Source organism: Kribbella sp. NPDC050459 (genome assembly GCF_040655315.1).
Lineage (GTDB): Bacteria > Actinomycetota > Actinomycetes > Propionibacteriales > Kribbellaceae > Kribbella.
This window is the reverse complement of the sequence record NZ_JBFAJQ010000001.1, coordinates 851,216-908,298: the sequence shown is the minus strand read 5'-3', so window position 1 is coordinate 908,298 and position 57,083 is coordinate 851,216. Positions and strand designations below refer to the sequence as shown.

The 57,083-nt window shown below is 69.6% G+C and carries 48 protein-coding genes and 2 pseudogenes (1 of these 50 cut by a window edge); 15 read left to right on the top strand and 35 right to left on the bottom strand.

The features are described from left to right. The 9 genes from AB0I12_RS04215 to AB0I12_RS04175 all read right to left on the bottom strand — a co-directional run. Window positions 1-63 carry the 5' end (the start) of a MaoC/PaaZ C-terminal domain-containing protein gene (locus AB0I12_RS04215; RefSeq protein WP_359924301.1) on the bottom strand. It extends 393 nt beyond the left edge of the window, so 63 of the gene's 456 nt are visible here — the first part of the coding sequence; it begins with the start codon at window positions 61-63; the stop codon falls past the left edge of the window. Then, window positions 60-1,181, bottom strand: coding sequence for an extracellular solute-binding protein (locus AB0I12_RS04210; protein WP_359924299.1), 1,122 nt, complete (start codon window positions 1,179-1,181; stop codon window positions 60-62). The genes AB0I12_RS04215 and AB0I12_RS04210 overlap by 4 nt, the downstream gene beginning before the upstream one ends. After that, window positions 1,178-2,320, bottom strand: a complete 1,143-nt coding sequence (locus tag AB0I12_RS04205) for a CaiB/BaiF CoA-transferase family protein (protein WP_359924296.1) — start codon at window positions 2,318-2,320, stop codon at window positions 1,178-1,180. Before AB0I12_RS04205 ends, AB0I12_RS04210 begins: the two co-directional genes overlap by 4 nt. Before the next feature lie 27 nt (window positions 2,321-2,347). Beyond that, complete coding sequence (locus AB0I12_RS04200; protein ID WP_359924294.1) at window positions 2,348-3,442, bottom strand: Gfo/Idh/MocA family oxidoreductase; 1,095 nt, start codon at window positions 3,440-3,442, stop codon at window positions 2,348-2,350. Continuing rightward, window positions 3,442-4,341: a carbohydrate ABC transporter permease gene (locus AB0I12_RS04195; protein WP_359924291.1), complete on the bottom strand. Its 900-nt coding sequence runs from the start codon at window positions 4,339-4,341 to the stop codon at window positions 3,442-3,444. The genes AB0I12_RS04200 and AB0I12_RS04195 overlap by 1 nt, the downstream gene beginning before the upstream one ends. Continuing rightward, entirely contained in the window at window positions 4,341-5,300 is a 960-nt protein-coding gene (locus AB0I12_RS04190; protein WP_359924289.1) for a sugar ABC transporter permease, read from the bottom strand. Before AB0I12_RS04190 ends, AB0I12_RS04195 begins: the two co-directional genes overlap by 1 nt. 10 nt (window positions 5,301-5,310) lie before the next feature. Beyond that, window positions 5,311-6,648, bottom strand: coding sequence for an extracellular solute-binding protein (locus AB0I12_RS04185; RefSeq protein ID WP_359924286.1), 1,338 nt, complete (start codon window positions 6,646-6,648; stop codon window positions 5,311-5,313). 135 nt (window positions 6,649-6,783) lie between these two features. Beyond that, entirely contained in the window at window positions 6,784-7,803 is a 1,020-nt protein-coding gene (locus AB0I12_RS04180) for a LacI family DNA-binding transcriptional regulator (RefSeq protein WP_359924284.1), read from the bottom strand. Window positions 7,804-7,813: 10 nt separating this feature from the next. Beyond that, window positions 7,814-8,953, bottom strand: a complete 1,140-nt coding sequence (locus AB0I12_RS04175; protein WP_359924281.1) for a CoA transferase — start codon at window positions 8,951-8,953, stop codon at window positions 7,814-7,816. 237 nt (window positions 8,954-9,190) lie between these two features. Here AB0I12_RS04175 and AB0I12_RS04170 point away from each other — a divergent pair, with 237 nt between their 5' ends. From AB0I12_RS04170 to AB0I12_RS04160, 3 genes are all read left to right on the top strand, one after another. Then, complete coding sequence (locus tag AB0I12_RS04170) at window positions 9,191-10,783, top strand: DHA2 family efflux MFS transporter permease subunit (protein ID WP_359924279.1); 1,593 nt, start codon at window positions 9,191-9,193, stop codon at window positions 10,781-10,783. A gap of 68 nt (window positions 10,784-10,851) precedes the next feature. Further along, entirely contained in the window at window positions 10,852-12,840 is a 1,989-nt protein-coding gene (ligA, locus tag AB0I12_RS04165; protein ID WP_359924276.1) for an NAD-dependent DNA ligase LigA, read from the top strand. Between the two features lie 88 nt (window positions 12,841-12,928). After that, complete coding sequence (locus AB0I12_RS04160) at window positions 12,929-15,028, top strand: hypothetical protein (RefSeq protein WP_359924274.1); 2,100 nt, start codon at window positions 12,929-12,931, stop codon at window positions 15,026-15,028. A 75-nt stretch (window positions 15,029-15,103) separates the two neighbouring features. Here the strand turns inward: AB0I12_RS04160 and AB0I12_RS04155 are convergent, their stop codons facing one another. The 3 genes from AB0I12_RS04155 to AB0I12_RS04145 are packed head-to-tail and all read right to left on the bottom strand — an operon-like array spanning window position 15,104 to window position 19,848. Further along, on the bottom strand, window positions 15,104-15,325 hold the full coding sequence (locus AB0I12_RS04155; protein ID WP_359924272.1) for a hypothetical protein: 222 nt from the start codon (window positions 15,323-15,325) through the stop codon (window positions 15,104-15,106). A gap of 39 nt (window positions 15,326-15,364) precedes the next feature. Further along, complete coding sequence (locus tag AB0I12_RS04150; protein WP_359924269.1) at window positions 15,365-18,763, bottom strand: sugar-binding protein; 3,399 nt, start codon at window positions 18,761-18,763, stop codon at window positions 15,365-15,367. A gap of 11 nt (window positions 18,764-18,774) precedes the next feature. Then, the gene (locus AB0I12_RS04145; RefSeq protein ID WP_355692183.1) at window positions 18,775-19,848 is read right to left on the bottom strand and encodes a LacI family DNA-binding transcriptional regulator; all 1,074 of its coding nucleotides are present in this window, start codon (window positions 19,846-19,848) and stop codon (window positions 18,775-18,777) included. Window positions 19,849-20,047: 199 nt separating this feature from the next. On the opposite strand from AB0I12_RS04145, the gene AB0I12_RS04140 reads away from it, so the two are divergent. After that, window positions 20,048-21,010, top strand: coding sequence for a hypothetical protein (locus AB0I12_RS04140; RefSeq protein ID WP_359924266.1), 963 nt, complete (start codon window positions 20,048-20,050; stop codon window positions 21,008-21,010). 243 nt (window positions 21,011-21,253) lie between these two features. Here AB0I12_RS04140 and AB0I12_RS04135 read toward each other — a convergent pair. Together AB0I12_RS04135 and AB0I12_RS04130 are read right to left on the bottom strand one after the other, a co-directional pair. After that, window positions 21,254-21,379, bottom strand: a pseudogene (locus tag AB0I12_RS04135) (transposase); the annotation flags it as partial. Window positions 21,380-21,437: 58 nt separating this feature from the next. Then, entirely contained in the window at window positions 21,438-23,189 is a 1,752-nt protein-coding gene (locus AB0I12_RS04130) for a hypothetical protein (protein ID WP_359924263.1), read from the bottom strand. A gap of 158 nt (window positions 23,190-23,347) precedes the next feature. Here AB0I12_RS04130 and AB0I12_RS04125 point away from each other — a divergent pair, with 158 nt between their 5' ends. Together AB0I12_RS04125 and AB0I12_RS04120 are read left to right on the top strand one after the other, a co-directional pair. Further along, window positions 23,348-24,277, top strand: coding sequence for an LLM class flavin-dependent oxidoreductase (locus AB0I12_RS04125; RefSeq protein ID WP_359924260.1), 930 nt, complete (start codon window positions 23,348-23,350; stop codon window positions 24,275-24,277). After that, window positions 24,274-25,827, top strand: a complete 1,554-nt coding sequence (locus AB0I12_RS04120) for a mucoidy inhibitor MuiA family protein (RefSeq protein ID WP_359924258.1) — start codon at window positions 24,274-24,276, stop codon at window positions 25,825-25,827. The genes AB0I12_RS04125 and AB0I12_RS04120 overlap by 4 nt, the downstream gene beginning before the upstream one ends. Here the strand turns inward: AB0I12_RS04120 and AB0I12_RS04115 are convergent, their stop codons facing one another. Both AB0I12_RS04115 and AB0I12_RS04110 read right to left on the bottom strand, forming a co-directional pair. Further along, window positions 25,828-27,375, bottom strand: coding sequence for a multicopper oxidase family protein (locus AB0I12_RS04115; protein ID WP_359924255.1), 1,548 nt, complete (start codon window positions 27,373-27,375; stop codon window positions 25,828-25,830). Further along, on the bottom strand, window positions 27,368-27,730 hold the full coding sequence (locus AB0I12_RS04110; protein ID WP_359924252.1) for a hypothetical protein: 363 nt from the start codon (window positions 27,728-27,730) through the stop codon (window positions 27,368-27,370). Before AB0I12_RS04110 ends, AB0I12_RS04115 begins: the two co-directional genes overlap by 8 nt. Window positions 27,731-27,802: 72 nt before the next feature. Here AB0I12_RS04110 and AB0I12_RS04105 point away from each other — a divergent pair, with 72 nt between their 5' ends. Further along, window positions 27,803-28,684 (top strand): LysR family transcriptional regulator, encoded by an 882-nt coding sequence (locus AB0I12_RS04105; protein WP_359924249.1) that lies wholly within the window; start codon window positions 27,803-27,805, stop codon window positions 28,682-28,684. Here the strand turns inward: AB0I12_RS04105 and AB0I12_RS04100 are convergent. Continuing rightward, window positions 28,676-29,173: a DUF2505 domain-containing protein gene (locus AB0I12_RS04100; protein WP_359924246.1), complete on the bottom strand. Its 498-nt coding sequence runs from the start codon at window positions 29,171-29,173 to the stop codon at window positions 28,676-28,678. The two genes, AB0I12_RS04105 and AB0I12_RS04100, sit on opposite strands and share 9 nt — an antisense overlap. Before the next feature lie 210 nt (window positions 29,174-29,383). Between AB0I12_RS04100 and AB0I12_RS04095 the strand changes: the two genes are divergently transcribed. Continuing rightward, window positions 29,384-29,956: a sigma-70 family RNA polymerase sigma factor gene (locus AB0I12_RS04095; protein ID WP_359924243.1), complete on the top strand. Its 573-nt coding sequence runs from the start codon at window positions 29,384-29,386 to the stop codon at window positions 29,954-29,956. On the opposite strand, the gene AB0I12_RS04090 is transcribed toward AB0I12_RS04095, so the two are convergent. Then, entirely contained in the window at window positions 29,957-30,415 is a 459-nt protein-coding gene (locus tag AB0I12_RS04090) for a hypothetical protein (protein WP_359924240.1), read from the bottom strand. 185 nt (window positions 30,416-30,600) lie between these two features. Here AB0I12_RS04090 and AB0I12_RS04085 point away from each other — a divergent pair, with 185 nt between their 5' ends. The 3 genes from AB0I12_RS04085 (at window position 30,601) to crcB (AB0I12_RS04075) (ending at window position 32,616) form a co-directional block, all read left to right on the top strand. Next, window positions 30,601-31,551, top strand: a complete 951-nt coding sequence (locus AB0I12_RS04085) for a hypothetical protein (protein WP_359924238.1) — start codon at window positions 30,601-30,603, stop codon at window positions 31,549-31,551. Window positions 31,552-31,765: 214 nt separating this feature from the next. Further along, window positions 31,766-32,248 carry a fluoride efflux transporter CrcB gene (gene crcB, locus AB0I12_RS04080; RefSeq protein WP_359924235.1) on the top strand — a complete coding sequence of 161 codons (483 nt, stop codon included), beginning with the start codon at window positions 31,766-31,768 and terminating at the stop codon, window positions 32,246-32,248. Next, window positions 32,245-32,616 (top strand): fluoride efflux transporter CrcB, encoded by a 372-nt coding sequence (gene crcB, locus AB0I12_RS04075; protein WP_359924232.1) that lies wholly within the window; start codon window positions 32,245-32,247, stop codon window positions 32,614-32,616. The genes crcB (AB0I12_RS04080) and crcB (AB0I12_RS04075) overlap by 4 nt, the downstream gene beginning before the upstream one ends. Here the strand turns inward: crcB (AB0I12_RS04075) and AB0I12_RS04070 are convergent. Next, window positions 32,613-33,182, bottom strand: coding sequence for a putative glycolipid-binding domain-containing protein (locus tag AB0I12_RS04070; protein WP_359924230.1), 570 nt, complete (start codon window positions 33,180-33,182; stop codon window positions 32,613-32,615). The genes crcB (AB0I12_RS04075) and AB0I12_RS04070 overlap by 4 nt on opposite strands. An 85-nt stretch (window positions 33,183-33,267) precedes the next feature. On the opposite strand from AB0I12_RS04070, the gene AB0I12_RS04065 reads away from it, so the two are divergent. After that, complete coding sequence (locus AB0I12_RS04065; protein WP_359924227.1) at window positions 33,268-34,461, top strand: MFS transporter; 1,194 nt, start codon at window positions 33,268-33,270, stop codon at window positions 34,459-34,461. Between the two features lie 3 nt (window positions 34,462-34,464). Here AB0I12_RS04065 and AB0I12_RS04060 read toward each other — a convergent pair whose 3' ends face one another. Continuing rightward, the gene (locus AB0I12_RS04060) at window positions 34,465-34,638 is read right to left on the bottom strand and encodes a CsbD family protein (protein ID WP_359924224.1); all 174 of its coding nucleotides are present in this window, start codon (window positions 34,636-34,638) and stop codon (window positions 34,465-34,467) included. Window positions 34,639-34,695: 57 nt separating this feature from the next. Continuing rightward, a complete protein-coding gene (locus AB0I12_RS04055) occupies window positions 34,696-36,369 on the bottom strand; it encodes an alpha-amylase family protein (RefSeq protein ID WP_359924221.1) in 1,674 nt (557 codons plus the stop codon). Window positions 36,370-36,524: 155 nt separating this feature from the next. Here AB0I12_RS04055 and AB0I12_RS04050 point away from each other — a divergent pair, with 155 nt between their 5' ends. Next, a complete protein-coding gene (locus AB0I12_RS04050; protein ID WP_359924218.1) occupies window positions 36,525-37,319 on the top strand; it encodes an NPP1 family protein in 795 nt (264 codons plus the stop codon). 21 nt (window positions 37,320-37,340) lie between these two features. On the opposite strand, the gene AB0I12_RS04045 is transcribed toward AB0I12_RS04050, so the two are convergent. From AB0I12_RS04045 to AB0I12_RS03980, 14 genes are all read right to left on the bottom strand, one after another. Further along, window positions 37,341-37,964, bottom strand: a complete 624-nt coding sequence (locus AB0I12_RS04045; protein ID WP_359924216.1) for a helix-turn-helix domain-containing protein — start codon at window positions 37,962-37,964, stop codon at window positions 37,341-37,343. Further along, a complete protein-coding gene (locus AB0I12_RS04040) occupies window positions 37,961-38,893 on the bottom strand; it encodes a GTP-binding protein LepA (RefSeq protein ID WP_359924214.1) in 933 nt (310 codons plus the stop codon). The genes AB0I12_RS04045 and AB0I12_RS04040 overlap by 4 nt, the downstream gene beginning before the upstream one ends. A gap of 189 nt (window positions 38,894-39,082) precedes the next feature. Further along, the gene (locus tag AB0I12_RS04035; RefSeq protein WP_359924211.1) at window positions 39,083-41,596 is read right to left on the bottom strand and encodes a X2-like carbohydrate binding domain-containing protein; all 2,514 of its coding nucleotides are present in this window, start codon (window positions 41,594-41,596) and stop codon (window positions 39,083-39,085) included. A gap of 48 nt (window positions 41,597-41,644) precedes the next feature. Further along, entirely contained in the window at window positions 41,645-43,306 is a 1,662-nt protein-coding gene (locus AB0I12_RS04030; protein ID WP_359924208.1) for a carboxylesterase family protein, read from the bottom strand. Continuing rightward, on the bottom strand, window positions 43,303-43,773 hold the full coding sequence (locus AB0I12_RS04025; protein WP_359924205.1) for a hypothetical protein: 471 nt from the start codon (window positions 43,771-43,773) through the stop codon (window positions 43,303-43,305). The genes AB0I12_RS04030 and AB0I12_RS04025 overlap by 4 nt, the downstream gene beginning before the upstream one ends. 108 nt (window positions 43,774-43,881) lie before the next feature. Further along, window positions 43,882-45,261: a glucose-6-phosphate dehydrogenase gene (locus AB0I12_RS04020; protein ID WP_359924202.1), complete on the bottom strand. Its 1,380-nt coding sequence runs from the start codon at window positions 45,259-45,261 to the stop codon at window positions 43,882-43,884. Between the two features lie 36 nt (window positions 45,262-45,297). Continuing rightward, window positions 45,298-46,566: a hypothetical protein gene (locus tag AB0I12_RS04015; protein ID WP_359924199.1), complete on the bottom strand. Its 1,269-nt coding sequence runs from the start codon at window positions 46,564-46,566 to the stop codon at window positions 45,298-45,300. Window positions 46,567-46,618: 52 nt separating this feature from the next. Further along, a complete protein-coding gene (locus AB0I12_RS04010) occupies window positions 46,619-48,646 on the bottom strand; it encodes an AAA family ATPase (protein WP_359924196.1) in 2,028 nt (675 codons plus the stop codon). A 119-nt stretch (window positions 48,647-48,765) separates the two neighbouring features. Then, window positions 48,766-49,161, bottom strand: a complete 396-nt coding sequence (locus tag AB0I12_RS04005) for an immunity protein YezG family protein (protein WP_359924193.1) — start codon at window positions 49,159-49,161, stop codon at window positions 48,766-48,768. Then, window positions 49,158-49,814 carry a DNA/RNA non-specific endonuclease gene (locus AB0I12_RS04000; RefSeq protein ID WP_359924190.1) on the bottom strand — a complete coding sequence of 219 codons (657 nt, stop codon included), beginning with the start codon at window positions 49,812-49,814 and terminating at the stop codon, window positions 49,158-49,160. Before AB0I12_RS04000 ends, AB0I12_RS04005 begins: the two co-directional genes overlap by 4 nt. 25 nt (window positions 49,815-49,839) lie before the next feature. Next, entirely contained in the window at window positions 49,840-52,581 is a 2,742-nt protein-coding gene (locus AB0I12_RS03995; RefSeq protein WP_359924187.1) for an alkaline phosphatase family protein, read from the bottom strand. Window positions 52,582-52,584: 3 nt separating this feature from the next. Further along, window positions 52,585-53,940, bottom strand: coding sequence for an ABC transporter permease (locus AB0I12_RS03990; protein ID WP_359924184.1), 1,356 nt, complete (start codon window positions 53,938-53,940; stop codon window positions 52,585-52,587). Beyond that, window positions 53,940-54,884 (bottom strand): ABC transporter ATP-binding protein, encoded by a 945-nt coding sequence (locus AB0I12_RS03985; RefSeq protein WP_359924181.1) that lies wholly within the window; start codon window positions 54,882-54,884, stop codon window positions 53,940-53,942. Before AB0I12_RS03985 ends, AB0I12_RS03990 begins: the two co-directional genes overlap by 1 nt. A 100-nt stretch (window positions 54,885-54,984) precedes the next feature. Further along, window positions 54,985-56,001: a ferritin-like protein gene (locus AB0I12_RS03980; RefSeq protein ID WP_359924179.1), complete on the bottom strand. Its 1,017-nt coding sequence runs from the start codon at window positions 55,999-56,001 to the stop codon at window positions 54,985-54,987. Between the two features lie 101 nt (window positions 56,002-56,102). Here AB0I12_RS03980 and AB0I12_RS03975 point away from each other — a divergent pair, with 101 nt between their 5' ends. Further along, a complete protein-coding gene (locus AB0I12_RS03975) occupies window positions 56,103-56,516 on the top strand; it encodes a cupin domain-containing protein (RefSeq protein ID WP_359924176.1) in 414 nt (137 codons plus the stop codon). A 115-nt stretch (window positions 56,517-56,631) separates the two neighbouring features. Then, window positions 56,632-56,906, top strand: a pseudogene (locus AB0I12_RS03970) (transposase); the annotation flags it as partial. Between the last annotated feature and the right edge of the window lie 177 nt (window positions 56,907-57,083).

Sequence of the window (57,083 nt, the reverse complement as noted above, 5' to 3'; positions counted from 1 at the left end):
CCCGACGGTCGTCCGGGTCTCCCCGATCTCGTGGTCCTCGAACCAGCGGTCCGCAACCTTCATCGATCCCCCAGCAGTCGTTCGGCCAGTGCGTTCGCGCGCCGTACCAGCTCCGTGTCGGTCGACTCGCCCCGCAGGGTCGCGGTGACCCACGGCGAGACGACGTCCTGGAACTCCATGTAGCCGGCCGTGCGGGGCCGCACCCACGCACCTTCCAGCGTCTGCCGGGTGCCTCGGAAGAAGTCCCACGAGTCGTCGTTCAGCCGGTCGTCGTCCCACGACGCGGCGTACCCGGGCTGTCCACCGGCGTCGTAGTACACCCCCGACTGGACCTCCGGCGACGCCAGCCACACGGCGTACGCGCGGGCCGCGTCAAGCTTCTTGCTGTACGCCGAGACCGCGATGCCCGCTCCGCCGAGCTGCGATCCCGCGACGCCGCGCGGCCCGGCCGGAATGTCGACGTACTTGAGCCGGTACGGCCGGAAGCCGCGCCGCGAATAGTTCGTGTATCCGTACGCGAGCGGCGCGTACGCCCAGCGCTCCTCGCGCGCCAGCGCCTCGGCGACCTCGATCGGATTCGCTTCGAGGCACCAGTCAGGTACCCGCTCCGCGAGCCGGTGCATCAGGTCGAGGACGGCGCCCGCGTCGTCCTCGGCGAGGAAGCGCCCGGGCTCGGCCGCGACCGGCGTACCGCGGTTGGCCGCGAGCGTGCACAGCGTCGAGTACGCGTCGATCGGCTTCGCGGGCCAGAGCACCCGGCCTTCGCCGGCCAGCTCGAGGACGCCGTCCCAGTCGGCCGGCGGCGCCGGCAGCAGATCCGGCCGGTGGACCGCGACCTGCGCAGCGGAGTCGGTGGCCAGACCGTACTGGTGCCCGTCGTGCGCGTACGACGCATGACTGTTGCCCACGGCATCGGCCGCCAGCGCTGCCAGCTCCGCGTCGTGCCCGGCCCCGTCCAGCGGCGCCAGCAGTCCGGCCGCCAGCGGGACGTGCGGATGGTCGATGACGAGCAGGTCGTACCGCGCGGCGAGACCCGCGATCGGCCCGTCGGCGAAAGCCTGGAGCGACCGGTACTCCCACTGCACGTCGACGCCGGTACGCCGGGCGTAGTCCTTCGCCGCGGCGACCTGGCAGTCGTACCCGCGCGGATGCTGCCACGTCATGCCCCGCAGCGTCGTCATACGATCTCCTCCACGTCGACCGGATCGTGCTCACCCAAGCGGGGCGCCGGTCGCGAGTCGGTCAGCCGCTGCCCGTCGATCCGGATCGGGCTGCGGGTCGTCGTCAGGTCGAGACCGTCCCGCCGCAGCTGCTGCGTCATCGCGATCGCCCGGAAGCCTTCGTGCCCGACGAGCTCGTCCAGCGTCAGGACCGGCGCGCACCAGATGTCCTCGGCGTCCAGCACGGCCAGCCACTCGTCGCGCGTGCGGGTGCTGAGCCGCTCCGACAGCAGGTCCTCGATCTCCTCCTGGCGGTCCCACCACGACTGTGGATCGGTCATCGCGGTCACGTCCGGCAGGTCGAGCAGCCGGCCGATCGTCGGCACCGGGTTCATCGCGATCGCCAGGTACCCGTCGCTGGTCGGATAGATGCCGTACGGCGCCGGGAGGAACGCGTGCGCCGACCGGATTCCCTTCCGTCGGACCTCGATCGACGGATCGTTGAGCCGCGTCGTCAGCAGCTCGAACTCGAGATCGAGCAGGGCCTCCAGCAGGCTCGTCTGCGCGTGCCCGCCCCGACCGGTGCGGAAGCGCCGTACGAGCAGGGCGGTGATGCCCTGCGCGAGGTGACAGCTGGCCAGGTGATCGGCGACCGCCAGCCCGACGGGCACCGGCGGATCGTCGCGGGAACCGTTCAGCCAGGGCAGTCCGGCGATCGACTGGGCGAGCAGATCCTGCCCGGGGCGATCCTTGAACGGGCCGGTGTCGCCGTACCCGCTGACGCTGCCGTACACGATGCCCGGGTTGATCCGGCGGACCGTCTCGTAGTCGAGGCCGAGGCGTTCCATCACGCCCGGGCGGAAGTTCGAGACCAGCACATCGGCGGTCGCGACCAGCGCCCGGACCCGGGCCAGGCCGGCCGGGTCCTTCAGGTCGGCGACGATGCTCTCCTTGTTCCGGTTCATCGCGTGGAACGACATGCTGTCGCCGTCGACCGTCCGGCCGGCGAAGGCCAGCTGCCGACCGGCGTCACCGTTGCCGGGGCGCTCGATCTTGATCACCCGCGCGCCCAGGTCGGCGAGGCGCAGCGCCGCTACCGGCCCGGCCAGGAACTGGCTGAAGTCGAGCACGGTGACCCCGGTCAGGGGTAGATCCGTCACCACTCGTCGGTCCTCTCAGGTCGTAGTTCAGGCGTCGTACGGCGGTGGCTCGCCGCCGTTCGCGGCGGACGTGTAGGCCGCCTCGACGACGGCCATCGTGCGGAAGACGTCCTCCACCGACGTGGGCAGCGACGGGATCGACCCGTCCAGGTAGCGCTGCACCACGCCCATCGAGCCGATGAACGCGTCCGGGAACCACGACCCGTCGAACGGCACCGGCCGCCAGCCCTCCGCGAGCCTGTCGTCGGTGACCAGTTCGAGCCGATCCTCGCCGCCGCGCGGGTAGTCCAGCAGGAGACCGAGCTGCACCCGTACGGCGCCCTTCGTGCCCTCCCACTTGACGTAGCTCTCCTCGTACCGCTCGCCGAAGTGGTGATCGTGGTTCGTCGACACCACGACCCGCAGCGGCCGGTCGCCGTACGTCAGCGCGATGTCCGAGCGGCTGTTGGCGTGCGACTTCGACGGATGCCGCACGGTGACCGCGGACACGCCGGTCGGATCGCCGAGGAACGAGCGGACCAGATCGAGGTAGTGGACGCTGTGCATGTTGATCTCGAGCCGGTCGAGCTCGAGGACGTACGGGAACATCTCCCACGGCGTCCGGACGGAGATGCGGACCTCGACGTCGTACAGCTCACCGATGATGCCGTCGGCAATCAGCTTGCGCGCGACCGCGACGTACGGCGCGAACCGCAACTGGGTGTTGACCGCCGCGACCAGGCCCTTGCGGCGGCAGACCTCGCGGGTCCTGATGCCTTCCGTCAGATGGTTGCCCAGCGGTTTCTGGAGCAATACTGCCGCGCCGTCGGGCAGCTGTTCGAGGACCTCGAGGTGAGCCTCGGGCGGGAGGGCGATGTCGTAGACCGCGTCGTCCGGCGCGGCGGCGACGGCGACAGCAACATCGTCGTACGCCTCAGGTACGGCGTACTTGGCGGCGAGGGTCTGCGCGCGGTCGAGCCGGAGGTCTGTGATGCTCGCGACCGGGAAACCCGCCCTGCTGTACGCGGGCAGGTGGGCGTCGCGCACGATGCCGCCGGCGCCGACGATCACGATCGGGCGCGGGTTCGCCGGCCGCTCCAGGGTGTAGCCGGGGTGCGGCGAGAACTCGGGCAGGCCGGTCATCAGCCCTTCACCGCCCCGACCGTCTCACCGCGGATGAGGAAGCGCTGCGCGCCGAGGAACACGGCCAGCAGCGGCAGCATCGAGATGAACGTCGCGAGCGCCAGCTGAGGCATGTAGAGCTTCACGTCCAGGCCGGCGGCCACGGTCGGGTTGAACAACGGGCTCGCTCCGATCAGTTGCTGCAGACCGATCGACACGGTCTGGTTCTGCTGGTTCGAGGACAGCAAGGCCAGCGGCAGGAAGAAGTTCGTCCAGTTCGCGACGAACGCGAAGAAGGCGACCAGGACGACGACCTGCTTGGAGATCCGCAGGCCGATCCACCAGAACACCGACACCTCGCCGAGCCCGTCCAGCCGGGCGGCCTCGACGAGTTCCTTCGGCATCGTGGTCAGGTAGTGGATGTAGGACAGGTACACGCCGAACGGGAAGAACCCCATGATCAGCGCGACCGGCCAGAGCTGCCCGACCGCGCCGACCGCGTTCACCTCCAGGAACAGCGGGATCACCAGCACCGTGTTCGGCATCACCATCGTGACCAGCGTGATCAGCAGCACCGCCCGGCGGGCCCGGAACCGCAGCCGCGCCATCGCGTAGCCGGCCGGCAGCGCCGCGACCACGGCGAGGATCGCACCGCCGCCGGCGACGATCAGCGAGTTCGTCAGCCAGCGGGTGAACAGGCCGCCCTCGGGGCCGAAGCCGTTGACCTGCGACCAGCTGTACCGGACGTTGCTCCAGGCAATGTCCCCGAGGCCGAGGACTCCCCCGCTGCCGGCCTCGACGCCGTCGTTCGACCGGAAGGCCATCGCGACGAAGCCGGCGATCGGCACCAGGAAGATCGCGGCGACGAACAGCATCGACACCACGCGCGCCAGGCGGCCCGCGCTCCAGTTCTCGATCATCAGCTGTCCTCCTCGCCGAACAGCCCGCTGCGGAACACGATCAGCAGCCCGATGCCGAGCGTGATCACGAGCAGGATCAGCGACATCGCCGCCGCGGCCGGGAAGTTGTAGTTGCTGAACGCGAAGGCGTACCCGAGCTGCGTCGGCGTCCACTGGTCGGGCAGTGCGTTGCTCGCCACCTGGTCCAGCAGCTGCGGTTCGAGGAAGAGCTGGAAGCCGTACGCGAGGTTCATCAGGGCGGCGTACCCGATCCACGGCCGGATGATCGGCAGCTTCACGTGCCAGGCGAGCTGCCACGCGTTCGCACCGTCCAGCGCGGCCGCCTCGAAGATCTCGTCGGGGATGCCGTTCAGCCCGCCGTTCACGACGACGATCCAGGAGCCGACGCCCTGGAAGAACATCATCGCGGTGAGCACGAACGGCAGCTGCCCGGGCGCGGCGACGGCCTGCTTGATCGTGTCGACGCCGATCGCGTGCCACAAGCCCTCGATCGGCGACTGCCCCGGGTTGAGCAGGTACACCCAGAGGACGAAGTTCGCGATCCCGGCCAGCGCGCCGGGGATGTAGTACACGAACCGCATCGCCGAGCCGAACCGTCCGGGACTGGCGTGGATCAGCAGCGCCAGCCCGACGATGCCGATCATCATGATCGGCAGCCAGATCACCAGCGTCGCCAGCACGTTCTGGAACGTGTCGACGAAGCGGTAGTCGGTGAACACCGTCTTGAAGCTCGTGACGCCGCCGAACCCGGTGCTCGGGTCCAGCGGTGTCGGCGGCTTCTCCAGAGCGGTCTTGACGGCGTACCCCACCGGTACGATGCCGCCGACGAGCAGCAGGACGGCGTACGGCGACAGCAGGAGCCAGGCTCCGCGGGTCTCGCTCGACCTGGACGCCTTCGGCCGCCGGGTGCTCGGCACCTGGAGGCCGGTGCTGCGCTCGTCCATCAGGGCGGTTGTCATCGGCGTACCCCTACTTGACCGTGTAGCCCATGGCCTTGGCCTGCTTGAGGAGTTCGTCGTTGAACCCGGTCCAGGCCTGGTCGACGGTCTTCCCCGACGCCAGGCCGGCGGCCATCGTCTCGGTCCAGACGCTGCCCGTGTTGTAGAGCAGGTACGAGTGATCCGGCTGGACGTAGGCGTTCGCGCCCTTCATCGCGGCGAACGTCGTCGCGTTGTCGGCGAAGTACTTCCCCTTGGTCTGCTTCGCGATCCACGCGTCCTGCACCGGGCCGTACGCCGGTAGACCGGTCGACAGCTCGACCTGCCACCTGGGGTCCGTGGCAACGAACTTCGCGAAGATCAGCGTGTTCTCCAGCTGCTTGCCGGTGATGTGCCGCGAGAAACCCCACAGGCCGCCGCCCTCGTTGCCGGTCGCGGGCTTGTCCTCGCCTTGCCAGGTCAGCGGCGCGACACCGGTCATCTGGCCGGCCGGGATCTTCCAGGACTGCCGGAACAGGTAGTCGCCCCACCAGGCGGCGCCCGGGCTCATCACCAGATCCTTGCCGGCTTTCGCGGCGTCGGCGTCGAAAATGCCGAGGGTCGAGACCGCCTTGGCCTGCACGAGTTTCGCCAGCAGGTCCTTCGCGCGCACGCACTTCGGGTCGGTCAGGTCGACGTGCACCTCGGTCTCGGACTTGCGGGCGTTCGTCGGGCAGCCGGAGGCCCACAGGTACCGGTCGGGCGCGTATGCGTCGCCGGTGAAGCCGCTGAGCTTGCCGGGGTGCTCCTTCGCGATCCGCAGCGCGAGGTCGCCGTACTCCTCCCAGGTCTTCGGGACCTGGTAGCCGTACTGGGTGAAGAACGCCTTGTTGTACCAGAAGATGTCGGGCGCGGCGTCGTTGCGCAGGCAGCGGATCTTTCCGTCGATCGTGCAGGGCGCGATGACGGCGTCCTCGTAGCCCTTGATCACGTCGGGCACCAGGTCGGTGAGGTCGGCGGTGTAGTTGACCTGGGCGCCCGACGCCCAGGCGATGTCGTCGTTCGACGGGAAGAAGATCGCGTCCGGCCAGCCCTTGCCGGCCTGGTTGAACTGCGCGAACTGCTGCTGCAGCGACTTGCCGCCGACGGTCCCGTCGATCTGGTTCAGCGTCACCTTGATCTCGGGATGCGCCTGCTGGAACGCCTTCGCGGCCGGCACCCGCGGCGGGTCGACCCAGACGGTGATCGCGCCGCCGGAGTCGGTCTGCTTGACATCCGCGCCGGCGCCGCCGGCCGACGAGCCGCACGCGGTCAGCAGCGCCGCCGCACAGGCGACGGTCGCGACAGCCAGCGTGCGCACTGTCCCGGGACGAGAACCGGGTGACTTCATGACGGACTCCTTCGCGTGCCCCACCTGCTCAAACGTTGGAGCAGAACGCTAGACGGCGACGGCGAGACTGGTCAATCGTTTGAGCACGGACTTTTGCGCCACCGCAACAGAACCCCCTGACGCGAACCCGGCCGGTCAGCTGGTACGGCGTGGCGGCGCGGTGGACTCGCGGACGACGAGTTCCGGCGGCGGGTCGGTGACCACCTCGTCGGAGGTCTCGCCGGTCTCGATCCGCCGGATGACGCTGCGCACCGCCGTACGACCGACCGTGTAGAACTGCATCTTGACCGCGGTCAACGGCGGCCAGGTGTTCTCGGCGGTCCACGAGTCGTGCACGGTCACCACGGACAGGTCCTCCGGCACCCGGATCCCCGCCTTGCGCGCCTCCGCCAGTAGGCCGACAGCGGCGTTCACGTTGGCCACCACGATCGCCGTCGGCCTCGGCTCCAGCGCCATCAGCCGATGCAACGCCGTACGCCCGTTGTCCACGGTGTAGCCGACCCTGGTTTCGTACTCCTTCGGCACCCGCACGCCGGCGGTTGTGAGCGCGAGCTTGTACCCCGTGCGCCGCCGCTTCGCGGTGAACGATCGCGGCAACCCGTTCGCGAACGCGATCCGCTCATGCCCCAACTCGAGCAGATGCTGGGTCGCGATCAGCGCACCATGGTGATCGTCCAGCGTGACCGAGCCGACGTAGCCCGGACTGGACGAGTTGACCAGCACGATCGGCGCGTGTGTGGTGAGCAGGTCCTGGAGACCCGCGGGCAGCACCGCGTCACCGACCTGCAGCGCCATACCGTCCACGCGGCCTTCGCCGATCAGGCGCGCGATCACCTCACCACCCGGCCGTACGTCGTCCGAGCGCCCGAGCAGCACGGTGTACCCGCGCTCGGTCGCCTCGTCCTCCGCGCCGTGCATGAGCTCGGTGAACAGCGCGTTGGTGATGTCCGGTACGACCAGCCCGACGACCTGCGTCCGCGCCGACTTGAGCGCCCGGCCCGCGAAGTTCGGCCGGTACTGCAACTCCCGCGCCGCGTCGACGATCCGCTGCCGGGTGGCCGCGCTCACCCGCGAGTCCGGCGCGTCGCTCAGCACCCGGGACACAGCGGAGATCGACACCCCGGCACGGGCAGCAACGTCACCCAGAGTCGCCATGCTCCACACCCTACTGAGCAATCGGCGGATCGGCGGCGAGCGGGTCCGCACCGTCACGCAGCCGGCCCTGGGCTCCGAGCCGCGGGGCAGATCGGCCGGCCCGGAGCACCTGGCCGTCGATCCGGATCGGACTCCGAGTTGTCGTCAACCGAAGCGGCTCACCACCCGGCTCGGCCGGCTCCCGCTCGACGACCTGTGTCATCCCGACCGCAGCAAACTCCGCCGACCCGATCACCTCGTCCAGCGTCCGCAACGGCACACAGTCGACCCCGGCGGCACCCAACATCTCGACCCAGTCCGCGGTACGCCCCACCGCCAGCCGCTCCGCAACCCACCGACCGACCTGTTCCACGCCGCCGACCTCCATCCCGGCTGGTGCGCGCAGGGCGCGGAAAAGGGTCTTCGGGCGGGTCGGCGCGATGGCCAGGTGGCCGTCGGCCGTCGCGTAGAGGGCGGACGGCAGGACGAGATCCGGTGGGGGCGGGTCGGTCGCCGGAGGGTTGAGGCAGGCGGTGAGCCGCTCGAACTGCAGGTCGAGCATGCCTTCGAGGAGGCTCGTCTCGATCAGGCCGCCGCGGCCGGTGCGCAGCTTCCGGACGAGCAGTGCCGTGACGCCCTCGGCGAGGTGGCAGCTCATCAGATGGTCGGCCAGCGAGAGCCCGACGGTCACGGGCCGGTCGCCGCCGCCGACCCAGGCGAGAGCCGACACGGATTGCGCGAGCAGGTCCTGTCCCGGGCGATCGGCCCACGGGCCGTCGGCGCCGTACCCGGACGCGGCCGCGTACACGAGGCCCGGATTGAGCGCCCGTACCGACTCGTAGTCGAGGCCCAGCCGCTCCATGACCCCTGGCCGGAAGTTGTGGATGAGTACGTCGGCCCGCGCCACGAGCCCCCGGACCAGCTCGAGTTCGCCGGGGTCCTTGAGATCGGCGACGACCGCCTCCTTGTTCCGGTTCATCGCGTGGAACGAGACCGTGTCTTCGTCCGCCCACCGTCCCGCGAACGCCAGCGTGCGACCGATCTCCCCGGTCACCGGCCGCTCGACCTTGACCACCCGGGCGCCGAGATCGGCAAGCCGCAGCGCCGCCACCGGCCCCGCCAGAAACTGACTGAAATCCAGCACCACCACCCCCGCCAACGGAAGCCCCACCACCCCGCCACCCCCCTCCCTCACCAGCCCTGCTCAATCGTTTGCGCAACCCTAAACCACCCCCACCCCCACAGCAACCGACCCCCTTCAACGCCACTCTGTGCACCAGATCCGTACGGCGAGGCGCCCGGCGTACGGATCTGGTGCACAAAGTCGGACCGGAGGAAAAGCTAGCCACGGGGTGGGGCGACGGGCGTAGTGTCTGCACAGAGCGCATCGTGCGAGGGGGGCCAGACCGTGAGCGATCCAGCAGCGACCCGTTCCGAGTATCCCGACCACATCGACGCCGCGGTCCTGAAGGTGGCCGGCGTCGTGGTGCTGGGCGCGATCATGTCGATCCTCGACATCACCGTGGTCAACGTCGCGCTGCCGACGTTCCAGGACGAGTTCGGCACGCCCGAGAGTCCGGTCTCCTACTCGACGGTCGCCTGGACGGTCACGGCGTACACGCTCGCGCTGGCGACGGTGATCCCGTTGACCGGCTGGGCCGCCGACCGGTTCGGCACCAAGCGGCTGTACATGATGGCGATCTTCCTGTTCACCGCCGGCTCCGCGCTGTGCGCCACCGCGACCAGCATCAACATGCTGATCGCGTTCCGGGTCCTGCAGGGTCTCGGCGGCGGCATGCTGATGCCGCTCGGCATGACGATCATGACGCGCGCCGCCGGACCGCACCGGATGGGCCGGCTGATGGCCATCCTCGGCGTCCCGATGCTGCTCGGCCCGATCCTCGGCCCGATCCTGGGCGGCTGGCTGATCCAGGTGGCGAGCTGGCACTGGATCTTCCTGATCAACGTCCCGCTCGGCGTGATCGCGATCGTCTACGCCTGGTTCGCGCTGCAGCGGGACACGCCGCACCGCTCGGAGACCCTGGACGTCGTCGGGGTCCTGCTGATGTCGCCCGGGCTGGCGTTGTTCCTGTTCGGCGTGTCGTCGCTGCCCGCCGAGAACGGTGACTTCGGTGCGCCGCGGGTGTGGGTCTCGATCCTGGTCGGGCTGCTGCTGATGGCGGCGTTCGTCTGGCACTCGTTCCGGCCGAAACATCCGCTGCTCGACCTGAGGCTGTTCAAGGACCGCAACCTCACGGTGTCGATCGTGACGATGTTCCTGTTCGCGGCCGCCTTCTTCGGCGGGCTGCTCCTGGTGCCGACGTACTTCCAGCAGATCCGCGGCGAGTCGACGCTGCAGGCCGGTCTGCTGGTCGCGCCGCAGGGGCTCGGCGCGATGGTGACGATGCCGATCGCGGGACGGCTGGTCGACAAGGTGCCGGTGGGCCGGATCGTGCCGTTCGGGCTCGGGCTGATCGTGATCGGCATGTTCGGCCTGACGCAGCTGACCGCGACGACGCCGTACGGCGTCATCATCGTGATGCTGGTCGTGATGGGCTTCGGGATGGGCGGCACGATGATGCCGCTGTTCACGTCGGCGCTGCGGACGCTGGCCGGGCCCCAGGTGGCACGCGGCTCGACGTTGCTGAACATCACCCAGCAGATCGCGTCGTCGTGCGGGGTCGCGACGATGTCGGTCATCCTCACCAACCACCTCAACGACTCGCCGATCATCCCCGGGACGGACCAGATCCCCGGGCTGGGCGACGGGCTCCGCGAGACCGAGGCCGCCATCCTGGCCAACACCCGCCCGGTCATCATCGCCGCGCTGCACCTGGATCCCGTCGCGCTCGCCCGCGGCCTCGCCGACGCCGCCGCCGCGTTCGCGAGCACGTTCTGGGTGGCGTGGGTGCTGGTCGTGCTGACCCTGATCCCCGCATTGATGCTGCCCCGCAAACGCGAGGAGACCCACCTGACGGAGGGCAGCGCGGTCATCGAGTGACCGCCGGCGATTCCCACCCGGCACAGGAGATCCCGCGGATTGTCGGACGTCCCGGGTAGGGTCCTGGCGTGGATATTGGGGAGCGGATTCAGGACCTCGCCGATCGGATCGTGGTGCTGCGTGACGCCTATTACCGCGGGTCGCCGTCGGTCGCCGACGCGGAGTACGACGCGATCGAGGACGAGCTGCGGGCGCTCGTCCAGGCCAACCCGGAGCTGACCCCCGACCCGAACCCGCTGGACCAGGTCGGCGCGCCCGCGGTGCTGCATGCGCCGGTCCGGCACTCGCGACCGATGCTGTCGCTGGAGAAGGCGACCCGCCCCGAGCAGGTCGAGGCGTTCTTCGCCCGCTTCCCCGGCCAGCCGGTGGTCGTGATGCCGAAGCTGGACGGCCTGTCCCTGGCTTTGGTGTACGAGAACGGGCGCCTCGCCCGGGCGGTCACGCGAGGTGACGGCACCACCGGTGACGACGTGACCCCGTTGGTGCGCGCGCTCGCCGACGGCGTCCCGGACCGCCTCGACGTGCCGGACCGGACCGAGGTCCGCGGTGAAGCGGTCATGTTGCGCTCCACCTTCGCCGCTTACAACGCCGCACATCCGGACAAGCCGCTGATCAACCCGCGGAACGCGGCGGCCGGGACGTTGCGCGCGAAGGACCCGGCCACCGTCGCCGAGCGCCGGCTGCAGTTCCTGGCGTTCGACCTCCTCAGCGACCAGGCCGAGGCCGACCTCGAGCGTGCGCTGCAGACCATGGGGTTCACGGTGGCCGACATGCGCCACTGCGACGACGCCACCGCGGCGCAGGCGGTGATCACCACGATCGAGCAGCAGCGCAACGAGCTCGACTACGACCTCGACGGCGCCGTGCTGCGGCTCGCCGATCGGGACGCCTTCGCCGCCGCCGGCACCCGGTCGAGTTCGCCCCGCGGCGCGCTGGCGTTCAAGTTCGCCGCCGAGGAGAAGACCACGCTGCTCGCCGACGTGGTCTGGGACGTCGGCAAGACCGGCAAGATCGCGCCGGTCGCCTGGCTCGAGCCGGTCTTCGTCGGCGGTACGACGGTCACCCGCGCCACCCTGGCGAACCAGGAGGTGATCCGCGCCCGCGACATCAAGATCGGCGACACGGTGCTGGTCCGCCGGGCCGGTGACGTGATCCCGTTCGTGGCCGGCGTGCTCGACGCGTCGAAGCGCACCGGGCAGGAGCGCGACATCGTGCCGCCCAGCACCTGCCCGTCGTGCGACCAGCCGCTGACCGAGCAGGGCAACAGCCGCGAACTGTTCTGCACCAACGTCTCCTGCCCGGCGCAGACCGTGCGTCGCCTGATCCACTGGGCGTCCCGCGCGGCCGCCGACATCGACGCGATCGGCGGCGTCTGGATCGAGCGGCTGGCCGAGGCCGGCATCCTGGAGAACCCGTCGGACTTCTACCGGCTGACCGCCGAAGGGCTGCTGGAGTTCGACCGGATCGGCGAGATCTCGGCGGCCCGGATGATCGAGTCGATCGACACCAGCCGGCAGGTCGGCCTGCGCCGCGCGCTGATCGGTCTCGCGATCCCGATGGCGTCCGAGGGCACCGCGGCCCGGTTGTGCCGGGCCGGCTTCGGCTCGCTCGAGGAGGTCGCCGACGCGGGTGTCGACGGCCTGGTCGCCGTAGACGACATCGGCCCGAAGGTCGCCGCCTCGCTGATCGAGCACCTCACCCGGCTGCACCCCGAGCTCGAGCGGCTGCGCGCCGCCGGCGTGTCGCTCGACGTCCGCGAGGAGGACCTGCCGCCGGTCGTCGCCGCCGGCGCGCCGCTGGCCGGCAAGACCGTCGTCGTCACCGGCGCGATCAGCGACCCGCGCTCCGGCGAGAAGGTGGCCCGGCCCGCCTTCCAGCGGCTCTGCGAGAAGGCGGGCGCGACGATCGCCTCCTCCGTCTCGGCGAGCACCGACTACCTGATCACCGGCGCCGACGTCGGCGCCGCCAAGCTCACGAAGGCGGACAAGCTCGGCGTCGAGGTCGTCGACCAGTCCGAGATCTGGCGCCAGCTCCAGCAGGCAGACCTGCTCGGTTAGCGCGCGCTGTCCAGTTCCTGACAGCACCCTGGCGCCCGGCCGCTCCGGCGGGAAAGGGTGGTCGGACGTCGAGGAAACGGAAGAGCGCATGACCGACAGCACCGACAAGCACGGCGAGGCGACCGGCTTCCAGGAGCAGGCGCCGTACGACGAATCGATCGACCTCCGCACCGATTTCGTGATGGTCTACGGCCTGAACGACAGCACGCCGGAGCGGATCGCCCGGTGGCGCGAGGCCGGGTACCGGATCCACCTGATGACAGGGATCTCCTGGGGCACGTACCAGGACTACCTGGACGGCCGATGGGACGGTTCCGGCCACTGGGCGGACGCGCAGACCGCGGGCGACGGCTCACCGATCCTGCACGGTGAGAGCACCGACATCCCGTACATGGTGCCGACGTTCGCCTTCACCGAGTACCTGGTGCAGAAGCTCCGCCCGATCATCGAGCTCGGTGTCGAGGGCATCCACCTCGAGGAGCCGGAGTTCTGGGCGCGGGCCGGCTACTCCGAGTCGTTCAAGCGTGAGTGGCAGGCGTTCTTCAAGGAGCCGTGGCAGGCGCCGCACAGCACACCCGAGGCGCACTTCCGCTCCGGGCAGCTCAAGCAGCACCTGCTCTCCCGCAGCCTGGACCGTGTGACGTCCGTGCTCCGCGACGAGGCGCTCGCCCAGGGCCGCGAAGTGCGCTTCTACGTCCCGACGCACAGCCTTCTGAACTACACGCAATGGCAGATCATCAGCCCCGAATCGCGGCTGCGAACCTTGCCGTCGATCGACGGTGCGATCGCGCAGGTGTGGACCGGCACGTCCCGGACGCCGAACGTGTACGCCGGGAAGGTCGCCGAGCGCACGTTCGAGACGGCGTACCTGGAGTACGGCATCGCGCAGGACCTGACCCGCGGTACGGACCGGCGGATGTGGTTCCTGCACGACCCGATCGAGGACCACCCGGACCGCACCTGGGAGGACTACCTCGCCAACTACCAACGCACGCTGGTCGCGTCGCTGCTGCACCCCGGCGTCGCACGGTACGAGGTGGCGCCGTGGCCGCACCGGATCTTCAACCGCCCGTACCTGCGGGAGGGATCCGCCGAGCGCGAGCTCATCCCGCCGGACACGGCGACCAGCTACCTGATCGCGATGAACAGCCTGCGCGATCTCGACCAGCCCGACGTGCGCTGGTCCCAGGAGGGTCCGCGGATCGGGATTGCGCTGTCCGACACCGCGATGTTCCAGCGCTGGGCGCCCGGTGGTGAGAGCGGCCACTACGACGGTCTGCAGGACGCGTTGGCGCTCGAGGGCCGCGAGCAGCTGCACTTCTCCGACTTCTACGGACTGGCCCTGCCCGCGCTGTTCGAGGGGCAGCGGGTCTGCCCGGTCCAGCTGGAGAACGTCATCGACGCTCCGGACGCGCTGGACGACGTCGACGTACTCGTTCTGAGCTACGAGTTCCAGAAGCCGTTGGCGCCGGGCATCCACTACGCGCTGGCCGGGTGGGTCAGCCGCGGCGGCAGCCTGCTGTACGTCGGGGACGGCGCAGATCCCTACCATGAGATCCGCTCGTGGTGGACCGGGCGGTACGACACCTGCGCCGACCATCTGGCCGAGGCGCTCGGGGCGGACCGCTCGCGTGACGGCGTCCAGGCGAGCGGTCAGGGGCGGGTGCGGTTCATCGCGTCCCGGCCGGCCGAGTTCACCGAGTCGCCGGAGCGCGCGGCCGAGCTGGTGTCGGCGATCCGCGAGCTGGCCGAAGCGGGCGGGCACACCTGGAAGTCAAGCAACTGGCTGTCGGTGCAGCGCGGTCCGTACCTGATCGGCGCCGTGCTGGAGGAGGCGGGCGGCTCACAGCTTCTCGAGGGCAGTTACCTCGATCTGCTCGACCCTCAGTTGCCGATCGTCCGGCGCCGCGAGCTCGGGCCCGGACAGCTGGCCTGGCTGCGCGACCTCACGTACGCCGACGAGACGCTCCTCGCCTCCGCGGGCCGCGTCGTCGACTGGCAGCGGGACGCGACCACGATCAGGTTCAGCTGCGAGGCGCCGCGCGGCGTACAGGTCACGACGGCGCTCCGCGTGCCGTCCGAGCCGACGGCGGTGCAGGGCGTCAGTGAGTCGAAGTACGAGGACGGCGTGCTGTGGCTTCGCCATCCAGGTGATCCCGCCGGGACCCGCGTCGAGCTCAACTTCTGATGGTGTGACGCGCGCCGGCCGGACGGCCTCCGGTGGAGGTCGTCCGGCCGAGCGGATGATCGCCTCGGGACCCGGTCAGAGCTTGTGAAGCTTGTGGAAGGGGGCCATGACCCGGAGGAGACGGCCCTTCCCGAGGTCCACCACCACCGCTTCGGCACCCTCGACCGCGGTGATCCGGCCGATGCCTTCCTTGTCGTGGGAAACCCGGCCACCGACCTCGAACGTCTTGATCGGTGCGGGCACCGGCTGCTTGAAGGGACTTGTGGCTAGGCGGCGCTTCGCGCGTGTTGTCTCCATTTGGCCCCAGTATGCGCCAGCCGGAGCCGTTTCGCCGACCTACGGGGCGCGGCGCAGCACCACGGTCGCCTGGGTGGCGCCGCGGGGAAGGCGGACGGTGCCGGTGACCTGGTCGACGACGGCGCCCTCGGTCGAGATGTGGGCGATGTTGTCGCGCAGCACCGGGAGTTCGATACTGTAACCGGTCGGCTTCGTGGTGTCACCGCTGAGCCGGAGCGTCACCGTCCTGCCGGACGTGGTGAGTTGGTAGCCGATGCGGCCTCCGGTGACCGGGTAGCTGTTCAGCGCGATCTGCTGCCGGTTGCGGATCCACTCGTTCGGCACACCGCGGCCGATGATCACGGTCCCGTCCGACTTCTCCGCGATCAGCGAGTCGAACAGCACCTTGGTCGCGGTGGACTGACCCCACATGTGCTGGTTCGAACCGCCGCCGCCCCGGGCGTGGTCGATGTTCCACGGCGAGTCGGCGCTCGGGTAGTCGACGCCTTCCCACCAGCCGAACGGCCCGCTCATCGTCTTGTCGATCATGTACTGGTACGACTTGATCCCGAGGTCGCGGTACTCCTCACCCCGCAGCGCCGCGCTCCCGTAGCCGGCGTTGTACGCGCTCGAGAAGTACCCGTGCGGGTACCCGCCGAAGTTGTAGATGGTGTCCGAGACGTCCTTGCGTCGCTCGAACCCGTGCGTGTACGTGTCGTCGATCTTGTCGAACATCGTCCCGTGCTGGTCGGCGCCGAACAGGTACCCGTCCCACGCCCAGCGCCCGAACAGGAACATCGAGGCCCAGTTCGCGTCCCGCGGGTCCTTGCGCGGCCCGGTCTCGTTCGGTTCCACCATCGAGATCGGGAGGTAGTCCAGGTCGTACTGCTTCATCGTCTGCTCGATGCGCGCGGTTGCCACCTTCAGCAGATCGTCGTACTCCGCCTTCGCCCACGCGGCCTCCGCGGTCTCGCCGAGTGCCGTGGCGAGATAGCGGTACGTCGTGAGTCCGGTCAGCGCCGACCAGTTGTCGATCGTCCAGTACCCGTGGGAGTCGATCGCGTCGGTTTGCTTGATGATGCCCGTGCCGCCGTCGATCCGGTCGGTCTCGATCGTGTGCGTGTTCTTCTTGATCGTCTCGAACCGGCTGCGGATGAAGTCCTTGTCGCCGGTGCGCTGCAGATAGAGCGCGTACGGCCAGCTGTACTTCCACTTCGCGTCGTCGTACTGCAGCTGCGCCGGCAGCGTGGACAGGTAGTCCCGGGCGTAGGTGAAGTCGCCGACCGTCAGCAGCGTCGACACGATGCCGATCGTGTCGTGGTCGAACATCTCGTCGTACCCGTTCTCGCCGACGTGCAGTTCCTTGGCGCCGTTGATGTCGTCGCGGATGATCAGCGTGTAGATGTACCCGGCCTTGTAGGCGTTGATCAGCCGCCGGTCGGGCAGGTCCGTGATGTCCGCGATCGCCGACAGCCGGTCGTTCCAGTACTGCCGCATGTGCCGGTAGTGCTCGTCGAAGCCGCCAAGGGTCCGCACCTGCTCAGCCGTCGGCCAGTCGTACGTGCCGCCGAACCGATCTGCTGCCACCGCATAGTCGCGGACGACGGTCTGCCCGGCGCCGACCGTTTCGCCGGCATCGTTCAGCGGCGTCAGCAGGCTCGACACCCGCGGCAGACGAGCCGGCGCGGACGTGGTGTTGGTGACGGTCATCCGCGAGTACGCGATCTCGAAGCGGTTGCCGTTGACAACGACGAGGTCGGCGAAGTTCTCGACCGTGATGCCGAGACCGTCCTTGGCGTACTCGCTGATGAACGCGGGCAGGTATCCCTCGGCGTTGGACCACTTGATCTTGCCCGGGATGTTCGGCACCCCGAAGGTGATCATCGCGTCGCCCCGGCTGCGCAGCCGGTAGCTGCCGTCGATGAAGGCGATGGGCGCGTTCAGGTCACCCTCCCAGCCGAACGAGGAGGTGAGACCCGGGTTGGTGACGTAGGTGTACTGCGCGTTCGCCGCGGACGAGACCGCTTCGTCGAACGCCGCCTTGAGGAAGTCGTACGCGAGCCGCAGGTCGTCCGCCTGCGCGCCGCCGTTCGCGAGGGTCGCGGTCGCCGCCGCGATCTCGTTGTCCAGCTGCCGTTGCGCGGGCTCGCTCGCCGCGTACACGTCCGCCGCCGCGGCCTGGTCGAGCATGTTCTGCACCAGAGCTCGGTAGCTACCGGCCGACGCCAGCGTCACACCCGCGAGCGTGACGTTGCCGGAGGCATGCGTCTTGCGGGTCACCTGCGCACTGACGCGGGCCGACTGTCCCGCCTCGAGGTTCAGCTCGAACACTCGGGTGACCGACGGGTCGGTGCTGACCAGATCGGTGCTCACGTACGACGGCGTTGCGGCTCCGTCGAGGTAGACCGAGATCCTCGCCGCGGCTCGCCAGACACCGGAGACGAAATGCACGGTACGACGTTCCGCTGCCGCCGGGACCGTGAGGTCGTAGCCGTACGGATCGGTGAGGTCCACGCCTGTGTTCGCGCCGTCGGCGAAGAAGATGCCTCCGTGACGGGTGCCGGGCTGGGACGCGGTCGGCGTGCCGTCGGTCCACGAGTAGCTCACCGGGTTGTCGTTCTGCGAGCCGATCGCTCCCCCGGACTGCCGATTCGCGACCGCGAGCACCGGCGTACCGGCCCGGCGGTTGATCGTCGATCCGTCGAGATGCATCCAGTCGCTGACCCCCTCGGCCGTCAGGTTCAGCGACACCGGCGCAGCGGTCGCCGAGAACCCGGTCCCGAGCGTCGAGAGCGCCGCGGCCGACAACGACAGATTGCCGGCGGCATTCAGTTTGCTCGCGAAGCGACCGGTTACGACGACGCCCTGGCCCGGCCGGATCGTCACGGTGTAACGCTTCGCTGCGGCGGTACCACCCGCGTTGATCTGCGTGGTGTACGGACTGCTGCCGTCGGTCGCGGTCACGGTCACCGATCCACGGGCCTGCCAGATCCCACCCACGAACACCAGGCGTCGTGGCGAGTCTGCGGCCGGGACCGTGATCCGGTACCCGGCGTCGTGGGCCGTCGTGTCCCCCACCGTCGTCGTGTCGTAGTTGAAGACGCCGCCGGTGGTGACGCCGGTCGCCGGCGAGGCGCCGTCCGACCACCCGAACGCGATCGGGCTGTCGTCGAGCGTCGTCCGGCCACCCGCCGGGTTCAGGTCGTCGACGGTGAGCGCCTGCGGTACGCCGGCCTTCCGGTCGATCCCTGAACCTGTCACATGGATCCAGTCGAGGTCGCCGTACGACGTCAGGTCCATGGCGCCGCCGACGCCGCGGCCGTTGGGCAGGTTCTCGACGCCGACCACGAACGGGTCGGCGGGCGGGGCGGCCGCCGGAGCGGCCGGGGCGGAGATCACTGCGGTCACCACGAGTGCCGCGGCGCCGACCGCCGCGAGCATTCTGGTTCCGTGCCTCATCTTGTGTCCCTTCAGGAGGTTGGCACAGCGGACGTGCGGGGCCCGGGGAGGCTGGATCCGCGGACCACCAGCTCCGGCTCGAGCAGCACGTGCTGCGGCTCACGGGGATCGCCGGCCATCAGGTTGTCGATGGCCTGGATCAGTTGCCGTCCGACCTCGTCGATCGGCTGGCGCAGGGTGGTCAGTCCCGGACTCACCAGGGCGGCCGTCGGCGAGTCGTCGTACCCGGTGATCGCGACGTCGGCGCCCGGCCGCAGCCCGCGCTCGTGCAGCGCGCGCATCACGCCGAGCGCGAGCGTGTCGGACGCACAGACCAGGGCGGTCGCGGGGCGGGAGGCGTCGAGCATCCGGTGCGCGGCCTGCCGGCCGGCTTCGAGGGAGTCGACGACCGCGGCCTGCAGGTCGGTCTCCAGCTCCCGGTCGCGGCAGGCGTCGAGCCACCCTTCGCGGCGGTCCTGGCCGAGCTCGGACTCCGCGAGCCAGCCGATGTGGCCGATCCGCCGGTGCCCTTGGGCCGCCACGTGGTCCGTCGCCGCCCGGGTCCCGGCGCGGCCGTCGACGTCGACCCAGGCCAGGCTGTCGTCGCCGTCCCACGAGCGGCCGAACGACGCGAACGGCACGCCCCACGAACGCAACGCCGCGACCCGGTCGTCGTTGTGATGCGTCTCGGCCAGCACGAACGCGTCGATGGAGGTCTTCTTCAGCAGGTCCCGGTACGCCTTGATCTCGCCGGCCGGTCCGTCCTCGGCGTGGCACAGGATCAGGTGGTAGCCGGCCTCGACCGCGGCAGCGTTGAGCACGTACAGGAAGTCGTCCATCAGCAGCGACGCCTTGTCCGGCCGGGACGGCCGCATCTTGAAGGCGATCAGCGACGAGCTCCGGTTGCGCAGCGCCCGGGCGGACAGGTTCGGCTCGTACCCGAGCTCCTCCACCGCGGCCAGGATCCGCTTGCGGGTTTCCGGCGCCACCCGGTCGGGGTTGTTCAGCGCGTTAGAGACCGACTGCGCCGAGACGCCCGCCCGCTGCGCGACCTGCACCAGCGTGACGTGACCGTGCGGAGCCGGCCCACGGTTGGTGTGCTGCATCGGCACTCCCGGGATATTAACGTTAAAAAGGTTTCCTGCAAGCTACTGAGTCGCGAGTGGCATCGTCAAGGGCTGAAGCGGAGTCAGTGGTTTTAACGCTAACAGCCGCCTATCCCCAGGCAGTTATCCACAGGCCGCGAGGTTCCTCCGTCCGCGGCCGGCGGAAATCCGTACGTTCTTGGGGCAAGGAGGTGCTCGAATGAACAAGCACAGGAATCACCGCCGGCGTGGCCGGCAGACGCTCGGAGCCGACCAGCACCCGCATCCGCAGCTCAGGCCGCTGACCGTCGGGCAGGCCGCGCGATTGGTGCGCCTCGCAGAGGCAGCAGCGGCGAAGCGCGGCTTCGCGATGCGGTACGACGGCGTCGCGGCCCTGGTGCCGGTCGGAACCGGGGATGTGTCTGCAGACGTGGCCGGCGGAATGACCGCAGGTCTGGGCAACCTCGCCCTCAAGGTCGCGAACCTGCCACGACAGCAGTGGCACGCCGAGGTCAGTGATCACTTCGATCAGATGCCCAGACCCGACGAAGTCATCACGGTGCCGGACGACCTGGAGAACAAGCTCTATCTCAGGCTCGCGTGTGCAGCGTTCCACGATCCTGACATGGTCCGCGACACACCTGAATTCGTGCCGGGTGTCGTCGTGGTGCCGGCTGTCTGCGTGGGTCGCGCGGCCGCGATGTATTTCGACGTCGACAGGCTCGGTCTGACACGAGATCAGGCCACCCGGATCGGCCTCGCGAACATTCGGCGGATCCAGGACGAGGTCGAGACCGTGCAGCTGGCCGGTGCCGAGCTGACCGTTGTCGGCGGAGGCATGTTCACCGCGTCGAGAGCACTCGTGTTCGACACGGTGCTGCGCGAATCGCTCCGGGTCGAGGACCCTGCCCACGGTTGTCTTGTCGCCATGCCCGCGCGCGACCAACTCGTGATTCATGTGCTGCGAGATCAGACGGCGCTGAACGCACTGGCTGCCATGGTGAGCCGCACCGCCGAACTCTTCACCACGAGCCCGGGCGCAGTCAGCCCGCACGTGTACTACGTGATCGACAACGAGTGGCACCAGGTCACCGACTACACCACCGGCACCTTCCATCTCCACGAGGTCCCCCCACTCACCGAGGCCCTGGAGCAGCTGGACGCCATCCCGAAGGCCGCATGATCGCCCGATCCCTGCGGGCGCGCCTCGCCCGAGGGTCTCCCAGGTCGCCGGCGGTCCAGGCGGGGCAGCCGCAGACTGAACCTTCGGCGAGGGCGTGTTCGACGTGGTCGAGAGACAAGCTGATCCTCGTGCCCAGGGCGGCTTCGCACGGCGAGCTGCCGGACGCATAGGAGGACGTGATCACCTTCAGCGGTGGCGACCATGACCGCGATCTTGATCGCCTGGCCGCCGCCCTCGTGGACCAGTGATGCCCAGCGCGTCCATCAACGACTCCACCAGCCGCGTGGACACCCCGGACAGGTAGCACGCCGGCACCACTGACGTCAGAGCCGCCTCCGCCTCGCGGCGGCGTTCGGGCAGCCAGTCCGGGCCACCACGCGATACACCAATCCCCGAACGCAACTCACGCCCAACCGCGCCGGCTGCCTCACGTTCCGCCTGGAGACGGGATTCGATGGGTGCCGTCGGGGTCTACATGGAAGGTGAAGCCGTGCGGTGTGGTCCATTCGAGCGTCTTGTGGTCGATGCGGTGCACGGACCATCCGCGGGCGTGCGTCTTCACCCGGTGACCGAACCGTCCGAGCGGCGCGAGGTTGGTGGTGCTGGTCTGGCCTGTTGGCCCGTGAAGGTCGTAGGGCTCGATGTGATCGAGGTCGATGGTGTCGCTGGTCTCGCGGGTGCCGTACGGGAAGAGTTCGACCGGGTGGATCAGTCGCACCCGCTCACGAATCCGGGTGGGGATTTCGTAGGCGTTGACGCTGACCGCGTCGTTCAGGTCGATGACTGGCTTCACCGTGTAGGGACCGTGCCCGACCAGTTCGGCCAGCTGGCTGGCCAGCAGCGGCCCGATGCCCTCAGCCCGCACGACGCCGGCACCACTCGCCAGCGTCTTGTCGGTGAGATGCACGATCACCTCGGTCTGTCCTGGACGCACGTGTCCCCTGACTCGGCCGGCCCTGGTCGGGTCTGCCGAGTAGGCGTCCTGTTTGATTTGCGCGAGTCGTGCGTCGAGCGCCCGGAGCGTGGCAGCGTCCATCGGTTGCGCCTCAGCGGTCCGGGTCCTCGGGTCGGGCGAGCGGCCGTCGTACGGATCAACCGGCAGATCGAGGTCGCGTAGCCCCGACGCCTCCAACCACGGATCCTCCATCGGCCCGACCGGCTCCCGCGGATCAGACGGCTCCAGCAGATCGTCCTCGCCGTCCGCACACGCGACGTCGACCCACGCGACGCCGGCACCGTCGGCCGTCACAAACGTCCCGCTCCCCGAACGCACGCGCTCGTCGGCAGCCTTGATCGTGGCCTCGCTCGTGGCCGCTACGTCGGCTCCGGCCCGGACATGCAGTATCGCGTCGGCTTCGCCCTGGGCGTCCGCTGCGGGGTCGGCTTCGGTCTGTGGGGCGGCTTGAGCTCGGGCTTGGGTGAGGAGTTCTTGGGTGAAGGCGGGGTCGGAGATGATGCCGACGGCCTCGGCGCGGCGGTGCTGGACGGGGCGGGTGTCACCGAAGGTCTTCAAAGCCTCGGCGATCGCGGCGATGGCCGCGTTGTACCGATTCACCCCGCCGGCCGCGGCCTTGATGTAGATCGTCTTGTTGCCGTGCCCGTCCCCGCGCCCGACGAACACGCCACGGTCGGCGGCTGCTTCCGCGGCGTCGGTTTCAGCGAGCCCCGGATCGGCCTGCTTCTTGGCTGCGGCCACGATCTTGTCCAGCCGGTACGGCGAGATCGTGTCCACGACCGGCGCCACCCGCCGGTCCACAGACGCCGCCCCCTGCAGGTCCAGCTTCCCGCAGCACCGCACGATCTGACAGGCCTTCCACGCAGTCGCCGCACCAGCCTGAACCTGCGCCCAGATCCTTGGGAACCGATGCCGCAACGCCAGGCCATCGGCGATGATCTGACGCCCCACACCAGGAGAGACACCGACCACGACACCGAACTCCGCCACCGCGAACTCCGCAATCTCCGGGCAACCCTCACCACCCAGCACCACCGCACGCTCCCGCCCATCACCCACCCGTCGACCCGGCCGCACCCCACACACCGCGGGATGAAACCGGTCAGCGTAGACCTGGGCACACTCCAGCACCCGCGCGTCGGCCCGGCTCGCCACCGCACGGCACTCAGCCGCGGCCTCCAGCAGGTCGCGGGTCGGCAACACACCCAGATCATTCTCGAACATGTGTTCGATTCTATCGAACGCATGCCGATTTCGCCAAATCCACCGAGCCCACGAAATCCCATGCCTGCAAGGCGAAATGGCGAACTACCTATCGTTCCGAGCGGCCGATTCCCAGGCGGGAATTGCCCAGGCGGACGGCGCTCGCGACGATCGGCGGTATGGACTTGGATGCGAAGGTCGGCGTGTTGCTCCCGACGGTGAAAGCGCAGTGGACGGCGGGCGACGAGCCGCGGCAGGTGGTGCGGCTGGCGGTCGCGGCCGAGGAGTTGGGGTACGACTCGGTGTGGGCCAACGACTCGGTGCTGACACCGCGGATCGAGGCGCTGACGGTGCTGACCGCAACGGCCGCGACCACCGAACGCGTGACCGTCGGTACGGCGACTCTGATGCCGGTCATCCGACGTCCGGTGAACGCGGCGCACAGCCTGGCGTCGCTCGACCTGCTGTCAGGCGGCCGGCTGGTGGTCGGCGTCGGTGCGGGATTCCCCGGGCGCTTCGGCGTACCGCTGCACCGGTTGTCGGAGGTGCCGTGGGAGCGCAGGTTCGCGCGGCTGGACGAGACGGTCGCGCTCTGGCGGCGGCTGTGGAGTGCGGACGAGCCGGTGACGTTCCACGGCGACGTACTGCGGCTGGACGACGTACCGCCGACGATCAGGCCGCACACCGCGGGCGGACCGCCGATCTGGCTCGGCGGATCGACCCCGGCCGCCCTTGAGCGGACCGGCCGGCTGTACGACGGCTGGCTGCCCTATCCCCCACGCGCCGACGACTACGCCACCGGCCTGAAGGTCGTGCAACAGTCCGGCCGCGCCGTCACGCCCGCGCTGTTCGTCTCGGTCGCGATCACCAACTCACTGGCCGAAGGCGAGGACCGCCTCCGCGGCTACGCCCGCACCAATTACGGCATGGACCTCGAAGACCTCCGCAAGATCCAGGCCGTCGTCGCCGGCCCCCCGTCCCACGTCACCGAACACCTCCGGGCGTACGTCGAAGCCGGCGCCACGCACCTCGTCTGCAGGCTCGCGGCCGCAGGCCTCGACGATTACCGCCGCCAACTCGAACTCCTCGCGGCTACTGTCAACACATGAGCGAACTTGTGGTGGATGCGCCGATCGTCGCGGTGACCGTGTATCCGGATCGGGCGCGGATCACCCGGCGTGGGCGGTTGATGGTGCCGGCCGGGGATCAGACCGTGTACGTCGAGCCACTGCCGCTGTTGCTGCAGGACGATTCGGTGCGCGTGTCCGGGCGCGGGCCGGCGACCGTACTCGGGGTGGACGTGGCGACCCAGCACCATCCGCAAGCTCCGGACGAGACAGTCGCCGAGCTCGAGCGGCAGCGGCGTGCGGCGCAGGACGAGATCGCTGCGCTGACCGACGCGGACGACGTACAGGTCCAGCTCGAGACCTTCCTCGCACAGCTGGCCAAGCGGGCCGGCGGAAGTTTCGCGCGGACGCTGGCGGCGGGCGACTCGACCGCCGAGCTCGGCGGGTTCACCGAGTCGCTCGCAAGCCGACTGGCCGCCGTACGGGCAAGCCGCCGGGAGCTGACCGCGCAGCGCCGGGACGTCGACGACCGTCTCGCCGCGATCGGCCGGCAGCTCGCCGCGCTCTCGGAGAAACGCACACCCGACCGGCGGTCCGCGGCCGTCACGCTCGAGGCCGAGTCCGATGCGGAGGTCGAGATCGAGCTCTCGTACGTCGTGCCCGCGGCCGGCTGGTCCAGCTCGTACGACGTCCGTCTGCGGGGCGATCGGCTGACGCTCAACTGGTACGGGGTGATCACGCAGGCCACCGGCGAGGACTGGCCGGAGTGCGAGCTCACCCTGTCGACGGCGCGACCGACCGTGACGGCGAAGGTCCCCGAGCTCGATCCCTGGTACCTCGACCGCTTCCACCCGCCGGTGCCTGTCGCCGCCGCCCCGATGATGCGCGGCGCGGCGCGGACGGACGCGTTCGCCGAGACCCTCCAGTCGGCCGCGCCCGCCTTCGTGGAGCAACAAGCGATCGTCGAGCAGGGCGTGACGGCGGCCAGCTACACCCCGCCGCGCCCCGTCGCCGTACCCGCGGACGGCGCGACCCACCGCGCGACCATCGCCGCGATCGACCTCGACGCCGAGCTGGACTACATCACGGCCCCGGTGCGATCCACCGACGTCCACCTGCGGGCGACCGTGGTGAACTCGTCCGTCCACACGCTCCCGGCCGGGAAGGCCGCGGTCTTCCACGACGCGGACTTCGTCGGCTCGGCCGCGCTGCCGCTGTGGGCGCCCGGCGAGGACGTCGAACTCGCCCTCGGCCTCGACGACCGCATCCGGGTGGAGCGAAAGATGGTCCGGCGCGGCGCGACGAAGGCGACGCTCGGATCGACGCGCCGACGGCAGGTCGACTACGAGACCAAGATCGAGAACCACACCCCACATGCCGCCCGAGTCACGGTGCTCGACCAGTTCCCGGTCGCCCGCGACCACGAGATCACCGTCAAACAGCTGACTGCCGACCCCGAACCGGCGGAGACCACCGACCTCGGCGTCGTCACCTGGAAACTCGACCTCGGGCCCGGCGCGGAAACCGTCGTCAAGTTCGCGTTCCGGGTCGACACCGGCAAGTCGGTGGACCTGGCCGGGTGGCGCGAGTGATCAGGTGATCTCCAGGTTCGCCATCATCCCCATGTCCTCGTGCTCGGCGTTGTGACAGTGGAAGAGGTAGCGGCCGCGGTACCCGTCGAAGCGGGTGATGATCTCGGCGGACTCCCCCGGACGCAACGACACGGTGTCCTTGAGACCTGCGTCGGACGGGAGGGGTTCGCGGCCGCCGCGGGACAGGATCCGGAAGCCGGCCAAGTGCAGATGGACGGGATGGTGGACGTCGGCAACCAACCGCCAGAGCTCCACGTCGCCGAGCCGGGTGGTGACGTCGGTCCGGTCCGGCGCGAACGGCCTGCCGCCGATCAGCCAGCAGTGGCCGTCGCCCATCTGCCCGGCGCGGAACGCGAAGTCCCGCGTCCGGACGGCCTCCGATCGCTGCCACCGCGGCAGGTCGTCGGACAGCACGTCCGGGATCCGGCTGGGATCGGCCGCCTTCCGTACGACGTGGAACGCCAGCACGTCACGGGTGCGGCCGGTGCTCGCGCGGTTCACGATCCGGACCCGGCTGCCGACGGCGACCCGGCCGAAGTCGGCAATCACGTCGTACCGCTCGGCCGGGGCGATGGGCAGGTGGCGATGCGTCACCGGGGTGCTGAGCAGGCCCTGGTCGGCGCCGATCTGGACCAGGTCGAGCCGGCGCCCGTCGTCGAGCACCGCTTCGAGGTCGTAGTGCCGCGCGTTCGACGCGTTCAGGATCCGCAGCCGGTACCGCGCCGCATCGACCTCGTGCACCGGCCAGGGCGCGCCGTTCACCAGGACGACATCGCCCAGAACACCTGCCAGATAAGGCTCCTCGACACCGGGCCGCATCGTCAACGACGGGTCGATCGATGGATAGGCCAACGAACCGTCGGCGGCGAACGCCCGGTCCGCGATCAGCAACGGCAGCTCACGTACCCCTGACGGCAGACCGAGGGACTCCTCGGCGTCGTCGCGGACGAGGTGCATCCCGGCGAGGCCGCGCCAGACGGCCGGCGCGGTGAAGTCCATCCGGTGATCGTGGTACCAGAGCAGCGTCGGCCGCTGATCCAGCGGGAACGTGTACTCCCGCGTGACGTTGCTCGTCACCGCCCGCGGATCGTGCATGCCGTGGGCGTGGTGCTCCCAGCCGGACGGCAGCACGAGGTCGGTCGGATACCCGTCGGACTCCGCCGGCGTCCGCCCGCCGTGCAGGTGGACCACCGTCGGCACCGGCAACTCGTTGCGGTGGGCAACCGTGATCGCGTGCCCTCGCCTCGACTCGATCGTCGGCCCGGGAAACGTGCCGCCGTACGTCCACAACCGGGTCGGCACGCCGGGCAGGATCTCCGCGGTGACCTCCCGCTGCACGATCTCGTACCGATCGGCACCGGACAGCACCGGCGGCAACGGCAACGGCACCTGGAACGCGGGCGGCAACGGTACGGCGCTGCGCAGCTCGGCCCCCGTCGACGCCGGGCGCCGCGACAGTGCGGCCGCGCTCGACAACCCGCCCGCGGCGACCAGCCCGAGCGCGCCGCCGATGCCCAGCACCTGACGCCTGCTCATCCGCTCACGCATGCGCGGCCTCCCGCCAGACGGCGATGAACAACACGACCACCGCAGCGACTGTCAGCACGCCCAACGGAAGGTGCAGCCACAGCGCGCCGTCCTGTCCGGCGAAGTACTGCACTGTCTCGGCCGCCACCACTCCGAGCGACGCGAAGAACGGCCAGACCCGCCGGAGCCGTGCCCAGACCACCGCTGCGGCGATCACCTGCAGACAGCCGATCGACGTGACGACGTCCGCGCCGACGGCGTGCAGGCGCAACCCGTCGAAGTCGCCGCTCAGATAGACGCCGGCGAACACCGGCTGACCGACGATCGCCACCAGATGCGCGCTCACGAGCCCGCGCAGAGCCCAACCACTGACCATGCCGCGACACTATGATTCACGCGTTATGAGCGTCCAAGACCAATATCGCTATCTCGTGATGACGGAAGGGTCATGATGGACCTGACGATGCTCCGCCAGTTCGCAGTCGTCGCCCGGCTCGAGCACCTCAGCCGCGCGGCCGACGAGCTCCACGTCGCCCAGCCGTCACTGAGCCGCACGATCGCCCGGCTGGAGAACGAACTCGGTACGCCGTTGTTCGACCGCGCCGCCCGGCTCCGGCTCAATCCGGCCGGCGCACTGTTCCGCGGGTACGTCGAGCGCGCGCTCGGTGAACTCGACGCCGGCCGCCGCGCGGTCGCGGAGGCGACCGCGCAGGGTTCGGGCAGCGTGCGGCTCGCGGCGGAGACCTTCCTCGCGCTCACCGAGCCGATAGCAACCTTCAAGCGCGAGCACCCGTCCGTCGAGATCGAGCTTCAGCAGCTGTCCGCGGTGGACATGCCACGCGCGTTGCGTGCCCAGGACGTCGACTTCTGCGTCGCGTCCCAGCCGGTGCCGAACGCCGGCCTGCAATCGGCGGTGCTGCTCGACGAGGCCGTGCTCGTGGTGACACCCCTCGACCATCCGCTGGCGAGCCGTCCGTCGGTGACGGTCGCGGACCTCGTCGACGAGCCGTTCGTCATCGCCCGCAAGGGGCACTGGCAGCGCCGGCTGCTCGACCGGTTGTTCGCCGAGACCGGCGCGACTCCGCGGATCGTGTGCGAGAGCGACGAGGCGGCCGCGATCCAGGAGCTGATCCGGTCGGGTCTCGGCATCGGTTTCAACCCGGTCTTCGCCCGTCGCGCGATCCCGAATTACCCGGTCGCGGCCGTACCGGTCGACCACCCGGAGTGCCGCCGTACGCTCACCCTGCTTTGGAATGCCGACGCGCAGCTGTCCGCCGCGGCCGGACTCCTGCGCGCCGCGATCACCGGCTGGGACTGGGACTCAGAGTGAGCCCGACAGCCACGACCAGGCGACCTCGAACTTCTTCTCCAGCCGGGACCGGACCGCGTCCGCGACCAGTTGCTCGAGGCGCGCACCGACGACCGGGACCGACGCCGTCACCCGCAGGTCGAACGCCTGCGTCGTCCCGCGGCCTTCCGGCACGATCCGCGTCGTGCCGGTCAGTTTCACCGGCACCCCGGTCACCGCTCCGTCGACGTCGGCCTGTCGTGCCCCGTCGATGTCGGGCCGGTGCCAGATCTTCGACTGCTCCAGCTGCAAGCTGGTCCCGACGAACCTCCGGGCCACCACCGGTACGTCGGACAGTTGCGTCTGCCAGTGGAACTGCACCGCCAGGTCGTCGCCGTCGTCGCCCACCACGACGTCGTACGACTGCGCCCGGAGCCGCTGGAACACCTGCTCCTGGAACGTGATGTCGGTGATCATCGCGAAGACCTCCTCCGGAGAGGCGTCGTACGACGTGGCGAGAGACAGATCCATGCGCCCATCTTGCACCGCCGGCGAGCGACCGGTCAGCGCCCCTGCAGCTACCGGCCGCCCGCGCCGTCGGCAACTGTGCGGACAGGTGGTGACACGGTGAGCGACATTCGGTAACCTTTTCGTGATGTTCACGGCGTAGCTGACTGAGAACGGGGCTTAGGAAGCGCATGGCCATCAACCACTTCGCACCGGGCGGTGCGTAACCGGCACATGTCCACACACACCGCCGCAGTATCCAACGATGCCGACGACGAGGATGAACTGATCAGGCTCGCGCAAGCGGGCGACGGAGCAGCTTTCGGGCGGCTCTACGATCGGTACCTGCCGTCGATCTACCGCTACACCTACTCCAAGACCTCGTCGCGCAGCGCGGCCGAGGATCTGACCAGCGAGACGTTCCTGCGGGCGTTCCGCGCGATCGCCCGCCGGCCGCGGGCGCACCTGAACTTCGCGGCCTGGCTGGTGACCATCGCCCGGAACGTGGTGATCGACCATCACCGCTCCGGCTGGAGCCGGCTGGCGATCGTCACCGACGAGGTCGACCCGCAGATCGACGACGCCATCGGGCCCGAGCAGGCCGCGCTGGCGTCGGTGAGCGAGGCGTCGCTGCGCGGCGCACTCACCCACCTGCCCGACGACCAGCGCGAGTGCCTGCTGCTGCGGTTCTTCGCCGGCCTGTCGATCAGCGAGACCGCGGCCGCGATGGACCGCACCGACGGCGCCGTCAAACAACTGCAGTTCCGCGCCACGAACCGGCTGCGGCGCCTGCTGCAGGAAGGGTGATCACGGCATGTCAGGCGTGGTGGCGAGCTCGATCAGGCGTTCGGCGACCTCGGCGCAGCGTTCCTCGGCGCGGCCGCGGGCCGAGCCGGTGAAGCGCAGCCGCGCGGTGGCGGTCAGCGGATCGGCGCGGACCTCGATCAGCGCCCCGCCGGGCCGCGGCTGGACGTTCACCGAGATGCGGACCCAGCCGCCCAGACCGCTGCGCAGCCGGACGACCAGCTCGTGATCGGGCCGCCAGGTCTCGACGATCGCGACGACCAGCTGCCGGTTGTGGGCGTGGCGTGCGCGCGGCGCGCGGCCGTCGTCCCGCTGGATGACACTGCCGGCCTGCGGCCAGTTCGCCGCGGCGCGGAGCTCCGGCGGGACGGCGATCATCCACTCCGCGAACGTTGCCGGGTCACGGATCACGGTCATGACGGCGTCGACGTCGACGGCGCCGAACCGCCAGGCCATCACCATCGAATTCGCTTCCCCAGTCCGCTCCGCGTGCGTACTCCCGTGTCTACCAGTACGCAGCGTCACCGGGGCCCGCGCAGCGCTGTCGCGGACGTCACATCGACGTCGAACTTTTCTCTCGCGGCCGGACTCCAACGCGGTACGACGGAGGCTGGGGTGCCTCCGCGTGAAGGGGAGGGACGATTCAGATGTTTCGAAAGACCGTAGGTCTGGCCTCGGCCGGCGTGCTCGCGCTGGGCCTGGGGGCGGCCATGACGCCGCAGGCGCAGGCCCGTCCGGCCGGACAGTCCGCAGCCGCCGGCACGACGGCGACCACTGCGGCGTGTTCGCTGCGGCTCGGCTCGGTGACGTCGACCGGCGCGTTCACCAGCAGGATGATCAACGCCACCGCGCCGATCACGATCGGCGGGGTCCGGGGTACGGCCGGCGTGTTCCCGGCCGGCCAGGTCCAGAAGATCACCACGTTCACCGGTACGCCGGTGGGCACCAGCGGCGAGGCCCGTTCCGGCCTCACCATCATGAGCGGCGCGCTGTACTCGAGCTCGTTCGTCGTCGACGGCCAGAGCCAGCTCGACCCGCACTACCCGCACAACAACCTCCGGATCGGCGGCGGCTGGTCCAACTACCGCTGGATCGAGCAGTCGATCCTGCAGCCGGCGGACGCCGGCCAGCCGGCCCGCAAGCTGCTGTACGGCCAGCGCACCGACGGCACCACGCAGCGCTGGATCTCCGACGGCTCCGCCTGGCGCGTCAGTGCCGGCGCCGGCGGACTCAGCACCGTCAAGGGCATCGCGCTGATCGGCCGCACCGCGACCTCGGAGACGTTCCTGGCCAACACCCGGAGCGGCTCGCTCGTCACGGTCACCTGGCCGACGAAGTACATGTCCGGCCCGACCAGCCGGGTCGTCCGCGGCTCGACCTGGCAGGGCTTCGAGCAGCTGATCGCGACCAAGTGCGGCACGACCGGCACGCTGCTGCTCGGCATCGACCGGGACACCAAATCCGGCTACCTGTACGCCGTTGGTCACGCCAACGGAACGAGCACCGTCGTCAAGAGTCTGGGCAAGGTCCCGCTGACCTTCTCCGACCCGCAGTACTTCCGGATCGCCCCGAAGTACGACGTCCTCAACGGCGGCTGACCTCTCACCCGAACGCCGCCCTCCGGCTCCGGCCGGGGGCGGCGTTCCCGTGGACCGCTGAGCCGGCCAGTGGCGGCGGCAGCTATGCTGGTCCGAGTTCGACCGGCGGTGGGGCTCACCGGATCCAACTGTCGCCGTCCGGCGGCCAACAGTCCCTACCCGAGGAACCTCGTGGCGCCGCGCCGCGAGGTCGATTCCGGTAGGAGGACTGTTTGTGCAGCAGCACCCCGTCAACCCCTTGCCCAAGGGGCCGGTCGACCCTGACGTCGACCTGCGGATCGACGGCCGCGCCGGGCGCGCGCACGACCCGCTGGTCCTCGGCGCGATCGCGGCCGGCGGAGCGATCGGCGCGTCGGCCCGGTACCTGATCGGGCTCGGCTGGCCGACGCCGACGGGCGGGTTCCCGATCAGCACGCTGATCATCAACGTGGTCGGCTGCGGCCTGATCGGGATCCTGATGGTGCTGGTGTCCGACCTCTTCACCCGGCAACGCCTGCTGCGCCCCTTCCTCGGCACGGGCGTCCTCGGCGGGTTCACCACGTTCTCGACGTACGCCGTCGACATCCAGCGACTCGTCACGGCCGGCCACGCCGCGAACGCGCTGCTCTACCTCACGGTGACGGTCGCCGGCGCGCTGCTCGCGGTGTGGGCGACCGTGTCCGCGACCCGGGCGCTGATCACCTGGAGGACCCGATGACGCGGCTGCTGCTCGTGATCGCCGGCGGCCTGGTCGGCGCACCGCTGCGGTACGTCGCCGACCGTGCTGTCCAGGCCCGGCACGACTCGTTGTTCCCGTGGGGCACGTTCAGCGTGAACGTCCTCGGATCCCTCGTCCTGGGTTTCCTGACCGGCTCGGCGGCGGCCCTCCCCCACGACCTCCAACTGCTCGTCGGCACCGGCTTCTGCGGCGCCCTGACGACGTACTCGACGTTCTCCTACGAGACCATCCGCCTCTACGAGGACCGGGCGCGGTTCCTCGCGATCGCCAACGTGACCGCGAGCATCGTCGCCGGCCTCGGCAGCGTGTTCCTGGGCGTGGCCGTCAGCGACGCGATCTGGGGTTAGCGGTCCCGGGTCGCGATCCCCGGGTAGTCCACCACCAACCCGGACGCGTCGAACACCAACTCGCACTCGAAGTCGAACGTCGCGGACTCGTAGTGGAACACGTGCCGATCCGGGGCCGAGCTGGTGAGTGTGTAGCGCTGCTCGAGCCGCACGACGCTCAGGTCGTCGGCCCGGACGAACACTGCCGGTACTTCGAAGGTGGCGCCGGGGACGAACTCGAGCCGGTGGACGGGCAGCGTGTTCGTGACCGCCGACGACTCGAAGTCCACGTCCCGGCAGCCGTCGAGATCCGGCCGGGCGACGCCGTCGACGCTCCAGCGGTCCTCCGCCGAGCGGGTCAGCACGACCTGGTGATCACCAGTCACGGTCGAGTTCGCCGCGTGCACGGACTCGGTCACCCAGTCCGCGCCGACGGTGATCTCGTACCCGACGTACCAGGTCGAGTCGCCCTCGCGAGCCGACGTCCGGCCGCGCAACCGGCCTGGCTCCGCGAACAGCACCTCGAAACCGACCCGGGCGTCACGGTGCGTCCACGAGGCAGCGGCGGGCAGGGCGCGCAGGTCCATGTCCAGACTTTATCGGGACATGATGAACTTACCCGGTGACTGTCCTCACCGGCACGGTGCGCCTCGCTGTCCGAGGCATGGAGTGATGCTCGACCGGTCCGAGTCCGCGCTGGGAATCGTCCTCCGATCACGGTTCTACCGTTCGGCGTTCCTGTCCCTGCTGATCGCCGGTGTCGGTCTCTCGGCCGCGACCCCGCAACTGACGCTCTTCCTGGTGCGGGAGCTGCACACACCGCTGCCTGTCGCCGGTCTGTACTACGTGACGAACCTCGCCGCTCCGGTCGCCGGGTTCCTGGTCGGGCGATGGTCGGACCGCACTCGGGACCGGCTGCTGTGGTTCCGGATCTGCTCGGTGGTCGGCGCGCTCGGCTGGGCCGCGATGGCGTCGGCAACGGCCGTCTGGATGCCGTTCGTGATCAGTGCGCTCGCGTTGAGCGTGGCCGGCGGCTCGATGGCACAGCTGTTCGCAGCCTGCCGTGACGAGTTGAGCCGGCACCCGACCAGGGCCGAGAACCGGGTCGTCGCGACGGTCCGGATGGCGTTCACCACCGGCTGGATCCTGGGGCCGGTGTTCGGCAGCTGGTTCGGCGGCGTCTTCGGCCTGCGTACGTTGCTGATGGCAACAGCTGTCTGCGTGTTCGCGCAGGTGATCCCGCTCGGCCGGCAACGCGTCGAGCGGTACGACGACCCTGGCGCGGATGCACCGTCCGAGCGCCGGCGGATCGATCACATGATGCCGCTGCTGGCCTTCACCGCGGTCTGTGTGCTGGCGATGACCGGCGACACCATCAAGTTCGGGTACCTGCCGATCTACATGGCCGAGCAGTTGCACGTGTCGGACTCGGTGCGGGGTGCGGTCATCGGCATCCAGCCATTGCTCGAACTCCTGCTGCTGCCCGTCGTGGCGCGGCTCGCCGACCGGTACGGCGCGATCCGGGCCATGACGGCGGGCGCCGTCCTCGGACTGGCCGGGAACCTCGCCTACGCCCTCAGTACGTCGGTCGTCGGCTTGTTCGTCGGCCAGGCGCTGACCGCCGGGTTGTGGGCGTGTGTCGGCGCCCTCGGCGTCTCGATCGCCCAACGGCTGTACCCCGAAGGCGTGGGGACCGCGTCCGGAATCTTCCTGAGCGCGATCCCCCTCGGCTCCGCGATCGGCGGGACCATCGGCGGCGTCGGCGTGGCCGCGATCGGCCTGCCGCACGTGTTCTTCATCCCGGCCTGCCTAACCGCCCTGGCGATCGTCGCCTTCATCGCCCTCGGCAACCGTGAGGAGAGCTGACCGTCAGTCCTTGAAGGCGTCCTTGACCTTCTCGCCGGCCTGCTTCAGATTCGCCTTCGTCTTCTCGGCCTGCCCTTTGGCCTGCAGGTCGCGGTTGTCGGTGGCGTCGCCGGTCGCTTCCTTGGCCTTGCCCTTGGCGGCCTCGGCCGCGTTCTCGAGCTTGTCCTTGTTGCTCATCGTCGTCTCCCCTTCCTTGCGTACCAGCAGCCGGTACCCGCGCCGTACCCCCGCGAATCACACGAGATACCGATCCCCCGGGCGCACGATCCGCAGCCAGCGGCAGCCGTACGGCGCGAGGTCGAGCGACAACACGCCGTCGTCACCGACGCTCTGCGTACCGGTGGCGAGCAGGTCGACCGCCCGCAGCCCCAGGCCGTGGCCCGCGACGGCCAGGTCGACCCGGGCGGCGTCCGGCGCGAAGTTGTGCACGGCAACGATCGTGCCGTCCTCGTGGTCCGACCGGTGGGCGAACACCGACCGCACGCCGCTGTCGAGGATCGTGCACGTGCCCCAGGACAACTCGGGAGACTCGCGGTACCGCTGGATCAGGAGCTTCATCCAGCTGAACAGCGAGTCGGGATCGCGCCGCTGGGCCGCGACATTCACCTTGTCCGGGCCCAGCTCGCCCTCGACCATCGGCGCCGGCAACTGCGACGGGTCGGCGGTCGAGAACCCGCCGTTGGCATCGGCCGTCCACTGCATCGGCGTCCGGACGGCGTGCCGGTCCTCGGCGGCGAGGTTCTCCCCCATGCCGATTTCCTCGCCGTAGAACAGCACCGGCGTACCAGGTAGCGAGAACAACAGGCTGTAGACCATCCGGAGCCGGTCCTGGTCGTTGTCCAGCATCGGCGGCAGCCGGCGCCGCAGCCCGCGGCCGTAGAGCTGCATGGTCTCGTCCGGGCCGAACGCGTCGAACACTTCCTGCCGCTCGGCGTCGGACAGCTTGTCGAGGGTCAGCTCGTCGTGGTTGCGGACGAACGTCCCCCACTGCGCTTCCTCCGGCGGATCGGGCCGCTCCCGCAGCGCCTCCACCAGCTCGGCCGGGTCGTTGCGGGCCAGCGAGAGGTACAGCCGCTGCATCCCGATGAAGTCGAAACACATCGTCAGCTCGTCGCCGTCCTCGTCGCCGAAGAACCGCCGTACGTCGGGATACGGCAGGTTGACCTCGCCGAGCAGCATCGACTGCCCGCGCCGGCGATGCAGGAACGCGCACAGGTCCCGGAGGAAGTCGTGCGGATCCGGCAACCCGGCTGCGTCCTCGGCGCCGGCTGTGTCGAGCAGGAACGGCACCGCGTCCACCCGGAACCCGGACAGCCCCAGCTCCGACCAGAAGCCGACCACCCGCTCGATCTCCTCGCGCACCTCGCGATTCGCGATGTCGAGATCCGGCTGGAACTTCCGGAACCGGTGCAGGTAGTACTGTCCCGCCTCCTCGTCGTACTGCCAGAGGCTGGTCTCCTGGCCGGGGAACACGATGCCCTTGTCCGCGTCCGGCGGCGGCTCGTCGCGCCAGACGTACCAGCCGCGGTACGGCGACTCGCGCGACGCCCGCGCGCTGCGGAACCACGGGTGCTGGTCCGAGGTGTGGTTGACGACCAGGTCGGCGATCACCCGGATGCCGCGGTCCTGCGCCAGCGTGATCAGCTCGACCAGGTCACCGTGGGTTCCGAGCCGCGGGTCGACGCCGTAGAAGTCGCTGATGTCGTAGCCGTCGTCGCGATCCGGCGTCGGGTAGAACGGCATCAGCCACAGGCAGGTGACCCCGAGTTCGGCCAGGTGGTCGATCCGTTGGCACACCCCGCGCAGGTCACCCCGCCCGTCGCCGTCGGTGTCGAAGAAGGTCTCGACGTCGAGGCAGTAGATCACCGCGTTCTTCCACCAGACGTCGGCGGTTTCCGTCAGGCGCATGTCCCGCCGGTACCCGGCGCCCGGCGGCGTACACGCCCACCGCGGCAGGTGTCCGTTCCCGCTCTGTCCATCTGAGGTCTAGGCGGACGTGGCCGGTTCCTGCCATCCTCGTCTCGTTCCTTTCCGCCCTGAATTAAGTTTCGAAGGAGCAATCGATGCAGGATTCCGCCCCACCCCGCCGCGGCGTGCGCAGGACGCTCGGCGTCGTCCTCGGCACCCTCGCGCTGACGGTCACCTCGGCCGCGCTGGCTTTCGCCGCCCCGCCGCCGCACTTGCCGCAGAACGCCGGCGGCTACGAGCAGTCGTTCTCACCGGCGTACGACTACGACACCGACGGCTGCTACGCGGTCCCCGCGATCGGCGCCGACGGCACCCTCAACCCCGGCCTCAACCCGACCGGCGCGGTGAACGGCAACTGCCGCGACCAGTCCGACCTCGACAACTCGCAGACCTACGCCCGCTCGAAGTGCAACAACGGCTGGTGCGCGATCGTGTACGCCAGCTACTTCGAGAAGGACCAGGCGGTCCCCGGCAGCAGCCTCGGCGGGCACCGGCACGACTGGGAGCACGTGATCTCCTGGGTGAACCAGTCCACCAACCAGGTCGAGTACGTGACCACGACACAGCACTCGAGCCAGGTCACCTACACCCGCTCGCAGGTCCGGTTCGACGGTTCACACCCGAAGGTCGTTTACCACAAGGACGGCGCCAGCACGCACTTCTTCCGGCTCGCCAACAGCAACGACGAACCGCCGGAGAACCACTACCACGACTGGCGGTACCCGCCGCTCGTCGACTGGAACGGCTACCCCAGCACGGCGCTGAGGGACACGCTGATGACCGCCGACTTCGGCTCGGCGACGATCAAGATCACCGACAAGGACGACCGGTTCCGCAACCTGCTGAACGCTTCCAAGCCGTCCGGGATCCCGTTCGACCCCTGGGCCTGACCGTCCAGCCGGCGTGCGCGCTCAGTCCCGGGCGCGCACGCCCCCGGTCAGCGAATCCGCGATCAGGTCGATCATCGCCGCATGCCGCTTGACGGCCGTGTCGGCCTGCCCGAGCGCGACCGTGTCGAGGAAGACCCGGGAGACCACCAGCTCCGCGGCCGTCTGCACCCGATCCCGGTCCGCCACGACGTCGTCGGCACCGGCCAGGACGTCGGCGACGGTCTCGGTCGCCTCGGCGAACAGCTCGGCCGCCCGGGACGCGATCTCCGGCCGCCCCTGCGCCTCACGGAACACGATGATCCGCGCGGCGCGGTCGTTCTCCAGCTCCTCGGCCATCGCGGCGACCATCGCACGCAAGCGCCGCCGCACGGTCCGGCCGCGGGCCGCGGACCGCAGCACCTCGCTCGGCGCCGGGCGCTCCTGGACCACGGCGAGCAGCAGATCGAGCTTGGTCGCGAAGTGGTAGAACACCAGCCCCGACGGTACGCCGGCCTCGGCGGCGATCCGGGCCGTCGAGGTCGCGTCGTACCCGTGCTCGGCGAACAGCCGCTCGGCGGTCTCGATGATCAGCTGCCGCTTCGACGGCCGCCCTGGGTGGCGGCCCGGGTGGCGTGTGGTGTGGCGCGCGTGCGCGTGCGTGGTCATGAGCCTGCTGGTTGGGCCGCGGGCCAGACCTCGCCTTTCCGCTCGGCAGCGAGCACGGCGGCCCGCTTCAGGGACTTGAAGACGTAGTCCGGCACCCGCAGCCCGCGGCGATGTGCCCACATCAGCTCGTGCTCGGCGCGCCCGACCTGCCGCGCGTACTCCCGCAGCTCCGCCTCGCCGGCGTCAGTCATCCTCAGCGCGTCCATCACGTCTCCGAAATCGGCCACCTGTCGCTTGTTGTAGGCGCCGACTACTTCGAACGTACGCTTCCGCAGCCCGCGCGTCAGCCATTTCTGCCAGCCCGACAGCTGGTCCCACAGCTGCTGCGCGGCCATCTGGTAGTACGCGAAGTGTCCCGGCTCCTGGCGGCGGATCGGCGCGATCACGGTGGCCGCGACGGCACGCTCGCCGAGCTCGACGAGCCCGGCGTGCAGCTTGTTGTAGGCAAGGACCGCGGACCGCTCGGTGGCCAGCCCGGTCAGGTAGTAGAGCATCCGGCTGATGTCCTGCACCCCCGGCACCCGGCCGAGCGCGCCGAGGAACTTCAGGCTGAACGAGACGTCGGTCAGGTTCGGGACATGCGGGTTCACGCCGAGCAGATCCTGCAGCTTGTCGAGGATCTGCCCGTGGCGGGTCTCCTGCGGCATCCAGACGTCGGCGTAGAAGTGCTGGTCGACCTCGGGCGGATCGGGCAGCAGGATGTTCAGCTCGAGCACATTGCGCTCGACCTCGAGCTCGACCCGGGTCATGTAGGCCAGCACGGACCCGAACCGCTCGGCCAGCAGGCCGGGCTTCTTCATCGAGTAGTCCACACTGCCGAGCGGAATCGGCGGGTGCTCCTCGCCCAGCCGGTCGACGTGATCGGCGAGCCGGGAGTCCTCCCGCCGGCGACCTCGCCGGCGCGCAACGGTCAGATCGCTCAACGACATAAGGCGGCACCTCGCTCATCCGTCGGGGATGCCAACGTGATCCCCCAAGGCAAGGCTAACAAAGTAACTGACTGATCAGTCAGTCAGAGCAGCATCCGGTGCTGTGAGCCCGGCAACACGACGGCGGGCGGCGGTCCAGGGGACCACCGCCCGCCGAAGGCGTTGTATTACTGGGCAATCTATTCCGAGCTACTTGGCGAGGCTGTAGCGGATCGTGTCGTTGCGGAGCACGTCGCCGTTCACCTTGACGATGCGGACGACGTGTTGCGCGTTCCGCAGACCGGTCGCGGTGAACACCGTCCGGTTCGTCACCCGGGTGTCGTTGTGCAGGTTCACCCGGCGGACCAGCTTGCCGTCGACGTACACGTCCGCGTCGCCCTGGTCCGGGGCGAGCGCCGTACTCCACTCCACACCGGTGCCGGTGAAGGTCAGGCTGACCGCCGCACCGTCGGCCTTGGCGGCGTGGATGTCGTCGCGGTAGTCGCCACGGAACCGGACGTCGAGCGCCGCACTGCCGACCGGCAGCGTCGCCAGGTACGTCTTGCCGATCGTCACCGTGTTCCCGTTGACGGTGTAGTCGGCGCCCTTCACCAGGTCCTTGCCCGCGTTCGCGATGCCGTCCAGTTCGCCCGGGTCGCGCCCGAGCTGGACGCTGACGTCCGTCGGCGCGTCCTTGTCGAACGTCGCGGTGTCCGGGGTGAGCAGGCTCTCGTGCCGGATATTCAGCTTGTCGAGCAGCATGAACTGGCCGGACTTCTTCACGCCGCGGATCGTGTGGCTGCCGTTCGGCAGGTCCGAGATGCTGTACACGACCTGCTGGGGTTTGTTGTGTCCTTGGGCCGGGTCCAGGTACGTACTCACGGTCTGCTTGAACTCACCGTCGATGTAGATGTCGACGTCGCCCTGTCCCGGATCGGTCTCGGTGACGTAGTCGACGCCGTTGCCGACGAAGCTGTACGAGAACGAGTCGCCGTTCCCCTCCGTCCACTGCACGTCGTCCTGGTAGTCCCCGAGTCCACGACCGCCGCTGTAGTTCCAGTTGCCGGTGTAGACGATCTGCGAGTTGTTGTTGTTGATCTCGACCGTCCGGGTGCCGACGTCCGCGGCGGTGGTCGCCTGCGACTCGGAGTCGGCCGTCGGTGCCAGCTTCTTCTCCAGCGCACCTTCCGGCGCGGCCGCGCGCGGGGCGGCGGCGGACGAGTCCGACACGTTGACGGTCAGGGCCTGCGAGACCGCGGGGACCTCGTAGTTGCCGTTGCGCTGCCACGCGCCGTCGTACGTGACCCGCGCGTCGTCGTCGTTGACCGAGATCGCCGCGCCCTTCTGCGGCGTGACCTTCAGCAGCCGGACGCCGTGGATCGGGACGTCCTTCGCGGTGTAGCCGGAGGCGAAGGTGCCGAGGTCCGTCCGGGCCCACAGGTCACGCACCTTCGCGGCGCCGTTCAGGCCGAGGTCGGCGAAGTTCACGGTCATGTCGGCGTCGGTCTGACCGAGGTTGAACAGGGCAACGGTGTACGAGCTGTCCGGGTTGAGCGCGAACCACGTCTGACGGTTCGTCTTCATGGACAGCGGGTGCGCCGGACGGCCGGCCTGGTTGACCGCGATCACCTCGCGGTTGGTCAGCAGTTCGAGACCGTACGAGTCCAGCCTGGTCATGTCGTTGCCGATGTACATCGGCGCCGCGGACACCGCCCACAGCGTGGCCGCCGTCCGGCGTTCGTCCTTGGTGAGGCCGTCCATCTGGCCGTTGCCGACGTCGAGCGAGTCGAGGTCGTTCCAGCCGCCTGGCCCCGCGTGCCGCCACCATTCGGCGAGCTTCGGGAACAGCCGGTTGATGTTCGGCCAGGCGGTCAGCGCCGTCCCCGTGCAGTAGCACTCGACGTCCCATTCGATCCGCCAGCCGTTGGCGTACTGCTTCCAGGTGTCGGCGTAGTTGATGTCCAGCGCCCAGGACAGCTCGAGCCAGATGTTGTGCCGCTTCAGCGCCTGCGACCACGCCTTCACGTCGTCGCGGGCGTCCACCGACAGGTCGCTGATGCCCGAGCCCGGGGTCACGCTGTCGAACTTGAGGAAGTCCAGGCCCCAGGAGCCGAACAGGTCGGCGATCGAGTCGATGTACTTCTGCGCGCACGGCTTCGAGAAGTCGATGCGGTAGCCGATCCCCCAGTAGTCGCCCTTCTGCAGCGGCAGCACCGGAAGATCACCGGTCGTGCACCCCGGGGCGTTGTAGATCGGCAGCTTGGCGTCGATGACGGCCTTGCTGATGCCGGGGATCGTGTACAGGCCGACCTTCTGGCCGTTGGCGTGGATGTGGTCGATAACCGCCTGCAGGCCGTTCGGGTAGAGCTTGGTGCTCGGCTTCGGCCGGCCGTACTCGTCGATGCCGTCGTTCCAGCCGGCGTCGATGTTGATGTACTCGTACCCGTACGGCTGCAGCTTCGCGTGCATCGCATCGGACTGGGCGATCAGCTGATCCGCCGTGATCCAGCTGCCGCCGTTCGGGTTGTAGACCTGCATGCTGTAACTGCTCCAGCCCATGTAGGGCCGGACAGCCTTGTCCCCCGCGGGTCCGGGAAGGACCGTGGCGGTGGTGGTGGTGGCCGGTGCTGCTGTCGACGTACTCGAACCTGCCGGCAGCAGCCCGGCGACCACGAGCGCCGCAACCGCGGCACGTAGCACCCTGCTCCGAACGGACATGGTCATGGCGGTGACCTCTCTGAGAGAACCGAATCGGATAGGATATTGGAACTATTACTTAACCTTGTCAAGATTCTGTGCGAAACTCGCACAGTGATGACGGGCCGCGAAGTCCGTCGAGACCTGTGCTGCCGGGAGCTCCAGCGACAGGACATTGCCCTGCTGGGCGTACGACGGCCAGGGCGCGGACGGCGTCGACGGGTTGCCGGTCGCCGCGAACCTGACCCAGGCCGCGCGCATCGAGTCCGCCAGCGCGGTCTGCTCGGCGTTCAGCGCGACCGGGAAGGGCGCGTTCGGCAGGTCGAACAGGTACCACATCTCCGAGCCGTGCGTGGCCACGTTGAGCAGACCCGCCGGGGCGAAGAGGAAGGGGGCGGTGTCGTCGTTGAACTCGTAGCCGTACGTCGGGACGCGGCCCGCAGTCGCGGTGTTGACCTCGTCGACGCCGCAGGCGAAGGTCGCGTCGCCGATCAAGGTGCCGAACGCCTTGTCAGGCGTCGGGTAGGCGGACAGCGGGTAGCCCTTGGCGATCGCCGCGGCTCGGGCAGGTGAGATGCGCAGCGCGGAGGCGATGTTGGACTCGTAGTTGTCCGCCGTGACGGGGCTGGTGTACGCGACGTTGTAGCCGCGGCTGACCACGCGGCCGCCCAGCGTGAACAGGGCCTCTTCGTCGTGGTTGCTGCCGTTCAAGATCGTCACGTTGTTGAACCGGCCGGCCCTGAGCGCCGTACCGATCGACTCCTTCAGCACCGCGCCGTCGACCACACCCGGGATCGTGGCGCTCGCTGCGTCGACGTTGTCGACCAGCGCCTGCACCGGAACGTTTCGCAGGCACTCCGCCGACTGGTCCGCGCAGCCGACCTTCGTCGCGAACTCCTTGCCGGACGCCTCCGCCTTCGCCAGCGGCTCCTGCTCGAGCGCGAACGCGCCGCTCTCCACGATCGCGCGCTGGAACAGGCCTTTCGAACTGCGGGACGTGACGTGCGCGAGCACCGACAGGCCGCCCGCCGACTCACCGGCGATCGTGACGTTGTGCGCGTCGCCGCCGAACCGGCCGATGTTGCGCTGCACCCAGCGCAGTGCGGCCTGCTGATCCATCAGCCCGTAGTTGCCGGCCGCGCCTCGCGAGGCCAGCGCCGGGTGGGCGAGGAAGCCCAAGGCGCCGAGCCGGTAGTTGACGGTCACGACGACCGCACCGGCCTTCGCGAGCTTCGTGCCGTCATAGCTCGAGCCGCTGTCGCCGGTCAGGCCGCCGCCGTGGATCCAGACCAGCACCGGCTTCTTGACAGCCGGGTGCAGCGCCGGCGTCGTGACGTTCAGGAACAGGCAGTCCTCGAGGAGCGCGGCACCGGGTGGGGCGACGACGCTCGGCGCCTGCGGACAGCTCGCGCCGTACGCCGTGGCGTCGCGGACGCCGAGCCAAGCGGCCGCCGGCTGCGGCGGGCGCCACCGCAGGTTCCCGGTCGGCGCGGCGGCGTACGGCAGGCCGCGGAACGAGGACGTGCCCTCGACGGACCGGCCGCGGACAAGACCCTTGTCGGTGGCAACCAACGGGCTGCTGTCGGAGCTGGACGTCGTGCTGGCGATGGCGGTGGAGCCGGCTGTGGAGCTGGCGTCGGCTGCGCCCGCGGCGGTCAGTGCACCTGCGCCGACCGCCAGCGTCGCGGCCGCGGCGGCGAGGAGGACGCGCGGCCGGCGGGAAGGGATGATTCTCATGCTTCGGATACCCCGTCTGTGAGCGGAACGTGGCGGGCCTCGATGGCCCGGAGGGTGTTGGCGAACGCCTTGCCCAGGACCTGCCGGCCGACCAGCGCGAACAGGGCGCCGACCAGGCGGCCCTTCACGTTCTTGCCGTCCCGCACCACGACCGCGTCGATCGTGGTCGTGCCGTCCGCACGCTCGGTGAGCGTGTAGGTGTGGCCGGACGCCCCGCCCCAGTGACTGGAGTCGGTCGTCGTCAGGACGATGTGCCGCGGGTCGGACCAGTCGTAGCTGAGTCGCTCCCACACACCGCCGGCACCTTCGGTGACATCGGCGTACCCCGGTCCCTGGCTGTGGACCCGGAGGTAGTCGTCGTGGCTGTTGGCGAAGAGTTCCGCGCGGCCGGGCCCGAAGTCGGTCAGCCCCGCGATGAACTGCTCAGGCTTCAGCGTGGTGACCGCGCTGAAGTGGATGGTGGTCATGGATCCGTTCCTTGCTCGAGAGTGAATCGCTACTGCCTTCACTCTCGGGCCGGACGCCCACCCGTCGCCCCAGGGTAAGTCCCTGGTCCCGTGGTGACAGCCGCGCGGCTAGGCGGCGGACTCCCGCTCCGCCTGCCAGTCGGCCGGTCCGTCGGAGCCGGCCGCGTAGTCCTCCAGGGGCACCTCGCCGGCACGCCAGGCGGCAAGCACCGGCTCCACGATCTCCCAGCACCGCTCGGCCACGTCGCCGCGCACCGACAGCAGCGGGTCGGCGCGCAGGATGCCGTTCAGCACCTCGCCGTACGGGAGCACCGACGACGACGGCAGCGTCGCGTCCAGGAAGACCTGGCCCATCGTGTACGGGCCGTCGACACCGAGCGCCGGGACGGACAGGGACAGCTCGCCGGGGTTCAGGCCGATCCGCAGCGTCTCGCCGTCGCGGCCGCCGTGCAGACCCGACGGGAGGTGCCGCAGGGGCTTGAACTTGACCACGATCTCCTTGCGGGCCGCACCGAGCGCCTTGCCCGACCGCAGCGTGAACGGGACGCCGGCCCACCGGTTCGTGCCGACCTCGACGGTCACCTCCCCCAGCGTCTCGGTCTCCCGAGCCCGGTCGACGCCCGCTTCGTCGGCGTACGACGGAACCACGCGACCGTCCGCGACACCCGCGGTGTACCGCGCCCGCCGGCTCGCCTCCAGCGCGGAGCCGCCGTACAGATGCGTGCTGCGGAGGGCGCGGGCCATCTCGCTGCGCACCTCGACGGCGTCCATCGTGGCCGGGGCGTCCATCGCCAGCAGGGCGAGGACGAGCAGCAGGTGGCTCTGGATCATGTCCACGAGAGCGCCCGCGTTGTCGTAGTACTGGGCGCGGCCCTCGAGTCCGAGGGTCTCGTCGTACACGATCTCGACGCTCTCGATGTGCTCCGCGTTCCACACCGGCTCGAACAGCCGGTTGGCGAAGCGCAGGCCGATCAGGTTCAGCACGGCGGTGCGGCCGAGGAAGTGGTCGACGCGGTGCACGTTCTCCTCGGGGACGAGGTCGCCGACGAGCTTGTTCAGCGCGGCGGCGGACGCGGCGTCGGTGCCGAACGGCTTCTCGAACGCCAGCTCGGTGCCCTCAGGAAGGTCGGCCTCCTGCAGCTTCGCGACGATCTCGGTCGTCACGGCCGGCGGCAGCGAGAAGTACAGCACCGGGGCCGGACCGGCGAGCTCCAGCAGGGTGCGCAGGTGGGCGGCGTCGGTCGGGTCACCGGCGACGTACTGCGTGGTCGCCAGGGTGCCGGCCGCGGCGGGACTCAGCTCGGTCCCGAAGGCGGAGCGGACGCGGTCGGTCCACTCGTCGGCGGCGAGCGGCGAGCGGCCGGTGCCGATGATCCGCACGCTCGAGGCGCGCGGTCCGGCGAGCAGACTGCCCAGGCCCGGCAGCAGCAACCGGGAGCTCAGGTCGCCGCTGGCACCGAAGATGACGACGGTTCGTTGACTTGACACGGACACACTCAACCACGAGAGCGGGAACCGCATTCCCTACCCGGCAGTTGTCTCGCGGTTCGGGTACGGCGTGTCCGGGAGGCCGAGGTTGCGCCAGACGAACCGCGGCACCCAGCCGAGGAAGCCGCGCAGGTACGCCGAGCAGAACGCGATCGCGGGCTGGCTGTGCTCCCCCGGCGCGAACCAGACCCAGTCCTCCTCGATCCGGAACGGCGCGCCCGGCGTCGCCATCAGGTACTCCATCTGGCGCGGATGGACCACGTCGTAGGCGAACTTCGTGTCCGCCGAGAACACCGCGAACCGCTCGTTGAAGGCGTTGCTCTCGAAGCCGATGCCCTTGCGGAGCCCGCGCTGCCCGACGCTCAGCTGCGGCATCCGGGCCGGCAGCTGGAATCCCAGGATCGGCTCGGAGTGGTGGTCGACCACGGTCCGCGTCTGCGAGTTGCCGTTGCTGTCGGTGTACGACTCGGTGTGCGACGTCTTCCAGTGGTGCTGGAACGCGACGAACGGCGGCCCGTCACCGTCGCGGCCGCGGATCACGTCCTCGGTGCGGTGACCGTAGCCGCCGCGGTTGATCGGCGTGTACTGCAGCAGGCTGTCGTCGACCCCGATCCAGTACCAGTCCGGGTGATGGTAGAACCGCAGCCGCGGCTCCGGCTCCGGTTGGATCCAGTGGTCGAGCGGCGTCGCGTCGATCGCCGCCGCGATCGCGCCGAGCTGCTCCAGCCACGGACCGAGCTGGTCGATCTCCTTGCGGGGCGGGTTCAGCACGACGACCTGGTCGCCGTCGATGCCGAGGTTCACTCCGGGCTGACCGGCGGCCATCTCGCCGAGCTGGACACACAGCTGCGAGGTCAGGGCCTCCTGCGCGAACGCCGGGTCCATCGCGCCGATCTGCCACCCCGGGCCGAGCTGCGGCGGGGCGACCACGCCGTGCGCGACGACGCCGTACCGCGGCGCGGTCTCGCCGCCGGTGATCCACAGCTCGGGCAGCCGCCGAGACAGCGTCACCATGCCGACCCAGCCCGACCAGTACGTCGACTTGTACTCGATCACCTGGAACGGACGGCCGGCCGCGGTCAGCCCGGTGATCTGGTCGTCGGGCTTGCGGACGAAGCCGAGACCGAACGGCGGGTTGCTCAGCCGGGCGACCGCGTCGAACGTCGGGCTGTTCACGAAGCTCCAGCCGCGCTGACGGATCGACCCGATGTACCGCTGCCGGCGGACGAGCGCGACGATCCCCCAGACGATCGCGGCCACCACCAGCAGCAGCGCGATCACCATCAGGACGACCAGTCCGCTCACTTCCACTCCCCCGATCCGTCCCGGCTGCCTGCACGATAGCCCCGCGACGGGATCAGGCCAGGGCCTCCGGCAGCGGTTCGGCGTGGACGATCTGCAGGCGGCTGACGGCCCGGGTGAGGACGACGTACAGGCGGTGCAGGCCGCGGGGCTCGGCGGCGACGATGTGCGCCGGCTCGGCGACGATGACCGCGTCGAACTCCAGGCCCTTGGCCAGCGTGGCCGGCACGCACACCAGTCGCACGGTGTCGATCTCGTCGTCGGTCTCACCGAGCATGGCGGTCTCGAGCCCGGCGGCGACGATGGCGTCCCGCAGTCCGCCGACCTGGTCGTCCGCCGCGATCAGCGCGACCGAGCCCTCACCGACGAGCGCCGCACGGCACTCGGCGACGACCTGCCCGGCGAACGTCGACGCGTCGGCCGTCACGATGCTCAGCGCGTCGGCGACCGTCCGGACGCCGCTCGGGGTGCCGAGCGTCGGCGCGATCGCGGGCAGCAGCTTCGCCGCGAAGTTGATGATCTGGGCCGGCACCCGGAACCCGCGATCGAGCTCGGCCACCATGCCGTCGCTCTTGCCCAGATGACCGAGCACCCGGTCCCACGGCCCGGCCGCCCACGGCGTCGTCGCCTGCGCGAGATCGCCGAGCACGGTCGCCGATCCCGTCCGGCAGCGCCGGCCGAGCGCCCGCAACTGCATCGCCGACAGGTCCTGCGCCTCGTCGAGGACAAGATGTCCGAGGGACCCGGTCCGCCGCTCGATCAGGTCCTCCAGCTCGTCGAGCAGGACGGTGTCCGCGAACGACCACTTCGCCGACTTCCACGAGCGTGGCGGTTTCGCCCACAACAACGCCGTGCGTTCCTCGTCCGTCAGGTCCGGGGCCGCGGCCGCCAGGAAGTCCGCGTCCGAGAGGAGCCGGTGCAGGATCTGCTCCGGGACGACGCGGGGCCAGACCGCGTCGAGCACGTCCTTCACCGGCTTGGAGCGCGCGACCGCATTCTGCACCCGGTCGTCGGGCGACTCGGCGCGCTCCTCCATCCGGACCAGGACGACATGCGCGATCCGCTGCGCGAGAGCGTTCCGGCCGGGCGCGTACCGGGTCGACTCGCGCAGGTCCGACACGATGTCGACGACCTCGTAGTCGTGCACCCGGTAGCGCCGGGAGCCCTTGCTGTACAGGACTCCTTCGGTCGGCGTACCGACGTACGACCAGAGAGCGCGCCGCAGCACGGCGGACATCCGCGCGTCGCCCTTCAGGGCCTCGGCACCCGGTTCGTCCGTCGCCGCGGTGGGGCGGGTGAGCAGCTCGTCGATCGTGATCTGCCGGACGTCGACCTCGCCCAGCGCGGGCAGGACCTTGCGGATGTACGACAGGAACGACCGGTTCGGGCCGACGATCACGACACCGCCGCGGCCGAGCCGGTCGCGCTCGGTGTAGAGCAGGTAGGCGACGCGGTGCAGGCCGACCGCGGTCTTCCCGGTGCCGGGCGCACCCTGCACGCACACGCTCGGGTGCAGCGGCGCCCGGACCAGGTCGTCCTGCTCGGGCTGGATGGTGGCCACGATGTCGCGCATCGGACCGGTGCGGGGGCGCTCGATCTCGGCGCGCAGGAAGGCGTCGGCCTGATCCAGCTCGACGACGCCCGTCAGCGGCTCGTCCTCGAAGCCGGTCAGCTCGGCGTGATCGGAGAATCCGTAGCGGCGCCGCATCAGCACCCGCCGCCGATCGCTCGGGGTCGCGCGGTAGAAGGGCACCGAGACCGGCGCGCGCCAGTCGATCACGAGCGGGACGCCGGTGCCGTCGTGGACGTGGCGGCGGCCGATGTAGATCTGGTCCAGGTCCTCGATCGTGCCGTGCTCGTAGTCGAGCCGGCCGAAGAAGAGCGGGACGTCGGGCAGGTCGAGGAGCGCGTGGGTGCGCATCTCCTTCGCACGCTGGTTGGCCTCGTTGGTGAAGCGTTCGTCGTTGTCCTCGCCGCCGATCACCTGGACCTCACGGTCCACGACCTCGGCGTACATACCGCGCAGGGCGGTGCGAGCTTGAGAGAGATAGGCGCGTTCGGCCGCTAATTCCGGTTCGACCATCGTCGATGAGCCTCGAATCGTGAGCTGGGTCCCGCCCCGGAGCAGATCCATCCGGTTCGATTCGATCCCGAAAAGACAGACCGGCGACGCTACCAGCCCCACCAGAGCGCCGCTACTGATTAATCCGGGGAGGCTTGTCGCATCCAGGGCGGGGTGTTCTCCGGGGCCCTGGGGAACTCGGCGAGGTCAGCCGGGTAGATGCCTTCGTCGACAGGGATCGACCAGGCCGGCTGGTTGTCGTAGTCGAAGTCCGTGGCGAAATGCCCGTCGACGGTCACGCTCACCCGCGCGGTCAGCCACGCGCCCTTGCCCGGCTGGTACATCACGCGCCGGAGCTCCTCAAACTGGTCCTCGAGATCGTCCGGCAACGGATCCAGCTGCGCGCCGTCGACCTCGGCGTCGAGTTCGGCGTACGAGGTGGTCGCCCGGTAGACCGCGCTGACCTCGCGCCACCCGGCGGGCAGCTGCGCGACCAGCGCGCGGGCGATCGTGTCGATGATCTCGATCTCGCTCATCCCGCTCCCCGGGCCGTCGGCTTGGTCTCCCTGAAGATACGCCGGGGCGACCGTTCACCCTGATGCCGGTCGACGACCGTACGGCTGGACGGGCGGCGCGTCGTACCGTTCGGGTGCTTGACGTCGATCGCGGCATGCACCTGGACACCGGCGACGCGCATCGCCTGCCAGGTCTGTTCCATCCGGCGCCAGTTCTCGCTGCCCTTGACCGCGCGGTTCTGCTCCTGCGACTGCGCGGTCAGGTTGACCGACTCCCCCGGCCCGTCGAACACCGTCGCGAACAGGTGCCCACCGTCGTCGGTCCGCTGCCGGTCGGGCACCCCGGCCTCCCGCTGCGCCTCGACGTTGCGGCGCTCGTCGTTCTCCGCCGTGGGCAGCCAGCCGAGCCAGCCCTCGGCGTGCGCCACCCGGCCGTGGTCGTCGGTGACGTACAGGTAGCGCTGGTCGACGATGTACACGGCCGACGCCGCGGGCTCCATCAGCCTGCCGTTCCAGTCGCCGACGTGCCCGGACTCCTCCTTGTGCACGGGCAGCCGGGCGTACCTGTCCGGCACCACCGGTACGTCGTCCGGGCCGTAACCGACCGCGCGGACGTCGGCCGGATCGGCGGGTTGCTCGATCCGGACCGACGCCCGCGACGGTCGTTCAGTCATGCGCTCTTTCTACCGGCCGAGGGTGTCAGCCGTCGTTCTCGGCGGCCGGGATCACCGCGCCGGGAACGTTCTGCGGCGCGAAGATCTGGGCCTCACCCGGGTAGGGCAGGGACCAGCTGTGCGCCTCGTACCAGTTGTAGTGGTTCATCTGTGCAGGGTTCGCGAAGTCGGCTCGGGCGTTCGGGCCGGTGGTGCGCTGCTGGTCCTTCCACGCCGACCACTGCGCCGCCATCGACTCCATACCGGCCGGCACGGACACCGTCGGAGCGGCGGCGACGGTCGGGTTCTGCGCCGCCGGCACGTCGACACCGCACGACGGCGGGGTCTTCAGGCCGTCGGTCAGCGGCACCCGGTTCGGCAGCACGCTGAACGGCGTGAAGTCGGGCTTGCTGGTGAAGGCGCCGAACATCGGGGTGGCCGCGGCGTCCTTCTGGTTCATCGGCTTCATCCCGAGGATCTGCTCGATGGTGCGGATCATGGTGATCTGCGTGTAGTAGTGGCTGTCCACCGCACCGTGCTGTGCGTACGGGCTGATGATCTGGATCGGCGCCCGGTGCCCGTCGACGTGGTCGAGACCGGCCTGCGAGTCGTCCTCGACGACGAAGATCGCCGAGTCCTTCCAGTACTTGCTGTGGGTGATCTCGTCGACGATCCGCCCCGTGGCCAGGTCGTTGTCCGCGACCTGCGCCGGACCGTTGGCCGGACCACCGGTGTGGTCGTTGGACAGCCAGAACATGTTCAGGTTCGCCGGACCGTTCTTCCGGAAGTCCTTGCGCCAGATCTCGGTCTTGTAGATGTCCGGGACGCTGGTGTCGAACTGCGGGAAGCCCTGCACCGACACGTCGTTCAGCGACGGGATCGCCGAACCGGTCGTGATCGGGTACTTGGTGTCCGCCCCGGTCGCGATCATGTTCTTGGTGTCGCAGTAGTAGTTCTGCCAGGTGCCGTCGGTCGGCTTCTGCTCGATCGACAGGAACTCGCCGAAGTTCTTCACCGACTTGCCGGCCGCCTGCACGCCGGTCCAGAGGAACCCGCTCTTCTGGTGGCCGAGGGCGTCGTTCTCGGTGTCGTAGCTGCGCAGGTACTCACCGGCCGAGGACTCGGTGTACTCCGGGTTGTCGGCCTGCATCAGCCAGTTGTGACCCTCGGCGGAGTTCGTTCCGATGTCGTAGGTGTTGTCGTACAGCCCGAACTGCTTGGCCAGCGCGTGCTGGTTCGGCGTGACGTTCTCGCCGTACTGCGCCAGCGCCGGGTTGCCGTTGCCCTCCGGGATGTCGCCGTACACCTGGTCGTACGTCCGGTTCTCCTTGACGATCAGGAACACGTGCTTGATCGTCGACGGGTCGCCGAGCTTCGCCGGGACCGGCACCGGGTTGCGGTGCCCCTGGTCGGTCGCCACCTGGGCCGAACCGTTCGTCCAGCCGTTCTGCTCGAAGACCGTCTGCGTGGACTTCTTGATCGCGTGGTCGTCGGGCAGCTGGAACCTGGTCAGGCTCGAGGTGGTGTCGTGCGTGCTGTGACCGGCGGCCGTGGTCTCCCGGCGGGCGTCCACGCCGCGGGTGTTCGACACGACGATGTCCTTGCCGACCTGCGCGAGCTCGGCCGGGAAGTAGTCGGTCGGCAGCAGGCCGACGTAGCTGACCGGCTCGAGCGGGTTGCGGTACTTGTAGACGGCGACCGCGTTCGCACGCCCGAGCGACACCAGCAGGTGGCCGTCGTCGGTCAGCGTCACGCCGTCCGGCTCGTAGCCGACCGACGCCTCGGCCCACGGCTGCGTGGCGATGGTCTGGGTGACCTTGCCGCGCTTGGTGTCGATCACCGACACCGAGTTGGTCGCGGTGTTCGTGACGAACACGGCGCCGTTCTTGGCGTAGATCGCCGTCGGGTGCAGGCCGACGTCGATGCCGGCCGGTGCGGCCGACGGGTTCGCCAGGTCGATCACGCTGACGGTACCGGTGGTGGTGATCGCGTTCCGGTTGGAGACGACCTGGGTGCCGTAGGAGTTGATCGTCGTGTCACCCGGCTTGGCCGGGCGGCCGCCCTCGTTGCTCACGTACAGCTTGTCGCCGACCAGCACCATGTCGCGGGGCGCGTTGCCGGTCGCCCACGTCTGCTTGATCGCACCGGTGGCGGTGTCGATCGCGACGACCTTGTTCTGGCCGTTCACCGCGGAGTAGACCGTCGAACTGTCCGCCGAGAACACCGCCTCGGAGGCCAGCGCGCGCTTGCTGCCGTCGGCCGGGATCGCGACGAACGTCGGGTTCGCCAGCGTGCCGTCCGGATTCACGGTGAACTTCCGGTAGCCGTCGGCCTGGCCGAGCCAGACCTGCGAGCCGTCCGGCGAGTACGTCGGGCCCTCCTGGCCGACGTCGTTGCCGGGGATCTTCAGGTCCGCGGCGGCGTTGTTGCCGATGTACTGCTGGACCTTCCAGTTCTTCAGGTCGACGATCGCCATCGCCATCCCGCCGTCGGTCACGGAGGCAGCCAGGTGGCTGCCGTCCGGACTGACGGTGGACGACATGATCTTGCCCTTCTGGAGGACGAGCCGGTCGCCGATCGGCTTGATGTACTGGTCGGCGGAGACGACCTGGCCCTTGTCGGTCACCTGCCCGACCTGGTCGTGACCGAAGCCGGTCGTCGAGGCGACAGCGGTGCCGGCGAGCGTCACCGCGACGGCCGTGGTGCCCGCCGTCAGCAGTGGTACTCTGCGCCGGAGGGGGCTCGACGAGCCTTTGTCGTCACGCCTGCGGCGGCGTGTTACCTGCATGGGTTATCCCTTCGGGTTGACAGGTAGCAGTTCGATATTGCCGTCGAACTGCCACAGGGGGTTCGGTTCGTCCCCGGACGGGGTGCGGACCAGGAAGAAGCCGTTCACTTCTTTCGGTCCGTCCCCGTCGGCCACGTACCGACCGAGTGGGTTGATGTCGAGCTGGTAGATCGCCGAGCCGGCCGCGGCCACTCCGGGGATGTGCCAGCTGACGACGCAGCGCCAGTCGTTGCCGGGTCCGCGCGCCGCGACCTGGTCGCCGCCCTTGGTGCATCCGGCCGCGGCCTGCAGCTGCTCCTCGGTGACGTCGGCGCGGTTCAGCTGCTTGGTCTGCAACCGGTACAGATGCGCGAACTCGACCGCGACCGCCCGCTGCACCTTGTCCTGGTCGATGCCCGATCCGAAGCCGGTCACCGGAGCAACCGCCGCCGTCGTCACACCGAGCAGGACGACGAGGGGCAGCAGGCCGGCCGTCAGCGCGAGCCGGCCCGATCCGTCGTGCGTCGGGTTGGTGAAATCACGGCGTACGAAGAGGAAGTACGCGAGACCGGTCGCGACGAGAGCCCACGCCAGGCTGACGATCACTCCGATCAGCAGCGGGCCGAGCTGCGCCGGGCTGGTGAACAGGCCGTTCCAGCTGATGAACGCGTAACCGGGCAGCGCGAGACGGAAGGCCACCGGCACCGGAAGCTGCTGGACGATCTGCATGGCGAGCGCGACGACGGCCGGGAGCAGCAGGCCCATCGGCGACCGGCCGAGCGCGACCGAGCCGAGCAGGCCGATCGCCGCCAACGCGAGGGTCGGCGCGAGCGCGCACAACCAGGCGAGGAAGACGGTGCCGGCCGCGCTGCCCGGCGAGAGCAAGTGGCCGTCGAGGCCGATCAGCTGTCGATTGCCGACGACCAGCAGACCGCTGGTGGTGCTCGACACGACCAGACCGATCACGAGTACGAGGATCACAGTGAGGCTGGACAGCGCCTTCGCGACGAAGATCCGGCGCGGCGAGCGGACCGCGACCAGTAGATGCCGCCAGGTGCCGAGGCGGTCCTCAGCGGCGAACACGTCACCGGCGATCAGCGACGTCAGCAACGGCAGCGCCCAGGAGCCGGAAAAGCCCAGCAGGACAAGGGGTCCGGCCCATCCGGTGCTGTGCATCCAGCGACCGAACAACGTGTCGACCGGCAGCGAGGCCTGCTGGCTGACCACGGCGACGAACAGCGCGGGCGCCAGCCAGCACGCGATGATCAGCACACGAACGCGCCATTGCGTCAGCAGTTTGACCAGCTCGAACCGGTAGCCGCGAACGACGGGAACTCGACGGACCGCAGGGGTCTCGGGGGCAGCCACGGTGGCTGTCATCAGTTGGTCTCCTGCTGCTCGGTGAGGGCGAGGAACGCGGCTTCGAGGGGCGACACGACTGGCGCGAGCTCGCGGACCGCGATGTCGTCGCCGACCAGGCGCTTCACGAACTCATCCAGCGCCGGCACGGACGCCGAGATCACCAGCACCTCGACACCGTCCTGTACGGCGTCCTGTGCGGCGTCCTGGTCGCGGAGCCGGATGCCCCGCGCGTCGGCGGCATGGCGACGGGCAGCCGCCGGGTCGGAGGTGCGGACCCGGTAGTCGAGTTCGCTGTTCTCCGAGGCCAGCTTGCTGATCGGGCCCGAGAACGCGACGCGTCCGGTCGAAAGGATCGTCACCTCGGAACAGAGCGCCTCGACGTCGTCCATACGGTGGCTCGACAGCATCACCGCGGTTCCGTTGGCAGCGAGCCGGGTGAGGACGCCGTACACATGCTTCTTGCCGGCCGGGTCGAGGCCGTTCGACGGCTCGTCGAGGATGAGGAGCCGCGGCTTGGTGAGCAGCGCCGCGGCCAGGCCGAGGCGCTGGCGCATGCCGAGCGAGAAACCGCGGACCCGGTCGTCTGCCACGTCGGTCAGCCCGACCTGGTCGATCGCGTCGTCGATGTCCATCGTGGTGTCACCGCGGAGGGCGGCCAGGGCGGCCAGGTTCTGCCGGGCGGTCATCGAGGGGTACAGGCCGGGGCCGTCGACGAAGCCGGCGACGCCCTCGGGAACGGCGAGGGCGCGGCCGACCGGCGTACCCAGGATCTCCAGCGTGCCGCGGTTGGGGACGGCGAGGCCGAGCAGCAGCCCGAGCAGCGTGGTCTTTCCGGCTCCGTTGGGTCCGACCAGCCCGTGGATCTGGCCGGGGGCGACGTCGAGATCTACACCGTCGAGCGCGACGACCTCACCGAAGTACTTGGCGAGGTCGCGGGCACGGACAGTGGGCGGGGCGTCCATGGTTAATACATTAGAAAGCAATGTACGGTGAAGTGAAGACCGAAAGTTAACTATTGGCGAACTGGGAGGAACTCCTTTCAGCTCCGCTCTCAGCGGCCTCTCAGTCGCGCTGCGCCGGATCGATGTAGTGGAAGGTCGGACCGGCCGTGGTGCGGTCGTCCTCGCTCAGCTGCATCAGTTTCAGGGCTTCGGATTTGAGCCCGAACATCGCGCGGACCGCGTCGCGGATCAGGCCGGGTTCGCCCGTGAACGCCTGCTCCAGCAGGAACAGCACCGTGCAGTAGGCGGTGTCGAACTGCTCCTGCGCGGCGCGGATCTGGGCGTTGCCCGAGCGGACCGGGTTCGCCTGCATCGGCGACACCCCGGTCAGGTCGACCGTCACAGGCTCACCGGTCGGCCCGGACTGCGGCGTGTCTCCGCGCTGGTAGCGGCGGCCGAGCTTGAGTTCCTCGAACCGGTAGTAGTGGGCGACCTCGTCGCGATCCGGGTGGAAGATGTCGTGGTCGCCGTCCCACACCTCGCCACGCGACGTACCTTCACCCTGCTCGACGATCTCGTCCAGCGCGGCCAGTGCGGACGCGAGGCCGGTGATCGGCTGCAGACTGCCGCCGGTGTGGTGGAAAGGTCCGGCCGTCACCTGGCGGGCCGGGTCGCCGGAGAACAGCTTCTCCTCGCCGAGTGTGCCGGCCAGGTACCTGAGGCCGTCCTCGATCGCGTCATAGAACTGGCCGATGGTCTCGTAGTGGTTGCTCTCGGCCGGAGAGCCGGGCGCTTCGGGTTTCTCCAGGCGCAGGAACATCTCCAGCGCGTCCGGCCCGAACGGCAACAGCGACAGGTCGATCGACCCGTGCGGGAGCCGGCGCGGGTAGCCGGGCAGCATGTCCGGGATATCGAGCCGCGGCTCACCGCCGACGGCGTTCAGCAGGTTGCACGCCAGTGAGAGATGGATCATCTCCTCGACGAACACACTGCTCACCAACTCGACCGCGTCCGGGTTCCGCGCCGGGTCCAGCGAGTACAGGGCGCACAGGTACGGCGGAATCGTGGCGTGCTCGAGCTCGATCGCCCACTGCAGGTGCTCGTGAAGACTGTCAATGGTCTCGATGCGCTGATTCATACCTGGTGAGACAGCCCAGCCAACTCCCCTGTGACCGTCACACCGCGCCTTCCTGCCTGGTCTCCCACTACTACAGACCGATCAACTGGAAGGTGAATCCGATGACCGACACGACCGAGCACCGATCCACTGCCTGGCAGACCGCCCTGACGATGCTGCAGGAGATCGAGCCGCCGTACGTCCCCGAAGGCTTCCACGTGATGACCGTCGACATCGAGTACCCGGCGGGCGACCCCGGCGCGCCGCCGCACCGCCACTCGGGCCCGGCCTTCGGGTACGTCGTGGCCGGCGAGATGCTCTTCGAACTCGAAGGCGAACCACCCCGCGTGATCAAGGCCGGCGAGGCGTTCTGGGAACCGGGCGGCGACATCATCCACTACCAGGACGGCAACAACCGCTCCGACATCCCGCTGAAGTTCACCGTCACCATGCTGTGCGCCCCGCACCAGGAAATGTTCACCCTGGTCCCAGAAGCCGAACTAACACAACGAGCCAACCGCCACGCTCATCCGTAGCTACGGGCTCGACTCCTCAGTCACCGAGCTGGTCGGCCGGGTGTGTCACGTTCCCGACGACCGGCCGCAGGGCTCGGGGGTCTGCCTTGGACTGTACCGGCAGGTCGCGCCGTTTATGCACCTATTGCTGTCCTCGGACGCCGACAGCGTGTCCGGTGCCGCCTTCGAGACCCGCGACCCCGGCCAGACGAACTCCCGCAACGGCTATCGCACCGCGGGCTCGCCATCCGGGTCGGCGCGCTGGATGTCGCGGTCCCCAAACTGCGCGAAGGGACCCACTTCCCCGACCGACTGCTAGAACGGCGCCGGCCCGCTGAGGCGGCGCTCACGAACGTGCTGGCGACGCGTGACCTGCTCGGGGTGTCGACACGGCAGATGGACCAACTGGTGCACTCCAGCAGTCCCCCACAGCCGTGCCTAGCCTCCGGCACTCCGCCGGCCTGGCTGAGCGCCCCGCGGAGCGGCCCGGCGTCCGGCAGTCCCCCACGGCCCTGCCTAACCACCGGCACTCCCACCAGCCCGGCTGAGCGCCCCGCCGCGCCGTACAGCATGGCTGAGCCCCCCGCG

Bases quoted from the DNA above. Each gene is read 5' to 3' on its own strand.
- AB0I12_RS03975 (WP_359924176.1), top strand. From the start codon at position 56,103: ATGACCGACACGACCGAGCACCGATCCACTGCCTGGCAGACCGCCCTG.
- AB0I12_RS04115 (WP_359924255.1), bottom strand. From the start codon at position 27,375: ATGCGTGAGCGGATGAGCAGGCGTCAGGTGCTGGGCATCGGCGGCGCG.
- AB0I12_RS04055 (WP_359924221.1), bottom strand. From the start codon at position 36,369: ATGCGCCTGACGGAAACCGCCGACGTCTGGTGGAAGAACGCGGTGATC.
- AB0I12_RS03990 (WP_359924184.1), bottom strand. From the start codon at position 53,940: ATGACAGCCACCGTGGCTGCCCCCGAGACCCCTGCGGTCCGTCGAGTT.
- AB0I12_RS04070 (WP_359924230.1), bottom strand. From the start codon at position 33,182: ATGGACCTGCGCGCCCTGCCCGCCGCTGCCTCGTGGACGCACCGTGAC.
- AB0I12_RS04105 (WP_359924249.1), top strand. From the start codon at position 27,803: ATGATGGACCTGACGATGCTCCGCCAGTTCGCAGTCGTCGCCCGGCTC.
- AB0I12_RS04005 (WP_359924193.1), bottom strand. From the start codon at position 49,161: ATGAGCGAGATCGAGATCATCGACACGATCGCCCGCGCGCTGGTCGCG.
- AB0I12_RS04100 (WP_359924246.1), bottom strand. From the start codon at position 29,173: ATGGATCTGTCTCTCGCCACGTCGTACGACGCCTCTCCGGAGGAGGTC.
- AB0I12_RS04190 (WP_359924289.1), bottom strand. From the start codon at position 5,300: ATGACAACCGCCCTGATGGACGAGCGCAGCACCGGCCTCCAGGTGCCG.
- AB0I12_RS04195 (WP_359924291.1), bottom strand. From the start codon at position 4,341: ATGATCGAGAACTGGAGCGCGGGCCGCCTGGCGCGCGTGGTGTCGATG.
- AB0I12_RS04110 (WP_359924252.1), bottom strand. From the start codon at position 27,730: ATGGTCAGTGGTTGGGCTCTGCGCGGGCTCGTGAGCGCGCATCTGGTG.
- AB0I12_RS04150 (WP_359924269.1), bottom strand. From the start codon at position 18,763: ATGAGGCACGGAACCAGAATGCTCGCGGCGGTCGGCGCCGCGGCACTC.
- AB0I12_RS04120 (WP_359924258.1), top strand. From the start codon at position 24,274: ATGAGCGAACTTGTGGTGGATGCGCCGATCGTCGCGGTGACCGTGTAT.
- AB0I12_RS04185 (WP_359924286.1), bottom strand. From the start codon at position 6,648: ATGAAGTCACCCGGTTCTCGTCCCGGGACAGTGCGCACGCTGGCTGTC.
- AB0I12_RS04000 (WP_359924190.1), bottom strand. From the start codon at position 49,814: ATGACTGAACGACCGTCGCGGGCGTCGGTCCGGATCGAGCAACCCGCC.
- AB0I12_RS03995 (WP_359924187.1), bottom strand. From the start codon at position 52,581: ATGCAGGTAACACGCCGCCGCAGGCGTGACGACAAAGGCTCGTCGAGC.
- AB0I12_RS04130 (WP_359924263.1), bottom strand. From the start codon at position 23,189: ATGTTCGAGAATGATCTGGGTGTGTTGCCGACCCGCGACCTGCTGGAG.
- AB0I12_RS04210 (WP_359924299.1), bottom strand. From the start codon at position 1,181: ATGACGACGCTGCGGGGCATGACGTGGCAGCATCCGCGCGGGTACGAC.
- AB0I12_RS04025 (WP_359924205.1), bottom strand. From the start codon at position 43,773: ATGACCACCATCCACTTCAGCGCGGTCACCACGCTGAAGCCTGAGCAG.
- AB0I12_RS04045 (WP_359924216.1), bottom strand. From the start codon at position 37,964: ATGACCACGCACGCGCACGCGCGCCACACCACACGCCACCCGGGCCGC.
- AB0I12_RS04065 (WP_359924227.1), top strand. From the start codon at position 33,268: ATGCTCGACCGGTCCGAGTCCGCGCTGGGAATCGTCCTCCGATCACGG.
- AB0I12_RS04145 (WP_355692183.1), bottom strand. From the start codon at position 19,848: ATGCAGCACACCAACCGTGGGCCGGCTCCGCACGGTCACGTCACGCTG.
- AB0I12_RS04030 (WP_359924208.1), bottom strand. From the start codon at position 43,306: ATGAGAATCATCCCTTCCCGCCGGCCGCGCGTCCTCCTCGCCGCCGCG.
- crcB (WP_359924232.1), top strand. From the start codon at position 32,245: ATGACGCGGCTGCTGCTCGTGATCGCCGGCGGCCTGGTCGGCGCACCG.
- AB0I12_RS04180 (WP_359924284.1), bottom strand. From the start codon at position 7,803: ATGGCGACTCTGGGTGACGTTGCTGCCCGTGCCGGGGTGTCGATCTCC.
- AB0I12_RS03985 (WP_359924181.1), bottom strand. From the start codon at position 54,884: ATGGACGCCCCGCCCACTGTCCGTGCCCGCGACCTCGCCAAGTACTTC.
- AB0I12_RS04160 (WP_359924274.1), top strand. From the start codon at position 12,929: ATGACCGACAGCACCGACAAGCACGGCGAGGCGACCGGCTTCCAGGAG.
- AB0I12_RS03980 (WP_359924179.1), bottom strand. From the start codon at position 56,001: ATGAATCAGCGCATCGAGACCATTGACAGTCTTCACGAGCACCTGCAG.
- AB0I12_RS04090 (WP_359924240.1), bottom strand. From the start codon at position 30,415: ATGGTGATGGCCTGGCGGTTCGGCGCCGTCGACGTCGACGCCGTCATG.
- AB0I12_RS04155 (WP_359924272.1), bottom strand. From the start codon at position 15,325: ATGGAGACAACACGCGCGAAGCGCCGCCTAGCCACAAGTCCCTTCAAG.
- AB0I12_RS04050 (WP_359924218.1), top strand. From the start codon at position 36,525: ATGCAGGATTCCGCCCCACCCCGCCGCGGCGTGCGCAGGACGCTCGGC.
- AB0I12_RS04085 (WP_359924238.1), top strand. From the start codon at position 30,601: ATGTTTCGAAAGACCGTAGGTCTGGCCTCGGCCGGCGTGCTCGCGCTG.
- AB0I12_RS04140 (WP_359924266.1), top strand. From the start codon at position 20,048: ATGAACAAGCACAGGAATCACCGCCGGCGTGGCCGGCAGACGCTCGGA.
- AB0I12_RS04010 (WP_359924196.1), bottom strand. From the start codon at position 48,646: ATGGTCGAACCGGAATTAGCGGCCGAACGCGCCTATCTCTCTCAAGCT.
- AB0I12_RS04095 (WP_359924243.1), top strand. From the start codon at position 29,384: ATGTCCACACACACCGCCGCAGTATCCAACGATGCCGACGACGAGGAT.
- AB0I12_RS04040 (WP_359924214.1), bottom strand. From the start codon at position 38,893: ATGTCGTTGAGCGATCTGACCGTTGCGCGCCGGCGAGGTCGCCGGCGG.
- AB0I12_RS04200 (WP_359924294.1), bottom strand. From the start codon at position 3,442: ATGACCGGCCTGCCCGAGTTCTCGCCGCACCCCGGCTACACCCTGGAG.
- AB0I12_RS04125 (WP_359924260.1), top strand. From the start codon at position 23,348: ATGGACTTGGATGCGAAGGTCGGCGTGTTGCTCCCGACGGTGAAAGCG.
- AB0I12_RS04035 (WP_359924211.1), bottom strand. From the start codon at position 41,596: ATGACCATGTCCGTTCGGAGCAGGGTGCTACGTGCCGCGGTTGCGGCG.
- AB0I12_RS04060 (WP_359924224.1), bottom strand. From the start codon at position 34,638: ATGAGCAACAAGGACAAGCTCGAGAACGCGGCCGAGGCCGCCAAGGGC.